Raw genomic sequence first — 52,698 nt, 5'->3', positions numbered from 1 at the left:
GAATCAGGCACCTGCTTGACGAGTACGACGATGTTCATCGCGCTTCGACGACCCTCCTGTTTGGTGTAGCGATCACTCGCCCGGTCACGGGCGCAGCCTCCCGCGTGACGCAACGTGGGTCAACCGCGGGCAGCTGTGCACTTCCCCACGAGGCAATGTTACCCGCAAGTAGCATGGCCACCCCGGCGGCCCGGAGTGACGCAACTCACCACCGTCACGCCGCCGCGGCCAGCGCCTGCCGGATCTTCTCGATCGCCGCCGCCTCGGCCGGCTCGATCCCCCGGTGCGCCTGCGCCACCCGATCCGCCGCGTCCAGCACCACCGACCGGTACGTCTCGACGTCCCCCGGCGACTTGGCGCGCAGGATCTCCACCGACCGGCCCAGCGCGGGCAGCACCACCGACTCGACCTCCAGGACCGAGTCCCGAGGGAGCTGCGGCAGCGGGCCGGTGGTCAGCGCCTCCTTCACCACGCCCCCCACCTCGCCGAGTGCGCCGGAGGCGGCGAAGCTCTCCCGCACCATCGCCAGCACCCCCGGTACGGCGTTGGAGACCAGGAACACGGCACCGAACGCGCCGGTCTTCAGGGTGAGCCGCTCGTCCGCCGTCAACCGTTCCATGATCACGGAGTGTAGACGTAGGGCGTGGAGGTGGTGACCGCAACGAGCCCGAGCCGCTCCAGGATGGGCCGGCTGTCCGGCGAGCAGTCCACCTGCAGCAACGCCTTGCCGCGCTGCTGCGCCAGTCGCGCCCGGTACGCCACCAGCGCGCGGTAGATGCCCTTCTTGCGCCACTGCGGCAGCGTCGAGCCGCCCCAGAGGCTGGCGAAGCCGGTGCCGCGCTGGTAGCGGATCCAGCCCGCGCTGACCACCGTCTCCCCCGCCTCGGCCACCACGATCGTGATCGACTGCGGATCCGCCTCGATCTCCCGGGCCAGCCCGTACACCAGGTGGCTGCGGTCCTCCTGCCAGACCTCCTCCTCCATGGCGGCGATCCGCTCCAGGTCGGCCCGGCCGGTGACCTCGCGCAGGCGTACCCCCTCGGGGAGCACCGGGACGGCGGCAGCGAGCGGCGCGACCGGACCGACCACGACTGTCTCCTGGTCCTCCGGGACGAACCCGGCGGCGCGCAGCCGGTCGGCCAGGTCGGCCGGCTCGTCGTGACCGGCGAGCTTCCACTCGACCGCCTCGCCCCGGGCCCGGAAGACCTCGACCTGCCGGGCGATCAGCGCGTCCAGCTCGGCGCCGGCCAGGCCGTCGAGCGTCCGGTAGGTGAGGAAGCCGCGGTGGTCGAGCCCGAGCACGCGGAACAGCGGGCCGTCGCGCTCCACAGTCACCCCGTCCGGCAGCGGGTCCGGCAGCTCCGGTCGGATCTGGCTGTCGTAGGCGTCACGCAGCTCGCGCGCGTCAAGATCGGTCATCCCCCCAGGCTAGGCGCGGGGCAAAGCGGATAATCGGCAGCGTGTGGGAGTCGATCAAGAGCTGGTTCGACCCGCGTGAGCTCCGTTCGGTCGGCACCCCGCCGGACTACCGCTTCTCGCTGGCGAACGAACGGACGTTCCTGGCCTGGCTGCGAACAGGTCTCGCGCTGGTGGCGGGCGGGCTGGCTGCGGCGCAGTTCCTGCCGCCGCTGCGCCTGGCCCACCTGCGCGAGGCGCTCGCGGTCGCGCTGCTGCTGCTCGGCGCCACCGTCTCGATCCGGGCGGTCGACCACTGGGCGCGCACCGAACGCGCCATGCGGCTGAACGAGGAGTTGCCCGCGTCCCGCTTCCCGGCCGTCCTGGCGCTCGTCGTCGCGGTCGGCGCGCTGCTGCTGGTGGCCGCCGTGCTGGTGGGCGGCGCGCGGTGACCCGTGACCCCGGCCTGCAACCCGAGCGCACCCGGCTGGCGTGGCGGCGGACGCTGCTCACGCTCACCGCGGTGCTGCTGCTCCAGCTCCGGCCGGCGTTCGGCGGCCGGCCCGCGGACGCGGCGCCGGCCGGGCTCGCGGTAGTGGTCTGGCTCGCCGTGCTCGTGGTGACGTGGCACCGGGCCACCGGCACCGGACCGCGCCGGTTCGACAGATGGTCGGTGCCGCTGACCGCGCTCGGCGCGGCCGGACTGGCGGTGCTCGGCGTGGCGCACGTGCTCGGCGGGGTGCACTGACGAGCGGCGGTGAGCCATCATGAGGCATGGCCCGCCTCTACGTGCTGCTCTTCCTGGTCCAGATCGTCCTCGCCGTGTGCGCGCTGATCAGCTGCCTCTCCGCCGACGAGGAGAAGGTCAAGGCGCTGCCCCGGATGATCTGGGTGCTGATCATTCTCTTCTTCCCGCTGGTCGGCTCGATCGCCTGGTTCCTCGTGGGCCGCGAGCGCCCGGCCGGGACCGCCGGCGTCACCGGCACGGCCCGTCCCACCGCGCCCGCCCGCCGTCCGCTCGCCCCGGACGACGACCCGGAGTTCCTCGCCTCGCTCGACGAGCGGTCCCGCCGCGAGGACCAGGAACGGCTGCGGCTGTGGGAGGAGGACCTGCGCCGCCGCGAGGAGGAACTGCGCCGCCCGGACGACAGGGACCGCCCCGAGGTCTGACACGCGCCGCGGGCCGCCCGCCGGTCACCCGGCGGACGGCCCGCACGCGCCGTGGTCAGGCCAGGTTCGACGAACGGGGGTACGCGTCGGCGGGGTCGGTCAGCACGTTCACCAGGTACGGCACGCCCGAGTCGAACGCGCGCCCCAGCGCGGGCCCGAGGTCGGCGGCCTTCTCCACCGTCTCGCCCGCGCCGCCGAGCGCCTCGACCACCTTGTCGTAGCGCAGGCCGGGCTGGAGGTCGGCGGCCACGTCGTAGCCGTACATCGCCCGCATCGGGTGCTTCTCCAGCCCCCAGATGCCGTTGTTGCCGACCACGATCACCACCGGCAGCTTCTGCCGGACCAGCGACTCCACGTCCATCAGCGAGAAGCCGGCCGCCCCGTCGCCCATCAGCACGCAGATCTGCCGGTCCGGGTGACTGACCCGGGCGCCCATCGCGTAGCCCATGCCGGTGCCGAGGCACCCGTACGGGCCGGGGTCGAGCCAGGTGCCGGGCTGGGCCGGCTCCAGGTACCGGCCGGCGTACGACACGAAGTCGCCGCCGTCACCGATGGTGATGGCGTCAGGCGCGAGCGCCCTGCGCAGCTCGCCGTAGATCCGGGCCGGGCGGATCGGGTCGCTCTCGGCGGCCATCTCCTCGGCGTCGCGGGCCTTCGTAGCGTCCTCGGCGGTCCGCAGCTCGGCGATCCAGTCGGCGTGGTCGGCCCGGTCACCGGTGTGGTCGGCGAGCGCGCCGAGGATCAGCCGCAGGTCACCGGCCGGCGCGGCGGCCGGCTGCACGTGCCCGGCCCGCTGGCTCGGTGCGTCCACGACGTGCACCACCTGCGCGTCGCCGAAGTCGCCGAAGGAGAGGCGGAAGTCCAGCGGGGTGCCGATCACCACGACCACGTCGGCGCCCTTGAGCGCGACCCGGCGGGCCTTGGCGAAGGCGAGCGGGTGCTCCGGCGGCAGCGCGCCCCGGCCCATCCCGTTTGTGAACACCGGCACCCGCAGCGCCTCGGCGGCGGCGCGCAGCGCGTCGACGGCGTCGCCCGCGTACACGTCGGAACCGGCGATGATCACGGGCCGGGACGCGCCGGCGATCAGGCGGGCCGCCTTCGCCACCTCGTCCGGGTCCGGCTCGATCGGCGCCGGCGGCGTGACCGCCGGCAGGTCGGCGTCACCGACGGAGAAGACCGCCTCCAGCGGGAAGTCCAGGAAGACCGGGCCGCGGTGCGGGGTGAGCGCGGTGGTCAGCGCCGCCGACACCGCGCGCGGGATGTCGTCGGCGCTGAACACCGTCTCGGCGTGCTTGGTCACCGGCGCGACGAGCGGCAGGTGGTCCATCTCCTGGAGGCTGCCCGAGCCCCAGCGGAACTGCGGCGCCCGCCCACCGAGCACCAGCACCGGCGAGGCGTTGAAGAACGCGCTGGTCAGGCCGGAGACCCCGTTGGTGACGCCGGGGCCGGCGGTGAGCACGGCCAGGCCGGGGCGGCGCTGGAGCTTGGCGACCGCCTCCGCGGCGAACACGGCGGACTGCTCGTGCCGCACGTCGTAGAGGGGGAAACCCGCCTTGTGGGCGGCGTCGTAGAGCGGGAAGACGTGCCCGCCGGACAGCGTGAACATCTCCCGTACGCCGTGCGCGCGTAGTGCCGCGAGCGCCAGATCGCCCCCGTGGCCCTCGACCCGTTCCGTCATGCCATTCCCCTTCGTCGACCGACCGGGGTCACGCTACTGGCCGGTATCGCGGATGTGAACAGCTCTCGCGTCAGCGACCGGTGAAGCCCGGCTTGCGCTTCTCCACGAACGCGGCCATGCCCTCGCGCCGGTCGTCGGTGGCGAACAGCGCCGCGAAGAGCTGGCTCTCCCAGGCCAGGCCCGAGGTGAGGTCCATGTCCAGACCGCCGTCGACAGCCGCCTTCGCCGCGCGCAGCGCCTGCACCGGTCCGGTCAGGAACGGCTTCACGTACGCCACGGCGGCGTCGTAGACCTCGGCGGCCGGGACCACGCGGTCGGCCAGGCCGATGCGCAGCGCCTCGGCGGCGTCGACCATCCGCCCGGTCATGATCAGGTCCTTGGCGCGGGCCGGTCCGACCAGGCGGGCCAGCCGCTGGGTGCCGCCGGCGCCCGGGATGATGCCCAGCTTGATCTCCGGCTGGCCGAGCTTGGCGTCCTCGGCGACGATCCGCCAGTCGCAGGCCAGCGCCAGCTCGCAGCCGCCGCCCAGCGCGTACCCGGTGATCGCGGCGACGACCGGCTTGGGGATGCGGGCGATCGCGCCGAGCGCGCTGGACAGGTCGGCCGCGCGCTCCGCCATGTCCACGTAGGACATGTCGGCCATCTCCTTGATGTCCGCACCGGCCGCGAAGACCTTCTCGCCGCCGTACACGATCACGGCGCGGACCTCGGCGTCGGCGGTGGCCGCCGAGGCGGCGGCGCGCAACTCCTCCTGCACCTGGGTGTTGAGCGCGTTCATCGGCGGCCGCTCCAGCCGGATGGTGCCGATGCCGTCCTTCACTTCCAGCCTGACGAACTCGCCCACGCTGCCCTCACTTCCTCGTCGAAGTCGCGTGCCAACCTTACGACTCGCCTCGTTGGGGTAGACAGTGTGGTGTCGGCGACTCCCCAGGTCGTCGCCGGAGTCGCCGCCGCCCCGCCACCGGGAGTGAGGCCATGATCACCTACTACGACGACCGCTCCGTCCAGGTCACCTCCACCGCGGTACGGGTGGACGGGCGCAGCTACCCGCTGGCCGAACTGACCACCGTGTGGCACCGGCGGGGCGACCGCTCCTGGCGGGTGCTCGCCGGGCGCGGCGCGATCGGGGCCGCGCTCGCCGGACCGCTGGTGGCCGCCGTACTGGGCATCGCGCTGGCCGTGTGGCTGCAACGCTCGGCGGCGGTCACCGTCGCCATCGTGGGCATCTCGGTGCTGGTCGGCCTCGCCGTCGGGCCGCTCGCGGACTTCCTCTTCGAACACCTGGACCGCTCGTACGCCCGGGGCAGCCGGGAGATGGAGATGTGGGCGCAATGGCGGGGCCGCCCGGTGCGGCTGCTGCACACCCGCGACGCGATGCGCTTCGGGCAGGTCTACCGGGCGGTGCAGCGGGCCATGGAGAGCCTGCCGGCCACGCCGGGTCGTCCCGCGCCAGGTCGTTCCGCGACCGGTCCTGCCGCGACGGGTCAGAACGTGATCGGCTCGTCCGGCAGCAGGCCCAGCCCGCGCAACAGGCCGTAGGTGTCCTGCTCGCCCCAGAACTGGACGATCCGGCCGCCGGCCAGGCGGTACATCTTGCAGGCGCTCTGCACGGTGGTCGCCCCTGTCGCGTCCCGCCGGTACGTCTGCGCCAGCGACACCACCACCCGGTCTCCGGCCGCGAAGATCTCCCGGATCTCCTGGTCGATCACGGTCAGGCCGGGCGAGGAGACGGCCGCCTCGGGATAGCGCCGGCCGCGTACCGCGGTGCCGGAGCCGTAGACCTCCACGTCCTCGTCGACCACCTCGGCCAGTTCGGCCAGGTCCTTCGTGACGAAGGTGCGCAGGTAACGCCTGACCACCTCGACGTTGCGCGCCTGCTCGTCGCCGCCGGTTCCGGCCCCGCTCCGGTCCGTCATGCCGCCAGCCTACCGGCGCACGCATCGCCGGCATCGACACACGCGGTTAGGCTGATTCATGGTCCTCTATTACCGGGACGACACCGTGCAGGTCACCTCCGAGGCCATCCACGCGGGCGGTCAGGCCGTCGCGCTCGCCGACGTCACGTACGTCTGGCACGCGCGCGGCACCACCACACTGGCCGTCCGAGGGCGGGTGCTGGGGCGCGGGGTGCTGGTCCTGCTGCTGTCGCTGCCACCACTGGTCGCCGTGGTCTGCGTGCTCTCGCTGGCCTGGTCCGCGCAGGACCGCGGCGAGTGGAAACTGGCCCTGATCATCCTGGCCGCGTTCGTGGTGGTGGGACTGGCGCTCACCCCGTTCCTGGAGGTGCCGCTCGGCTGGCTGGACCGCTCCTACGAGCGCGGCAACCGGGTGCACGAACTGTGGGTGCAGCACCACGGCCGGGAGACGATGCTGGTCCGCACGCCCGACGCGCTGCGGTTCGGGCAGATCTACCGGGCCGTGCAACGCGCCGTGGAGCAGCAGACCGACCGTCGCTGAGCCGACCGGCGCCGGTCAGGTCAGCGGCAGCGTGGTCGCGATCGGCCAGGCGAGCACCACCGCCCCTACCGACGGCGCCAGCCACCACGGCGCGGCCCGGCGGCGCAGCACCACGGCCCAGGCCGCCTGCCAGGCCACAAGCGCCGCGAACAGCGGCACCACCAGCAGTACGAACCCGGGTGCCAGGCCGATGACCGCGGCGACGGCGAGCACCAGCACGGCGATCCCGCCGGTGGCCACGTACCGGACGCCGTGGCCGTCCGCGAGCCGCTCGGCGCCGAGCAGGAACGCCAGGCAGCAGAACGTCACCAGGGGCAGCAGCCACCACCGGGCCCCGACCGGCACGGTCGAGGTGAGACCGAGATGAAGCGGCAGCGCGACGGCGAGCACCGCGTACCCGAGGAGCACGACGGCGACGACAGCGGACCGGACGCCACCACCGGTCGCCGGCGGCCGGCGGGGTTTCGCGAAGCGCGCCGCGGCGGCCAGCAGCACGCCGGTGAGCAGCAGGAACACCGCCACGTATCCGCCCACGGCGAGCGGTAGCCGGGCGGTCGGCAGCAGCGCGGCGAGCACGGCGCCCACACCGGCCGCCGGCACCGTCGCGGCGAGCCACCGCCCGGTACGCGGACCGCCGGCGCCCGCCCGCGCCCGGCGCGGCAGCAGCGCGGCAAGCGGCACGAAGCCCAGCGCGAGCCCCGCCAGCAGCAGCCCGGCGCCGCCCGGCCGGGTCAGCGGGGACGGCGGCGGCCCACCGGTACGGTCCGGGAGCGCGTCGAGCACCGCGGCGTGGGTACGCGGCGCGAACAGCACCGACACGTGCTCGGTGCCGGGTGCCACCACCCGCGTGCGGGTGCCCGGTGGCGCGTCCCGCGTCGCCTCGTCGACCGCCTGGCGGAAACCGGCGAACTCCAGCCCGCCCACCACGAGCGTCAGCCTCCCCGGCCAGCCCGCCGGTACGTCGCTGCCGTCGGGCAGCGAGATCGCCACGGTCCGGTCGATCTCCGGATGCGCGACCGCGTACCGGACGACCGCACCCGCGCCCATGGAGTGCCCGACAAGGACGATCCGGTCCGGGTCGACGCCGGGCCGCCCGCGCAGCCAGGCGACCGCCACATCCAGGTCGTGCCGCAGCAGCGCCCGGCTGCGTTCCTCGTCCCGGCCCGCGCCGGGCAGCCGGGCGTGGCTGGCGCCGTGGCCGGCGAAATCGAGCAGCACCGCGACGCCGCCCCGGCGGGCCACCGAGTCGGCGAGCGGCCGCATCAGCCGGGCCGACCCGGCGAAGCCGTGCGCGATCACCACCCCGGGCCGCCGGTCGCCGCTCACGCCGTCCGCCCGGACCTCGGTCAGCGGCACTCCCGCCACCGTCGCCCGCCGCGTGCTCAGACCGGCGTCGGCGCGGGCCAGGAGCAGGGCGCCGAGGACGACGGCGAGCAGCGCGACCACGCCGCAGGCGAGCAGTCGCCGCGACGCCGGGCCGGGGGTGGGCATGCCGGCACCCTACGCCGCACCGGGCGGCTGGCGTGACCTTCGCCGCCCGGCCGCCGTCGGGCGGCACTGGCCGCGACGCCGCACACTGGATGTCATGGCGATCCCTCTTCCCCGGCCCGGTGCCGTGCTCGGCCTCACCCGTACCGCACTGGACCAGGCGCTCGGCTCGGCCGCCACGGTGGCCTCGGTGCCCGCTCGGGCCTTCGCCGTCCTCGACCAGGTCGAGGCGCTGGTCCGGCGGATCGACGGGGTGGTCGACCGGATCGAGGGCACGCTCGACCGCACCGACCGGGTGCTCACCGACGCCGAGACGGCGGTCCGCGAGGTGGCGGTGATCAGCGCCGCCGCCACCGCGGCGATCGACACGGCGACCGAGGTGGCCGCCGCGGCGACTGTCGTCGTCGGCGAGGCGCAGCGGGTCTCCGAGGCGGCGGCCGTGGTGGTCGGCGAGGCCGACCGGGTGGCCCGCGGCGCGGCCGGTGTGGTGACCGAGGCGGAGACGGTGACCGCGCGGGCGGCGGGCACGCTCGCGACAGCGGAGAAGGCGACCGGCGTGGCGAACGAGTTGCTCGCCGCGTACGAGGCGACGCTGCGGCGGGCCGCGCCGATGGCGGCGCGGTTCGTGGAGCAGCTCAGCCCGGAGGAGGTGACCGCCGCGATCCGGCTCGTGGACGAGTTGCCGAAGCTCAAGGACCATCTCACCTCGGACGTGCTGCCGATCCTGGCCACGCTGGACCGGGTCGGCCCGGATCTGCACGACCTGCTGGACGTCACACGCGATCTCAAGCTCGCGGTCGCCGGCATCCCCGGGCTCGGCATGCTGCGCCGGCGCGGCGAACGCCTCACCGACGAACCGGCCGGCTGAGGCTCAGCCGGCCGGGAACAGCTCGTCGATCTCCGCCCGGTGGGGCAGCGCGACCGAGGCGCCGAGCTTGCGTACGCACGCCGCACCGGCAGCCGCCGCCCAGCGCACCGCGTCGGCCAGGTCCCGCCCCTCGCCCCAGGCCACCGCGAGCGCGGCGGTGAACGCGTCCCCGGCGGCGGTCGAGTCGACCACGTCCACCGGCACCGCCGGCACGTGCGTCGCCGGCCGGTCCCGGTCGACGTACCACGCGCCGTCGCCGCCGAGCGTCAGCACCGCCCGGGGCACCAGGTCCAGCAGCGCCGCCGGCTCGTCCCGGCCGCGACCGGTCAGCGCCTGCGCCTCCGGCTCGTTCACCACGAGCAGATCGGTCGCCGCCAGCAGCTCGGCCGGCACCGATCGGGCCGGCGCCGCGTTCAGTACCACCCGGGTGCCCGCCGACCGGGCCGCCAGCGCCGCCTCGGTCACCGTCTCGACCGGCACCTCCAGCTGCGCGACGAGCACATCCGCATCGCGTACGGCGGAGAGCTCGTCCGCGGTCAGCGACGTGAACGCGGCGTTCGCCCCGGGGGTGACCAGGATGGCGTTCTCCCCCGCGCCGCCGACCATGACCAGCGCGACGCCGGACGGGCCGTAGACCACCCGCAGGTGGCCGGTGTCCACGCCGGCCGCTGTCATCCGGGCCCGCAGCGTCACGCCGAACGAGTCCGAGCCGATCGCGCCGAGGAAGACGCAGGATGCGCCGGCGCGTACCGCGGCGACCGCCTGGTTGGCGCCCTTGCCGCCGGGCAGCATGACGAAGTCGTCGCCCAGCACCGTCTCGCCGGGCCGGGGCAGCGCCGCGCCGATGCCGACGAGGTCCATGTTGGCGCTGCCGACGACGGCGATCCGGGTCTGCGGCACGGTGTCGTCCCGTCGCTCAGGCGGCGCGGGCGGCCCAGCGGTCGCCGGACCGCGTGACCACCAGCGGAAGGCCGAACGTCTTCGACAGGTTGTCGGCGGTGAGCACGTCGGCGAGCAGGCCCTGCGCCACCACGCCGCCCTCGCGCAGCAGCAGCGCGTGGGTGAAGCCCGGCGGGATCTCCTCGACGTGGTGGGTGACGAGCACCATGGCGGGCGCGTCCGGGTCGTACGCCAGCTCGGCCAGCCGGGCCACCAGGTCCTCGCGCCCGCCCAGGTCGAGCCCGGCGGCCGGCTCGTCGAGGAGCAGCAGCTCCGGGTCGGTCATCAGGGCGCGGGCGATCTGCACGCGCTTGCGCTCGCCCTCGGACAGCGTGCCGTACGTGCGGTCGGTGAGGTGGCCGACGCCGAGCTGGCGCAGCAGCGCGGCGGCGCGCGCCTCGTCGGTGCGGTCGTAGCTCTCCCGCCAGCGGCCGACCACCGACCAGGCGGCGGTCACCACCACGTCGACGACCCGCTCCTCGGCGGGGATCCGCTCGGCGAGCGTCGCGGTGGACAGGCCGATGCGGGTACGCAGCTCGTTGACGTCGGTACGGCCGATGCGCTCGCCGAGCACGTGCGCGACGCCGCTGGTCGGGTGCAGCCGGCCGGCGGCCAGGTTGAGCAGCGTGGTCTTGCCCGCGCCGTTCGGCCCGAGCACCACCCACCGTTCGTCCAGCTCGACCCGCCAGTCGACGTCGTGCACCAGCGCGGTGCCGGAACGCTTGACGCCGACCCCGTCGAGGCTGACCACCAGATCCGCGTCCACGGTCGAGGGGGCGGGGGCGCCCGGGGCGCCGGGGATCAGGTCACCAGTCACCGCTCCATCCAATCACGCACCCGGCCCGGCGCCCCCCACGGGCGGCGCCGCCGCCATAGGGTGGGGCGCCGTGTCGTTGGTCACCACTTCCGGAAGGACACTCATGCCCGACCGCTGCCGGAAGGCGCGCGGATGAGCGCGGTCATCGAGATCGCCGGTCTCCGCAAGACGTTCCACACGCTGCGCCAGGGGCGCCGGGTCGCCGTCGACGGCTTCGACATGCTGGTCGAGGCGGGTCAGGTGCACGGTTTCCTCGGGCCGAACGGGTCCGGGAAGACCACCACGCTGCGTGCGCTGCTGGGGCTGGTCCGGCCGGACTCCGGGCGGATGCGCGTGCTGGGCGCCGAGTCCCCCGAGCACCTGCCGGACGTGGCCGGCCGGGTCGGCGCGATCGTGGAGAGCCCGCAGTTCTTCGCCAACTTCACCGCGCACCGGACGCTGCGGTTGCTGGCGCTCGCAGGCGGTGTGCCGACCAGCCGGGTGGACGAGGTGCTGGAGCAGGTCGGGCTGCGCGACCGGGGCGACGAGCGGGTCAAGGGCTACTCGCTGGGCATGAAGCAGCGGCTGGCGGTCGCGTCGGCCCTGCTGAAGAACCCGGAGCTGCTGATCCTGGACGAGCCGGCGAACGGGCTGGACCCGGCCGGCATCCGGGAGATGCGCGACCTGACCCGGTCGCTGGCCGAGGCCGGGGTGACGGTGCTGCTGTCCAGCCACATCCTGGCCGAGATCCAGTTGATCTGCGACCACGTGACGATCGTGAGCCGGGGGCAGCGGGTCGCGTACGGGCCGGTGCAGGACGTGCTGGCCGGCTTCGACCAGCACCAGTGGCGGGTCCGGGTGGCCGACCCGGAGCGGGCCGGGGAGCTGCTGGGCCGGGCCGGCCTGTCGGTGGCCGTCGCGCCGGACCACCTGGTGGTGACCGGTGTGCAGGATCCGGAGACGATCAGCCGGACGCTCGGCGAGCAGGGCATGTGGGTACGCGAGCTGGTCCCGCTGCGGCCGGACCTGGAGAGCGTCTTCCTGGAGCTGACCGGCGGCCACGAGCACGTGGCGGTGCCGCGGCAGGTCGACGGCGCGCCGCCGAGCGACGGAGTGATCGACCTCGACGTCCGGGAGACCCGGGAGGTGGACGCGTGAACCTGGTCCGTGCCGAGCTGGAGCGGCTGGCCGCCCGGCGTTTCGTGCAGCTCATGATGGTGCTGCTGGCTGTCGCCTTCGCGGTGACAGTGGTGACCACCCTCGCCGGTTCGCACCGGCCGAGCCCGGCGGAGCTGAGCCGGGCGCAGGCGCAGGCGGCGGAGAGCGTGCGCCAGATGGAGATGACGTACGACCGCTGCCTGCGGATCCGGGAGGGCTCGCTCCCGCCGGGCGAGAGCGACTACCTGCCGCGCGACTGCGCCCAGATCGATCCGGCCCAGCTCGAGGATCTGCCGAGCGCTGCCGACTACCTCAGCGGTGTCTTCGTCTTCGCCAAGGAGGCCGAGCCACTGCTCTACTTCCTGATCGCGTTCCTGACGCTGTTCGGGTTCCTGGTCGGCGCCTCCTACATCGGGGCCGACCTGAACTCGGGCGGGGTGGTCAACCTGCTGCTGTGGCGGCCCCGGCGGCCCACTGTGCTGGCCGCGAAGCTCGGCACGCTGCTGGGCGGGCTGCTCGGCCTGTCGGTGCTGGCGTCGGCGGCGTACCTCGGGGCGTTCTGGTTGATCGGCCAGGCGTCCGGCCTGGTCGGGCGGACCGGTGGCGACTTCTGGCCGTCGCTTGGCGCGATCTGGGTACGCGGGCTGGTGCTGGTGCTGCTCGCCGCGGCGCTCGGGTTCGCCGTGGCCACGCTGGGCCGGCACACCTCGGCGGCGCTGGGCACGGTGGCCGCGTACGTGGTGGTGTGGGAGCTGGGTGCGCGGCTGGTGTTCCAGATCCTCGAGGTCGGCCGGCCTGATCGGTACATGCTGTCCAGCTATCTGGCGGCCTGGCTGTCCGGTGAGGTACGGCTCTGGGACAACAACGCCTGCGGCCCCGGGATCTCCGGCTACTGCGACGGCTCCTACACGCTGACCTGGACGTCGGGCGTGGTGGTGCTGTTCGGGCTCACCGGCGCGCTGGTGGCCGCGGCGTTCGCGGTGTTCCGTCGCCGCGACCTGATCTGACCGGAGCCGCATCCCGGCAACTCCTTGCGAACCCTGGCGCCATGATGAAGGATTCCTTCACATGGCGCCAGGGTGCACGACGCGGTCAGCCGACCGTCGAGCCGAACACCTCGTCGCGTACCGCGTCCAGCGCGGTCCGCAGCGCGCCGCGCAGGATCGGCTCCTCGGTCAGCCCGGTGGTCACCACCCGGGGCCGGACCAGCGTGATCGCGGCGACCTCGTGCTGCACCCGCTCGGCCAGCGCCGCCCCGCCGGCCTGGCCGACCGCCCCGGCGAGCACCACGAGCGGCGGGTCCAGCACCACGCAGGTGCTCGCCACACCGAGCGCCAGCCGCCGGGCCAGCTCGTCGAGCATCGGCCCACCGGCGGTGCCGGCGGCGATGGCCGCGCGGACCACCTCGGCGGCCCGGGCCGCCGCCACGCCCTGCTCCGCCGCGTCCGGGCTGGCGAAACCGTGCTCGGCGGCCACCGCGCGTACCGCGTCGGCGCCGACGAGCTGCTGGAACGCCGGCTTGGCCCGCTTGGACACGTCGCGCGGGATGGGCGCGCCGGGCACCGGCAGGTAGCCGATCTCGCCGGCCGCGCCGCTGCTGCCGTGGTGCAGCCGGCCGCCCAGCATGATGGCCAGGCCGACGCCCGCGTCCACCCAGACCAGCACGAAGTCGGCGGTGCCACGGGCCGCCCCGGACTGCGCCTCGGCCACCGCGGCGAGGTTCACGTCGTTCTCGAACACGACGGGGGTGTCCAGGTCCTCGCGCAGCGCGGCGAGCAGGCCGCTGTGCCAGCGCGGCAGGTTGAACGCGAACGTGATGTCGCCGGTCTGCGGGTCGACCAGGCCGGGGGTGCCGAGCACGACGCGCCGGACGGCGGACAGCTCCGCACCGGCACTGGCCGCCGCCTGGACCACGGCGTTGTGCACCACGCCGACCGGGTCGTCGGTGTCCTTCGTGGACTGCTCGACCCGGCCGGCCACGGTGCCGGTGATGTCGGCGCAGGCCGCCACCACCCGCTCCGCCCCCACCTCCACGCCCACCACGTACGCGCTGCTCGGCCGGACGGCGTAGAGCTGGGCGTTCGGGCCCCGCCCGCCGGCCTGCTCGCCGACCCGGGCGACCAGGCCGCGCTCCTCCAGCCGCTCGACGAGCTGGGACGCGGTGACCTTGGACAGCCCGGTCAGCTCACCGATGCGGGCCCGGGTCAGCGGGCCACGTTCGAGCAGCAGCTCCAGCGCCGCACGATCGTTGAGCGCCCGCAGGAGTCGGGGGGTGCCGGGCAGCCGGGTCGCACTCATGCCGTCGTCCTCAATTTTCAGTAAAGTTTTCTAACCACAAAACGCCTGCCGAGGGGTGTCCGTTAGCGTATCGGCCACCCCCATCCGCGGAGGTCGGACGACCCGGCAGGGAAAGGGGATACTCGTGGGTCTGGATCCAGGACTGCGCCGGCTCGCGCTGGGCACGCTGCTGGCGGCGTACCCGGGACCGGTCCCGCCGGACTGGGCGGTCGACCTGCTCGCCGACGGGCTCGCCGGGCACACCCTGTTCGGCACCAACATCCACGACCCGGCCCAGGTGGCGGCGTCCACGGCGGCACTGCGCGCCGGCCGCCCCGACGTGATCGTCGCGATCGACGAGGAGGGCGGCGACGTCACCCGGCTGGCGCACGCCATCGGCAGCCCGTACCCCGGCAACGCCGCGCTCGGCGCGGTGGACGACCCCGACCTCACCCGCCGGGTGTACGCGGCGATCGGCGCGGAACTGGCCGCGCTGGGCATCACCGTCGACCTGGCCCCCACCGTCGACGTGAACACCGCCGACGAGAACCCGGTGATCGGCACCCGCTCGTTCGGGGCGGACCCGAAGCGGGTCGCCGTCCACTCGGCCGCCGCCGTCGCCGGTCTCCAGTCGACCGGTGTGGCCGCCTGCGCCAAGCACTTCCCCGGGCACGGCGCCACCGTCGCGGACTCGCACCACGAGCTGCCCACTGTCGACGTGCCGCCGGCCGTCCTGCGGGAACGCGACCTGCCGCCGTTCGCCGCCGTGGTGGACGCGGGCGTCCGCGCGGTGATGACCGCGCACATCCGCGTGCCGGCGCTGACCGGCGACGGCCCGGCCACGTTCAGCCGCGCGGTCCTGCACGACCTGCTGCGCGTCGAGTACGGCTTCACCGGCGCGGTGATCACCGACGCGCTGGAGATGAAGGGTGCGGTGCTCGCCGCGGGCGGGGTCGGCGCGGGCGCGGTCCGGGCCCTGGCCGCCGGCGCGGACCTGCTCTGCATCGGCGCCCGGGTGGACGCCGAGCTGGTCGAGTCGGTCGCCGCCGAGATCGTCGCGGCGATGGCCGGCGGACGGCTGGCGCGCGAGCGGGTCGAGGAGGCGGCCGGCCGGACCGCCGCGCTCGCCGCCACCACCGGCCCCGCCGACGCCCCGCCGCCCGCCGCCGACGGCCTCGGCTACGCCGCCGCGCTGCGGGCGGTACGCGTGGAGGGCGACCTCGTCCGCGACACCGCGCCGCTGGTGGTGCAGGTGCACGCCACCTCCACCATCGCCGAGGGGCGGGTGCCGTGGGGGCTCGGCCCGCACCTGGCCGCCGGGGTCGAGCAGGCTCGCGCGGTGGCGGGCGAGACCGACCCGGAGCAGTTGCGGCGGCTCGCCGGGGACCGGCCGGTCGTGCTGGTCGGGCGGCACCTGCACCGGCTGCCCGGCGCGCGTGAGCTGGTCGAGGCGCTGGCCGCCACGCATCGGGTGACTGTGGTCGAGATGGGCTGGCCTGGTGCGTGGCGGCCGGCGGGCGCGCGCGCGTTCGTCGCCACCCACGGCGCCAGTCACGCCAACGGCCGGGCCGCCGCCGACGCGCTCGGCCTGACCGCCTGACCCGCACCTCCACGCGGCCCGCTGCCCGGAAGGGCGGCGGACCGCTCTCTTGAACACGTTCAAAATCTGTCGTACGCTCAGGGCGCCAGTGATTTGAACACGTTCAAGAGAGGCTACGGGGATGGACGTGAAGGTCTGGATGTACCTGGCCTACCTGACGGTGAGCATCGGCCTCACCGTCTGGGTGGCACGGGCACTGTCCCGCAACGGGCTGGTGTTCCTGCAGGACGTGTTCGCCGACAGCCGGCTGGCCGAGGCCGTCAACAGCCTGCTGGTGGTCGGCTTCTACCTGCTCAACCTCGGCTACGTCACGGTGGCGATGAAGGAGTCCGGTCCGGTCGGCGACACCAGCCAGGCGCTGGAGCAGCTCTCCATGAAGGTGGGGTTCGTCCTGCTGGTGCTCGGCGCGCTGCACTTCTTCAACGTCTTCGCGCTCGGCCGCTACCGGCGCGGCCGCCTGCGGCAGCAGGCCACTCACCCGCCGCTGCCGCCGGTCAGGATGCTCCCGCCGCAGGGCGGACCGGTACCGGCGGGCCCGAACCCGCCGGCCCGGTGACGTCCGCCCCGGGCGGGCACCCGCAGGATCCCACCGGGCACGGGGCCGGTGGGATCCGCGGGTTCACCGTCCTGTTCGACGCGGACTGCCCGATGTGCCGGGCCGCCCGGCGCTGGCTCGCCTCGCGCGCCCAGCTCGTACCGCTGGAGTTCGTGCCGGCCGGCTCCGCCGAGGCCCGGCGGCGCTTCCCCGGGCTGGACCACGACGCGACGTTGCGCGACCTGACGGTGGTGGCCGACACCGGCGCGGTCTACCGCGGCGACGGCGCCTGGTTCGCCTGCCTGTGGGCGCTCACCGAGCATCGCGGTACGGCCGAGCGGCTGGCCCGTCCACACCTGCTGCCGCTGGCCCGCAAGGTGGTGGCGGCGGCCTCCGCGGTCCGCGAGCGGATCCGGGAACCGGGATACGGTGACGACGATGACCGAGCAGAGTGCGCCGACGACAGCTGCGGGTGGCCCGGGTGGGTCGACGGCCCGGGGTGAGCAGACCCGCCAGCTGATCCTGGACACCGCGATGCGGCTGTTCCGCGAGCGCGGATACGCCCGCACGACGATGCGCGCGGTCGCCCAGGAGGCGGGCGTGGCGGTGGGCAACGCCTACTACTACTTCGGCTCCAAGGAGCACCTGGTCCAGGAGTTCTACGCGGGCACCCAGCGTGAGCACCGGAAGGCGGCCGATCCGGTGCTCGCCCGGGAGCGCGACTTCGGCCCGCGGCTGGCCGGGGTGCTGCACGCGGGCATCGACGTGCTGAGCCCGTACCACGCGTTCGCCGGTGCCTTCTTCAAGACTGCGGCCGAGCCGACCTCGCCGCTCAGCCCGTTCTCCGCCGAGTCGTCGGAGCCCCGGGACATGTCCGTCGCGCTGTTCCGCGAGGCGCTCACCGGGTCCACCGTCAAGCTCGACGAGGAGCTGCGCGAGGCACTGCCCGAGCTGCTCTGGCTCGGCTACATGGGGGTGGTGCTCTACTGGGTGCACGACCGCTCGGCGGGGCAGGTGAAGACCCGGCAGCTCATCGACGGCGTGGTGCCGCTCGTGGACCGGCTGGTGGGGCTGTCCCGGCTGCGCGTACTGCGGCCCGTCACCCGTCAGGCGCTCGCCCTGATCCACACGCTGCGTCACTGACCTCGCCGCCGCGCCTGCCAGCGATTACGCAGGTGAGAGTCCGTAACCGGACAGTGGCACACCCCTTGTTGACCACCGGCACTAACACATAGCGTTACCGATGTCGGGGCCTGGGGGAGAGCAGCGGACCGTGGATCCGGCCCGGGATCCACGGTCCGCGCCAGGCCGGCTCAGCGGGGGAACACGCCGAACGCGGTGAGGCCGCGATCCGGGAACCCGGCCGCCTCGGCCACCCGGCCGGACGCCGCGTTGCCCGGTTCGTGCAGGTAGGTGGGGATCGCCCCCTCGTCGAGCACCCGGCGGGCCGCCTGCGCGACCAGCCGCCGGGCCAGGCCGCGCCCGCGCGCCGCCGGCACCGTGCCCACCGCCAGCTCGTGCCCGTACGCGTCGTGCCGCTTGATCCCCACGCCGGCCTGGTACGCACCGTCGGCGCCCCGGACCACCAGCACCTCCCTGTCGAACAGCCGCAGCCACGGCGGCAGCCCGGGCAGCGTGGGCGGCACCCACTCCCCCACCTCCGGCAGCGGCGCCGGGTCGGTGCACCAGCGGAAGACCGAGGTGTGCGCGATGAACTCGGGCGTGCCGACCGCGCCCGGCAGGTCGGGCAGCCACTCCCCGAGCGGCCGGTCGCGCACCAGGGTCCGGACCGCCTCGACCCGGTCGGCGGCCACCGAGAGGACGGTGCTGCCGTCCGCTGTCACCGCGACGGCCGGGCGCAGCCGCCCGTCCCAGGCCGGGCGGGCGCGGCGGTAGGACCGGACCACGTGCAGCCCGGGGCCCGCCGGCCACTGCCCCAACCAGGTCGCCAGATGAAGGAAGACCCGCCGGTCGAGCACGTGATCATGGTACGCCGGGAAGCCGCGCCCGTGTCCGCCGAATTCCGCGATCGCGCCGGGGTTGAGACGTGCGGCCGATGGGTAGAGGGTCGGCACGCCAGCGACGGACGCCGATTCCTGCTTCCGCCACCGGCCGCAGGACTTCCGGCGCTTCACGGAACCGAAGGCATCGACCCTGCGTCATATTCATTTTCATACATGGACAAGTTTCTCTGGGACGGTAGTGGTCATGCCTCACGAACCGAATGACCGATTCCAGCAGGAGCCGGAGCGCGGCTGGCGGGCCGCCGCAGACGCCGGACGGTTCCCGGCGCAGCCGGCGTACCGCGAGGCCCGTGACCGGGGACTCTCCTGGGCCGAACTGAACGCGCAACCGGCAGGCACCGCCTCCTGGCGTGGCCTCACGACGCTCTGAGGGCGGGCGGCGACACACCGGCCGGGCGGCGTACCGGCCTTCGCACACCTGTGCGGTAGCGTCTTGTGGTCCGATTTCCGGCCTACGACAGGAGAAGCTCCGCGCATGGGCAAGAAGACGATCCACGTCTCCGACTTCACCGGTCAGGTGCTCAGCCCCGACGACGAGGTGGTCAAGGTCGTCGTCCTGGAGCACCCGGACCTGGTCGCCGGCCCCGTGCAGCTGGACGCCACCGCGGTCGAGGTGGAGAGCATCGACGACGCGGCGCTCGACGTCGCGGTGGTGGAGATCTACGACCGGCACGGCCACGGTGAGCCGCGCCGGGTCGTGCTGACCGCCAGCGAGTTCGACGCGATGGCGACCGACGTACCGATGGCGCAGCTGCTGCGGACCGCCGAGCGGGTCAAGCCGCCCAAGGCCCGGCGCGCCACCGAGAAGATCGACTACGGCACCATCGAGCACGCCGGGCGCCCGCACCGCGGCCGGGTCACCGAGGAGGAGGCCCGGCTGGTCCGGGAGCACCTCGACGAGGTGAACAAGCGCCTGGCCGACGCCGGCATCCGCCAGGTCGACCCGGCCGACCCGGAGCACGCCGCCCGGTACGGCTTCCCCGTCGCCGGCTGACGGCCCGGACGCCGGGCACGCGCCCCCGTGACGCGTGCCCGGCGCGGGGTCAGGCCCCTTTCCGGCTGATCTCGGCGAGCGCCGCCTCGAACGCCGACTCCAGCGCGGACTTCTCCAGGCCGAGGCCGCGCAGCACGCCGTCGTCGCCCTCCTCCTCCAGCAGGGCGAGCAGGATGTGCTCCGTACCGATGTAGTTGTGCCCCATCCGCAGCGCCTCCCGGAACGTCAGCTCCAGGACCTTCTTGGCCCGCGCGTCGTAGGGGATCAGGTCCGGGACCGGGTCGGCCTTCGCCGGCAGCGTCGCGGTGACGACCTCCCGCAGCCGCTCCAGGGGTACGCCGTTGGCCACGATCGCCGCGGCGGCCAGCCCCTCCGGCTCGGCGAGCAGCCCGAGCGCGACGTGTCCCGGGGTGATCTCGGCGTTGCCCGCGGTCCGCGCCTCCTCCTGCGAGGCCAGGACCACGTTGCGGGCGCGCGGGGTGAACCGGCCGAATCCCGAGTTCGGGTCGAGCGCGGCGGCGGTCTCCGCCTTGGCGGCGGAACGCTTCTGGGCAGCCTGCTTCGTCACGCCCATGCTGCGGCCGATCTCTGTCCACGAGGCGCCGGAGCGGCGCGCCTGGTCGACGAAGTGCCCGATCAGGTGGTCGGCCACGTCGCCCAGGTGGTCGGCGACGAGAACGGCACCGGCCAGTTGGTCGAGCGCGTCGGTGTGCGCCTTCTTGATGCCGTCGATGAGGTCGTCGAGTCGTACCGGATGGGTCATCTTGAGCGGTTCGGTCTCCTCCATGCGTCAACCATAGGTTGACGATCTCAGGGCCGTCAACCCTCGGTTGACGGTGCCGTCCGCGTCGCATGATGATCTCGACGCGGGTACTGTCGGTCGGGGTGAGCACCCATTCGACACTGCTGTTCGTGCTCGCCGCCGTCGCGGTCGTCGTCGCCGTGCGGTGGGTGGCCTCCCGGACCGGTCTGCCGGCAGCCGCGCTGCTGCCACTCATCGGCATCGCGTACGCGCTGCTCCCCGGCCCCAACGTCGGCCTCGACCCCGACCTCGTGCTCATGGTCGTGCTGCCACCGCTGCTCTACAGCGCCGCGCTCGACTCCTCCCTGCTGGACATCCGCCGCAACCTGCGGATCGTGGTCAGCCTCTCCGTGGTTCTGGTGCTCCTCACCGGACTGCTCGTGGGCGTCGGGTTCCACCTGTTCGTGGCCGGCGCGACGCTGGCCGCAGGCATCGCTGTCGGCGCCGCGATCGCCCCGCCCGACCCGGTCGCCGCCCTGGCCGTGGGCCGCCGGGTCAACCTGCCGCCGAAGATGGTCACGATCATTCAGGGCGAAGGGCTGCTGAACGACGCTACCGCGCTGACCATGCTCAGCGTCGCGGTGGCCGCCGCCGTGGGCGGCACGTTCTCGTTCCCCGCCGCGATCGGGAAGTTCGTGCTGGCGGCAGCAGGCGGCATCGCGGTGGGCGTGGTCGTCGCCCGGGCGAAACGGCTGGTCCGGCCGCTCACCGCGGACCCGCTGCTGTCCAACGCGATCTCGCTCGCGACACCGTTCGTGGCGTACCTGCTCGGCGAGGCGCTGCACGTCTCCGGCGTGCTCGCCGTGGTGGTCGCCGGCCTGATCGTCGGCCACCAGACACCGCAGTTCGGCTCCGGGGCCGCCCGCCTCCAGACCAACGCCGTGTGGCGGCTCGTCGACTTCCTCCTCGAAGGCTTCGTCTTCCTGCTGATCGGCCAGCAGCTCCCCGCCGTCGTGCGGGGCCTGCGCCAGTACGAGACGTCGACGATCGTCATCGCCGTCGCCGTGTCGGTCGGCGTGGTGCTGCTCCTGCGCCCCGCCTGGCTGATCCTGACCCAGTGGCTCCCCCGGTCGCTGCACACCCGGCTCGGCGGCGTCGCCGAACAGGACGACACCGACGACCCTGACGCCGCACGCCGGCTCGGCGGCGTCGACCGCAGGGAACGCGGCCTGACCGCCCGCGAGGTGGTGGCCCTGAGCTGGTCCGGTACGCGTGGCGTGATCAGCCTCGCCGCGATCTTCACGCTGCCGTTGACCACCCGCAGCGGAGACCCTTTCCCCGATCGTGACCTGCTGCTGTTCTGCACGTTCGTGGTCGTCCTGGTGACGCTGGTCGGGCAGGGCCTGACGTTCGCGCCGCTCGTGCGGATGCTCGGCCTGCGCGCAAACGAGGCCGACCAGGCCCGGGTACGCAACGAGGCCCGCTCGGCAGCGGTCGAGGCCGCCCTGGCCCGCCTCGACACCGTCGCCGCCGAGGAGCCGGACAGCACTGTCGCCGTCGACACCACGCGGGCCCAGTTGCAGACCCGGCTGGCCCGCTACCGGGGGCGGCTCGACCTGATCCAGCAGAGCGGATCGTCGGAGCTGCCCACCTCACCGGAGTACGAGACGGCGCTGCGGGTCCGCCGGACCGTCCTCGAGGCGCAACGCGAGGAGTTGCTGCGGTGGCGCGACTCCGGACGGCTGCCGGACGAGGAACTGCGCGTGCTGGAACGCGAACTCGACCACGAGGAGCTGTTGCTGCCGAAGCGGGCACCAGGCTGACCCTGGGCCCGGCGCCCGCCGGCTGCCTCACAGCTGGCGCAGGATCACCGGATCCTTGATCTTCTTGTCGGCGGCCAGCAGCAACGCCTTGCTGATGATCTCGGTGAGCCGGCTGTCACCCTCGAAGGGGAGGTACATCTCCGGCTCCTTCGCCTTCGCCGAGTCCGGGATGATGCACAGGTACCGCTCGTCCGGTGCGATCAGGATGTTGCCCGAGCCGCAGTGGATGCGGTACGTGTGCAGGTCGCCGCGTACCTCCAGGAACCTGTCGGTGAGCGTGCAGCGATCGGCGATCGCCAGCCGGGGGATCAGGTCGGCCAGCACGTCCCGGCGCGTCCGGGCGGTGGGAGTGAGGTCGCCGAAGCTGTTCCGCGCCCAGTAGTCGCGGTACCGGCCCGCTGGGCCGCCGTCGTACCAGTCCGGGTCGGATCCGACCCCGGCCGCGGCCACGAACAGGTCGACGTCGCGCATCACCTCGCTCAGCACGACCGGCGGAACCTCCGCCAGCGGAACCGGCAGGCGCTCTCCCCGGACGAAGAACAGCTGGTCGGTCCCCATCGTGTCGAACACGAGGTCGTCGCCCCGGTCCTCGATTCCGGCGACACCCAGTTCGGCGCGCAACCCCCAGTCCGGGAGAGCCAGCCGGGGCAGGTTGTACGAGGCCCCGTCGTTGCGGTGCTGGACGTACGACCAGCCGCGCCGGGACAGCAGCGCGTTGAGCCGGTGCTGACGCACGATGTGCGCGGCGAACCGGTTGGAGTACGTCCCCGTGGCCCGCTCCGCGTCGGTGAGCAGGTACTGCTCCCGGTGTGCCTGCTTGAACGGCTGGGTGATCTCATGCCGGGCCAGGAAGTCCCGCCACGGCCCCACCGCGTCGGGGTCGAGCACCGGATGCCACAGCCGGACCGTCGCCTCGTCGGCCGGCTCGACCACTGTGTCGTCCACTGTTCGCAGCGCCTCACCGGCCCAGCAGCAGGCAATGCCGTCGACGGTCCAGACGAGACGCCGGGCCAGGGTACGGGCCAGCGGATGGTCGAGGAACCGTTCGCGCCACTGCTCGACGGTCCACGAACGGTCGCGCCGCAGGAGCCCTTCCAGCCGGTCGCGGGTGGCGACGAGCGTGGCGGCGACGTCAGCGACCGTTGCCTTCAGCTCCTTCACCTCGTCGCCGTGTTCCTTGCGCACCTGCGCCGGAGGGGCCTTGACCACCTTGCCGTCGGCGTTGCGCCACACCAGTAGGGCGTCGACGCCGCGCACCTCCAGCTCGTACGAGCAGTCGCCCAGCTTGTCCGCGAGCGGCAGCCCGAAGCCGGGCAGGGCCATCTCCTCGACGTCCTCCCGGCTGACACCGCGCGCCTCGGCGTGCCGGGTCAGCCCCTTCTCCACCAGGCGCAGGGTGCTCTTGTAGGTCAGTCGCGAGGACAGCCGCGCCAGTTGGGCGAGCGCGGCCGGGTGATCGGTGTCGACGAGCGCCGCCACCGCGACGTTCGCCAGTTTCGGGCTCGCCGGGCCGTGGCCGGAGATCTTGCGGGCGGCCCGTTCCGCGATCTGGCCGAGACTGCGCAGTGTCTGCTCGGACGGCGGGCACATCGTCCGCGTCGAGATCAGTCCCCACAGCAGCCCGACGTTGTAGCGGTCGATCATCCGTGGTGGCATGTCCTTGATGTGGCCGGGGCAGCATATGGTCATGCGCAGCGGCAGGCGGCGCGCCTGCCCGACGAGCGGGAGCCAGTCGTCGAGCCGGGCGGTGAAATCGTCGACGCCCACCGCGTCGAGCAGCGACCGGGCCTGCTTGCGCCAACCGGCCGTCGGCTTCGCCTTGTCCACCTCGACCCGACAGTGCGCCAGCAGCGCCTCCCACGCGGACCGGCGATCCGCCGGCATCGCCTCGATGTCCGCGACGGCGCGGTCGGCCCACTGCTCACCGACGTTGGGAATCGGCCACATCCGGTCGGCCTCGTCGCTGATGTCGCTCAGCGAACGTTCGATCCGGGTCCGGCGCCAGTTCGCCAGCGCCGCCGGGTTCACCCGCCCGGCCGACGCCTGCGCCTGGATGGCCTCCCAGGTGAACCGCTTGAGGCCGATGCTCCAGCCACCGAACCCCAGCCATGCCTGACCGCCGAGCCGGTCCAGCCAGGACGCGCCGTCGATCCCGCCGCCGGATCTGACGGCACTGATCAGCCTGCCCTGCCCGGCGCGGTGCTCCCCCGGCACCGTCAACACGTCGAACACCACCTGCCGTACCGGCGCCGGTTGTGCGGCCAGGAGTTCCTCCGTCCGGCGCCACGCTTCGCCCCGAGCGCGGTCCCACGGGCTCTCGTGCTGAAGCGGCAGCCGCGGCAGACGGCCGGCGACTGTCAGCGCGGCGGCGGCACGGCGGTCGTGATCCGCGTCGTCACCGGCCAGGTCGGCCACGGCGGCGGCGACCGACTCGGCCTGCCGCGTGGCCTCCGCCAACAGCTCGGCCTGCGGCGGAGCCAAATCGCCGGGCCCGCGCGGTTCGTTGAGCGCGGCGAGCAGCGCCGGAACCGAGCCGGCCGGCGCCCAGCCGCACACCGTCACCACCTTGTCGACGAACCTTAGCCGGGATGACTCGTTGAGGGTCCGGTCGGGGCGTTCGTACCAGCCCTCGACGGTGGTGATCACATCGCGCAGCGCCGGCTCCGGGTCGTACGTGTCCACTCAGCCACCCACCAGCGGAACGAGCTTGAGGAAGGTGACGCGGGATCCCGCGTGCAGGCGGACCTTCTCGTCCAGGGCGGTGACCTGGCGGTCGTCGACGAGCACCACGAAGGCGTTGCGGCCGAACGCGTCGAGAGTCGTCCGGCTGCGCTCCTCCGGGTCGGCGTCCACACCGGACTCGACGATCTCCAGCGAAACCCGCCGCCGGATCAGCTCGTCGAGCCGTACCTCTTCCTCGAAGACCTCGATGGTCCACGCCGGCCCGCTCGGCGCACCGACGACCTCGTCGGTGACTGTGATCAATGGCATGGCGGAGAAGATAGCGCTCTCCTCCGACACCGCACGCATTTTGTGTGACCTGAGCACGTACCGGACAGTCTCCACGGTGTACGAGATCGTTCCGTGAAGGCGAGGTTGTGAGCGTGTCCTATCCCGCGTACCCGAGCAGGGCCGGCATGTCGGCGGTGGTGGAAGCGGCACGCCGCGGCGACCGCGCGGCGATGGACGAGCTGGTCTCGCACTGTCTGCCGCTGGTCTACAACATCGTGGGCCGGGCGCTGAACCGGTCGGCAGACGTCGACGACGTGGTGCAGAACACGATGCTGAGCGTCGTCCGCGGGCTGCCGGGCGTACGCGAGCCGCAGCTTTTCCGCTCGTGGCTGGTCGCCGTCACCATGAACGAGATCCGCACCCACACGCAGCGCCGGCACACCACACCGGCGCCGCCGGAGGACATCGACAACGTGATCGACCCGCGCTCGGACTTCGAGGACCTGACCCTGACCCAGCTCCGCCTCGCCGACCAGCGCCGGGAGGTCGTCCTGGCCACGCGCTGGCTGGACGACGACCACCGCCACCTGCTGTCGCTGTGGTGGCTGGTCGAGGCCGGTCACCTCAGCCGCGCCGACCTGGTCGACGCCCTGAAGCTGGCCCCGCACCACGTGACAGTGCGCGTGTCCCGGATGAAAGCGCAGCTGGACACCGCCCGGCTGGTCGTGCGGGCCCTCACCGCCCGGCCCGGTTGCGCCGCCCTGGCTGACACGGCCGGCGGCTGGGACCGCCGGCCCGCGCCGGTGTGGCGCAAGCGGTTCGCCCGGCACATCCGGGACTGCCCGCACTGCCCGGACGCGACGAACGACCTGGTCCCCGCCGAGCGGCTGCTGGCCGGTCTGGCGCTCACCCCGATCCCGGCCGATCTCGCCTCGGACGTCACGCACCACCTGCGCACCGTCGCCTCGCCGTCGCACGCCGTCCCGCCCGGCGCGCAGATCGTGACCGCCGGGACGCGGTCGGCGTTCTCCCTGTCCAAGACGCTTGTCGGCGTCGTCGCCGCCGTCGCGGTGGCCGGAGGCGGCGCGCTCGTCCTCGCCAACTACCCGAGCGAGCCGAAACCGCGGCCGGCGAGCGTGGCAGCCGCGCAGCCCCCGGCCGCGACCGCCGCACCGTCGCTCACACCCTCCCCGACCCCGGTGGAGTCGTCCCCGCCCGCGGTGAAGCCGTCCCCCACCACCGCTCGCCCGAGCCCCGCCAGGTCCGTGAAGCCGTCACCGAAGCCGACCCCGTCGCCGACCCGGTCCGCTGGCACGTCGACGGGTGTCTCAGCCGCCGAACGGCGGCTGCTGGTGCTGCTCAACGAGCGGCGTCGCGCGCTCGGGCTGACCGAGGTCAAGCTCGGCGCGGCGCAGCACCGCGAGGCGGAGGCCTGCGTACGGCAGAACCTGAACGCGAGCGGCCTGCAGCACTGCGGGCACGAGGTGCTGTTCGCGTCGTCCGGCAACTCCTCGCCGGAGCAGATGATCGAGGCCTGGTTCAACAGCCCCGGGCACAAGACGGCGCTCACGTACGCCAGTTCCCGCTTCGCCGGCCCGGCGATCGTCTTCAACGGCAGCCGCCAGGTCGCCGCCATCAACATCGACTACTGAGGCGGTCGCTAGGCTCCGCTGATGACGCACGAGAAGGAGATCGTCGAGCCGGTCGACCTGTGCCTGCCGGACGGGCGGCTCAACCCCGCCGCGGTCGGCTGGACCCGCCGGCCGCTGCACCGGGCGAACCTGCGCGGCTGGGGAAGGGCCAAGCGCTGGGAGTACTGGGGGATCGTGACGCCCACCCACATCGTCGGTCTCGTCGCGTCGTCGCTGGACTACGCCGGGGTGCACGGCGTCTACGTGCTCGACCGCGCCACGAAGGTCGAGACCGGCAAGGACGTCGTGGTCCCGTTCGCCCGTGGCGCCGTGCTGCCGCCGTGCAGCGGCGCGGGCACCGTGGTCGCCCGTGGGAGCGGCCTGTCGATCGACATCGACCAGACAGGCGAGGGCAGCACGATCCGTGCCACCGCACCCGGCATCGAGATCGATCTCGTGGTGCCGCTCCCGCCCGGCCACGAGTCGCTCGGCGTCGTGGTCCCGTGGAGCACGCGCCGGTTCCAGTACACGGTCAAGGACGTCGGGCGCCCGGTGCGCGGCTCGCTACGGGTCGACGGCACGACGCACGTCGTGGACGAGCGGGACTCGTTCGCCGTGCTCGACCACGGCCGGGGCAAGTGGCCGTACGCGATCACCTGGAACTGGGCGGCGGGCAGCGGACGAGACGTGTCGATCCAGCTCGGCGGCAAGTGGACCGACGGCACCGGCTCGACCGAGAACGCGCTGTTCGTCGGCGGCCGGCTGCACAAGCTCGGCGCCGAACTGCAGTGGAGCTACGACCGCCACGACTGGCTGCGGCCGTGGCGGATCAGCGGTGATCGGGTCGCTGTGGAGTTCCACCCGTTCCACGAGAAGATCTCGCGCACCAACCTCGGCGTCGTGGCCAGCGAGACCCACCAGTGCTTCGGGCACTTCTCCGGCTGGGCCCAGGCGGACGACGGCGAACGGGTGGGGGTGGACGGCCTGGTCGGCTGGGCGGAGGAAGCTCAGAACCGCTGGTGACGCAGCCGCTCGTTGACCTGCCGGACCACCTCCTCGGGAAGCTTGACCACGCGCCGGTCGTACGTGAGCAGACCGTTGAGCTCGTCCTCCACGTCGGACAGCTGGGTGTAGACGGTCGCGCTCAGACCGGCCCGGATCGCGGGCACGATCTGCTCGGTGTGCAGCCGCGTGAACGCCTCCGCCAGCTCCCCGGCGCTCCGGCACCGCCGGTAGCCGAAATCCTTGCGGCTGAAGGCGTGCCCGTCGACGCGCAGGTTGTAGCCGCCGTACTCGGACAGCACCAGCACCCGCCGGTCGCCGCGTCGCCGCGGCACCCGGAAGCGGCGGAAATACACGTGCAGGCTGCGCAGGTCGCCGCCGCCCTGATCGTGCCATCCGCTGGCGTGGTCGACCGTACGGGTGCTGTCGAGTTCGGCGACCTCGCGGGCGATCCGGGCCGCGTCGAACTGCCCCCAGCCCTCGTTGAAGGGCACCCACACGGCGAGGCTCACCACGTTGCGCAGGTGCTCGACGGTGTCGCGCAGCTCGGCCCGGAACCGGTCCCGTCCACCGGCGTCGGCACGGCCGAACCAGCGCCGCCACCGGCCCCGGTCGGGCAGCCGCAGCGGCGTCACCGCCGGCGCGGTGACGACCAGCGAGTGGTAACCGCTGCCGCCGTTGACCATGTCCTGCCAGACGAGCATCCCCAGCCGGTCGCAGTGGTGGTACCAGCGCAGCGGCTCGATCTTGATGTGCTTGCGCAGCATGGTGAACCCGAGCCGCTTCATGGTGGCGATGTCGGCGATCATCGCCTCGTCCGAGGGCGCCGTGTACATGCCGTCCGACCAGTAGCCCTGGTCGAGGATCCCGGCGTGGAAGTACGGCCGGCCGTTGAGCAGCAGCCGGGGCACGCCGTCGGGGTCCGGTCCGACACCGAACGAGCGCATGCCGAAATAGCTGCGTACCCGGTCCGCGCCCAGCTCGGCGATCACGTCGTAGAGGAACGGGTCCTCGGGGCTCCACTGCCGTACCTCGGGGATCGGGATGCGAACGGCCATGCCGACGGGTGCGGTGGCCTCGGCCACCGCGATCCCGTCGGCCAGGATCCGGATGCCGGCGTCGCCGGCATCCGCCGGCGCGTGCACCGTCACCTCGACGCACCGCTCGTCGAGGAGCGGGGTCAGGGTGAGGTGCCGCAGGTGTACGGCGGGCACGCTCTCGGCCCACACCGTCTGCCAGATCCCGGACTGCGCGGTGTACCAGATGCCGCCGCGGCGCAGCCGCTGCTTGCCCCGGGAGTGGTGGCCGGTGTCGCTGTCGTCCTGGACCGCCACGACCAGGACGTTGGCGTCGTCGCGGAGCGCGTCGGTGATGTCGCAGGTGAACGGCAGATACCCGCCGGTGTGGCCGCCGACCGGAACATCGTTCAGGTAGACCTCGCAGGTCTGGTCGACCGCGCCGAAGTGCAGCAGCAACCGCGAGCCGGCAGCGTGGAAGCCCGCCGGCAGGGTCAGCGGGCGGCGGTACCAGAGCGTCTCGCCCGGCTGGAGCTGCCGCCCGACGCCGGAGAGCGTGGACTCCGGGGAGAACGGCACGATGATCTCGCCGTCGTAGCGTTCCGGCTCGGCGGGGGAACCGGTGATCGCGTACTCCCACCGGCCGTTGAGGTTGAGATAGCTGTCCCGGGCGAACTGCGGGCGGGGATACTCGGGCAGGACACGCTCCGGGTCGAGCGCGGCACCCCACGGGGTCGGCAGCGTCATGCCCGGGCCTCCCGCTCCCGCCGCCGCAGCGCCACGGCCGGCACCGCGATGAGGACCAGCACTGCGAGCGCCATGAGGAAGATGCCCGGCGTCGGGACCTGCTTCACCACGCCGAGGTCCTCGTAGACCTCGCCGGCGCCGGTGATCACGGCGGCACCGAGGTAGGGACCGACGAGCATCGGGACGAGGATGGCGAAGACCATCCGCAGCCCCTGGACATGGCCGGCCCGGTCCGGCGGTGAGTAGTCGCGCACGATGGCGCCGATCGGGGCGAGGACGAGCATGAAGCCCGACATCATCACGATCCCGGCGACGATCACGGGAACCATGCCGCGGGCGAAGAACATCAGCGCCAGGCCGGTGCCGTAGACCACTACCGCCGGCAGCAGGAAACGCACCTTGCCGACGCGGTCGATGAGCCGCCCGCCGACCACGCTGACCGCCGACGCCGTGACGAGGACGACGGCCAGGACGATCGCGTACCCCTCGATCCGCAGATACCGCTGCAGGTAGATGATCAGATACGGCAGGAACACCTGGGTGGAGATCCCCCAGATCGACCAGGCCGCCAGGGCGAGGTAGAGCCCCGGGTTGGCCCGGACGGCGGCCGGGCGCAGACCGTGTACGACGGCGCGCAGGTAGCCGCCCTCGTGCCGGACGAGTGACGGGCTGTCCTCGACCAGGAACCAGGCCAGCAGACCGGCCACGGCCATGATCGCGCCGATGATCACGAAGAACAGTTGCCAGTTCCCGGTGCGGGCCAGCCCGTCGAACCCGCCGAAGATCACCAGCATCGAGACCAGCGGCATGATCGCGAGCACCGACTCGACCCGGCCACGGTTCGCCGGCTCCGTCACGTCGGTGACCCACGCCTGGAACGCCGCGTCGTTGGCGCCCGAGCCGAGGAAGGACATCAGGCAGTCCAGCGTGATGACCGCGATCGCCGTGACCAGCACGACGTTCGCGACGGGCGCGATGTCCTCCACGAAACCCACGGTCAGGAAGCCGAAGGCGGCGGTGGAGACGCCCCACAGCAGGTAGCCGCCCGCGATGAACGACCTGCGCCGGCCGGTCCGGTCGGAGAGGGCGCCGAGCAGCAGGGTGGCGACAGTGGCGGTCACGGCGCTGGCGGCGACCATCGTGGCGATCACGTTCGGGTCGTCGGTGATCGTGTCGTACACGAACAGGTTCAGGTAGATGTTCTCGATGGTCCAGGCCATCTGCCCGACGAGCCCGAGCACGATCAGCGCGGTCCAGGTGCGGGGGCGCAGGCCGGCCGGACCGGCCGAGGTGGCCGGGGTGAGCACGCTCCGGGTGGCGGACACGACGGCCTCCTTCGACGGGTCAGAATATGATCTATTCCGCCCGGCAGTCGATGGGTCCGAGGTCCGGCCAGGTTGCGGCGTCCGAACGGGCACGACGAAAAGGCCCTGGTTCGGGGTGAACGAACCAGGGCCTCTGCCATCTGTGCGCCGCCAGGGACTCGAACCCCGAACCCGCGGATTAAGAGTCCGCTGCTCTGCCAGTTGAGCTAGCGGCGCTCGCTGACAACGGGACGAGACGTTAGCACCCCGCCCACCACCCCGGAAAGGCAGGGTCGGCCTCACCGCACCGCCAGCGTGACCTGCCCGGTCGCGGCCCCCGACGGGTCCACCACCAGGGTGTACGCCCCGGACGCCGGCAACACGGTCGGCCCGAGTTCACCGGCCCCGTTGATCACGCAGCCGCTGCCGACGGTGCTGCCGTCGGGCGCGCGCAGCGCCAGCACGCCGCACTGGTCCGGCAGGTCGGAGGCGGTTGCACTCACCGTCACGGACGTGCCGGCCGCAGCGGTGAACCGGTAGCCGATGATCGTGCCGGGCCGGTCCACGACGGCGACGACAGGTGGCCCGCCGAGCGCGATCGTCGCGCCCCGGTCCCGGCTGGTGACGACCCGCAGCGTGGCCGTGCCGGTGCCGCGTTCGGTGGGGTCGACCACCACCGTGTACGTCCCGTCGGCGGGCAGCGGCGTGCCGTCGATCTCACCGACGCCGTTGATCACGCAGCCGCTGCGCAGTAGCCGCCCCTCGGCGTCCCGCAGTTCCAGCGGCGAGCACTGGTCGGTGAGCGTGCTCGTCGGCACCTCCACGTAGACGCGCTCACCCGCGCGCCCGGTGAACCGGTAGCGGGCCCGCGCTCCGGGCTGCGCGACGGTGGCGGTGACCGCCGGGCCGTTCGGTTGCAGCGTCCCGTCGCTGTCCTGGGCCGTGTACACCCGCACGGCGGCGCGGCCGGTGTCACCTGGTGCGGCGGTGACCCGCAGCGCGTACGTGCCGGTGGCGGTGAGGTCGACGCGGTCGACGTACCCGGCGCCCTTGATGTTGCAGCCGCTGGCGATCTCCCGTCCGCCCGGTTCGGTGAGCACGTACGGCGAGCAGCGGTCGCCGATGCCCGGCGCGGTGGCGTCGACGAAGACGGCGTCCCCGGCGCGGGCGACGAACGTCAGCGGCTCCCCGCCGGGGGTGAGCGTGGCGGTGGCGACAGGAACAGCGGTGATCGGGGCGGCGGCCGGTGGGGCGACCTGTTCGGTGCTCGCGCCGGCCACGGCGAACTCGGGTCGGCCGCTGACCGCGACGTCGAAGACGCATTCGGTGAGCTGGGCGGGCGCGGTCACGCCGGCCCAGCGGCAGACCTGTTCGGCCGCCGCGCGCCGGGCCGGGTCGAGGTCGCCGACGGTGACCTCCCGTTCCGGGAACGCCCGGTCGGTGAACGTGCCGGTGTCCTGCCCGTCGTCGTAGTGCAGCAGCGAGCGGTCCCTGGTGATCCGCCAGCTGTCCGCGTACGCGGGATAGAGCTTCGCGAACGGCACCGGCTGTGCCAGTGCCGCCCCGGAGGCGGGCGCGATGTCGTCGGCCGGGTCGCCGTCGAAGTCGCCGAGCAGTCCGCGTACCTTCCCGGCCCTCCCGTCGGCCAGCCGCACCAGGATTCGGTAGCCGTAGCGGCCGATCTGGTCCACCGCCGCCGCGGACCCGTCCGGCCACGTCACGTCGTACCCGTCGGCGGGGCCGGTGTCCGACGGGCGGCGGGTGAGGGTGCCGCCGCCGGCCAGGTCGGTGCGGTCCGGCAGCGCGGCCGGCGCTGCGCCGTCGACGTGGACGCGGGTGCCGCCGTCGGTGAGGGTGAGCGCGACGCGGTGCGCGCCGATCCGGAACGCGACGGCCGAGTTGACCGAGGCGGTACGCGTGCCGGACATCGGGGTCTGCCGGACCTGCACCTCCAGCGGGTCGCCGCCGGTGGACGCGACCAGCGTGAACTCGCCGACCGCCTGGAAGTCGTAAGCGACCCGGTCGAACGTGACCAGGTGCGGGTCGCCGTTGCTGCCGCCGCAGTCGACGCCGTCCTCGCAGAGCTTCACCGGCCCCTTCGGCGGCGGCGTCTTCTTGGCCGGCTTCTTGCACTCGTCGAGGTTCTTCGGCAGCGTCTTCCCGTCGTACTCGGTGCGCGGCGGCAGCCCTTTCGCCGCCCGGTAGCGGTTCTCCGCGAGCGTCGCCTTCACCTCGGCGGTACGGATGCCGGTGCCGCCGCACTCGCCCTGCGGCACCGCGTTGCGGGAGATGTCGTCGGCGTGGTTCAGCTCGTGGTAGAGCGCGGCGCAGGGGTCGCGGGCCACCCCGTCGCCGTACGGGTCGGTGGAGGTCGGGTTCCAGGTGACGGTCGAGGAGCCCTTTCCGTCGGCGCTGTCCGGCGTCTCGAACGCGCCGGAGCCACCAGTGGTCGGGATGATCCGCACGCGGGGACTCTTCTTGTCGCGCAGCCGGGGCAGCAGGCCGGACGGGTCGCCGCCGGGTAGCGCGAACCCGGCCAGGCAGCCGTCGACAGCCGCCTGGAAGTCGACGCCGCTGACCGGGACACCTGCGGTCGGGTCGACGCCGTAGTCGGCCCGCGCCGGCCGGGCACCACCGCCGACGTATGCGCCGACGGCCATCAGCAGCACCAGGGCCACGGCGGCGGCTGTCGGCCGGCGTCGTCGGCGTACCAGCAGCAGCACGACCAGCGCGACGACGAGCAGCGCGAGTGCTCCCCCGCCGACGAGCCAGAGCCAGCGCCGTCCGGGACCGCCGTCGTCGGAGACGGTGAACGTGGTGGTCCGCAGCGCGCTCGCGCCCGCGCACGGGTTCGTCGCGCCGGTGACCGGCAGCGTCACGTAGCCGGCGGTCACCTCGTACCGGCCGGGTGCGCCGACCGGCCAGAGCGTGTCCAGCCCACCGCCGTCCGGGGTGGCGGCCACCGAGCGGAACACGACATCGCCGTCGCGCAGCCGTACCCCGGTCAATCCCACGGCGGCGGTCGCGCCCGGCTCCACTGTGGTCAGGCCGGCGGTGGCGGTGGCACCGATACCGTCCTCGAAGAAGCTGCGGGCCAGCGTCGGCTCGACGTCGCGCCCGTCCCGGCGTACCCCCGTGATCTGCACGGTGCCGACGGGCCCGGTGGCGAGCGCGCACGCCGACCCGGTGGTGTTCGTGACGGTGAGATCGAGGCGGACCTGGTCCCCGGCGCGGTAGTCGGCCTGGCCGGGCCGCAGGGCCAGGCCGAGGCCGCCGTCGGCGGGCGCCGCGGCGCCGCTCGCCGCCCCGGTCGCCAGAGCGGTCACGAGTACGCCGAGCGCCGCCACCAGCCGCAGGGTCCACCTCATGGTGCGGACTGTAGAAGCGGGTGGGCCGGTTTCCGCGCGGTCTGTCGGGGACCGGTCGGAGCCGTATCCTGCTGGTGATGAATGTCTTCGGCACGGTGGCCGACCTGTACGAGCGCGCCCGGCCCGGATATCCGCCGGAGATCGCCGAGTCGATAGTCGCCTACCACGGCGGCACCCCGGCCTCAGTCGTCGAGGTCGGCGCGGGTACCGGGAAGGGCACCGAGGTGCTGGCCCGCCTCGGTGCGCCCCTGACCTGCGTGGAGCCCGACGCGCGAATGGCGGCCCGGCTGGCCGAGCGGTTCCCGGAAGCGCGCATCGAGGCAACGACGTTCGAGCGGTGGTCGCCACCCACCGGCGGGGTGGACGTGCTCGCCTGCGCGATGGTCTGGCACTGGCTGTCCCCGGCCACCCGCAACGCCCTGGCCCGGCGCGCCCTGGCGCCCGGCGGCACCCTCGCCGTCTTCGGGCACCGCTACGACTACGCCGACGCCGCCCAGCAGGCCGCCGTCCGGGCCGCGCTGCGATCCGTCGACCCGACCGTCCGGGAGCGGCCCGTCGACTGGTTCCACCGGGACGTCCTCGACAGCGGGCAGTTCGACGACGTACGCCGCGAGGTGTTCCGGCGGGAGCTGCCGCTTGACAAGGAGCGTTACCTGGCGCTGATGCGCACGTTCGGGCCGTACCTGTCCCGCACACCGGAGCAGCAACGACGTGGGATCGCCGCCCTCGACCGGCTGGTCGACGACTTCGGCGGCACCGTCGTGCTCGACCTGCGAACCACGCTGGTGCTGGGGCGGGCCGATGCTCGGTGACCGGTGGGGTGTCTCCGACGACGAGACACGTCGCCGGTATCCGTGCGACGACGTCGTTCCCGCGCCCAACCTGCGGGCCTGGCGCGGGGTGAGCGTGGACGCGCCACCTTCCGCCGTGTGGCGTGGGTCGCCCAGATCCGGCTCGCGCCGTACTCGTACGACTGGATCGACAATCTCGGCCGCCGTTCACCGCAACGGTTGGTGGACCTTTCCGAGCCGGTGGTGGGCGAGGCGTTCACGACTGCCGGTGGGCGGCGACGGGGCCGGATCCTCGCGGTCGAGCCGGGACACCACCTCACCGGCGAGATCATGGGCGCGGTTCTGTCGTACGTCCTGGTGCCCGACGCCGGGAACACCACCCGCCTGCTGCTCAAGGTGGTGATGCGGACGAACCCGGTGATCGCCCTCGGCGGATGCCTCGGCGACCTGGTGATGGCCCGCCGGCAGTTGCTGAACCTCAAGCAGCTCGCCGAGTCCGGCGACGGGCCGGCTCGCTGACCGTCGTGGCTACGGCTCTGTCCTGCCGATCACGATGACTGAGCGGTCAAATGTCGCCATGACGAGCATCTCATGGCGTGACGGAGTTGAGGAACTGCGCCGACTGGTTGAGGCGGAGGGCGGCGACCCTGATCGCCCCTCGATCCATCGCCACAAACACAGCAGGCCGCCGCACTGATTCATCATTCCCGTGAATCCCATTCCCAGTCGACCTCGTTGAACTGCGAGAGCTTGTCCGCCGACAACGCCGCCAGAATTACCTGGTAACCAAACTCGCCATCATCGTGGCCAGCCTGGGCCAACAAGCCTTCAGAATGGTAGAACCGCACGGCAGGCTCAGGCCAGGCCCACAACGGATGGTCGAGCGGTCGCAGCCCTCGCACCACTGATTCAAAGCCCCGTCGATCAAGGGCCATGTTGACCAGACCGCAATCAGCGCCAAAGACGGCACTGGAAACGAAGATGTAAAGAATGAGCTCTGACAGTAGCAGCCCAGTGGGCCGCCAACTCTCCGGCCCTTCCCGCTCGTACGTATACGGGTCAAGCCCGCTTCCCACGAAAGCCCACTCGAAGGTCTCCCCGGCAGGCCCGCGACAGAAAATTGTATGTTCGCCATCGACAACGAGTTCGCTCGAGGCCAAGAAGCGATAATAGCTGGTGTAGGAGCTGAGGTCAGCCCCGACCAACTCGTAACAGCTGGTAAGCACTTCCGGCAACTCCTGGATCGGAGCTTCATTGACACCCGAGGCCGAGTGTCCGTACCACGCGGACAAGAAGTGCCCCAAAGAGTCAGGCCCGGGATTCTCAAGTCTCCCAACCAGATCAAGCCACATACTTCTCTCGCTCCTAAGCTATTTCGACAGCAGGGCTTGCCGGAGCGAAAGCTCCGGCAAGCCCTGCAACCCTACTGCTTCGTCAAGCTGACCGGCATCCCGAGGGAGCCTCGGGTTGAATCACTCAGGATCCCAAAAAACGGTAGCATTCTTGTACTTGTTGAGCGACTTGTTGCAGACGGGGCAGGGGATCCGCTCCGAGTAAATGCGGGTAACACTGAGCGGGTCGACACCCCGCCGTGCAAGCTCGCGGTTAATGCGGATCTCGCTGTGCAGGCCACCCCGATGCCCGGCGGTACCTCGAGGAATGTTCGCCATCGTGATAGTGCGACTCCTACCACTGGAGGTCGAGTACTCGAATACCGCAACGTTCTGATTCTCGGCAATGCCGTTGTCTTCGCGGAACCTCTTAGCCTTAGCCTGAAGATCGTAACCGTCAGCCTTGTCCACGATCGCGGCGGGCACATCGGGGCCGCAGTTGTGCACCAACAGGTGGCTATCGCCTGCCACCACGTAGTACGTGTGGATGTCGTCGACCGTGAGGTTGTGGACCTGCGCCGGTTCCGTCCACTGCCGGATCGCGCTGATCTGCACGTGCGTGCCGGCCGAGGTGCGCAGCCACTGACCAGCCCGCAGATCGGCGGCCTCTACCCACTCGTCCAGGCCGGGCACCCAGAACGGGTGGTTGTCGGTGGCGACCACGCGTTCCGCGGCGTCGCCGCTGTCACCGTCGGGATCGATGGTGACTTCGACCAGGTTCTTGCTGCCCTGACCGATGATGGTCGCCACCACCGGCTTGATCGTCGTCTTGCCGGTCACCGGATCGGTCACCAACACGACGTCGCCGGTCTTGACATCCTCGATCGGCTTGCGCGACCCGTCGGCCATCACCACCAACGTGCCCGGCACGAAGCTGTTCTTGCACTTGAGGAATGCCCTGGCGCTGCCGACCAGGTCGCCGAGCAGGCCCTTGACCCGGCTGGTCAGGTTGGCGAGTTTCTTCCACTTCCATGGGGCGCCGTATCTGACTGCGAGTTTGCCCAGGGCGCCGCCGATCGCCGCGCCCGCGACGTTGGCTGCTGTGGCCAGGCAGCCGCCCATGTCGCCCTTGAGGAAGCAGTCCAGGGCATCGGTGATGCCCAACTCGTCCATCAGGATCTTCGCCAGGGCCTTGGCGGCGTTGAGCATCTTCGCCTTGGCCGCGGCAATGCGCCGCTGCCTTTCCTTCTCCGCCGCCGCCCGCGCGGCCGCAGCCCGCTCGTCCGCTGATGCCCGCGGGTTGTTGTGGACGTTGATCGTGGGTTCGTCCGGGTCGTACGCGCCCGAGCAACCACCACAGCCGTCGTTGTGGCCCTTGACCTTGTGGTAGTTGCCGTACATGTCCTCGTAGTCGGCGCCCGGCCCGCAGGCGTCGTCGGAACAGGCCTTGAGACCGTCCGGGTCGGAGAACGAGATCGGGTTGTTGTTGGCGTACGCGTACCCGTTCATCTGCTGCGGGTCGTTGACGTCGATGATCGGGTCGACCGAGATGAACCGGCCGGCGATCGTGTCGTACTCCCGCGCGCCGATGTTGACCAGGCCTGTCGTGGAATCGATGTTCCCGTTGACGAAGCCCTTCTCCGTCGGCCACTGACCTGGCGAGGCATCCCGGTTCTCGCCGTACGGCGTCATCCGCCGGTGCGTGACAGCGCCACTCTGGTCCACGACTGCCTGGCCGGTGCCGTGGTGGTCGTTCGCGACGTACCGGAGGCCGTCCACCTTCCGGACCAGGCTTCCGCCGCCCGGAAGCGCGTAGTACCGCGTGGCGTCGGTGGACCGGGTCTGGTGGTTCAGCCGGATCTCCATGCCCAGCAGGTAGAGCGTGGTCGAGGCCGGCTCCTTGCGGAGCATCCGGGAGCCGTCGACGTCATAGAGGAAACTGGTCTTCTTGCCAGCTTCGGTGACCGACTCGAGGTTGCCCTCGGCGTCCCAGACCAGGTTCTGGTCCTCGCCGGCCCTCGTCCGCTTCTTCGTGTTGCCGGCCGCGTCGTACTCGTACGAGTACAGCTGATCACCCTGCGGGGTCTTCTCCGTCATCTGGCTCAGCGTGTGCGGCTGCGCCTGGCCGGCGGCCGGATAGGTGTAGCTGCGCTCGATGAGCGGAGTGCCGTTGGTCCCGTACTGGACCTCGGTCTTGCGGTTGCCCGTGACGTCGAAGGTGTAGGCGTGGTGGTAGGGGGCCACGCCGCCCACCCCGGTGACCGAGGGCCCGCCGGCGCACGGGTCGGTCGCGGTGCTCGCCGACGTCCAGGCCCGGTCCATCCGGCGCAGGTAGTCGTACGTGAAGCACTGCGTGTCCTGCGTCCCGGACGGGTTGTTGGCGATCCGCAGGATGTTGCCGGACTGGTCGTACGTGTAGCGGGCGTCGATGTCCACGACCGGAGCCGACTCGCGGTCCAGCCGTAGCCGGGTGAGCCGCTTGGAGCCCTGCTCGTACTCGTAGGTCGACCAGACCTTCCGGGTGCCCACCCGGGCCTCGGTCTGCAGGACCTCGCCGGTGCCGGCGTACTCGACGTCGGTCAGGTAGGGGGCGTCACCGGTCGCCGCGGTCAGGCGCTCAAGACTGTCGTAGGTGTAGGCGACAGTCTCGAACGGCAGCCCACCGCCCTCCGACATGCTCAGCGACTGGACGGTGCCGTCCCGGTTGAACTCCGTGCCGAAGGTGTAGAAGCCGGCCAGTTCGGCACCGGCGTGCTCGGGCACGGAGTAGTAGGTGGCGTGCGGCCGGTAGAACTCGTCGTAGATCGAGAAGTACGTGGCGTACTCGTGCCCGTCGATCCAGCGGCTCGTCGAGGAGAGTTCGCCCAGCATCTCCAGGTCGTACGTCCAGCTGCTCAGCAGTTCCCCGGTGTCGGCGGCCCCCTTGTAGACGGCGATCTTCCGGCCGATCTCGTCGTACTTGGTGCTGATCGTCTGCTGGAGGACGTTCGTGGTGCTGGTGAGCCGGTCCAGGTCGTCGTAGCCGAACGTCGACGCGCCGGAGTCCGGGTCGGTCGACTTCGTCTTGCGGCCCAGCTGGTCGTACTCGTGGGTCCAGACGTTGCCCGCCGGGTCCTTGACCGTCTTCAACTGGCCGGCGTGCGTGTAGGTGTACTCGGTCTTGTCGAAGTCGCCCGTCGGACCGCTGCCCTTGTACTGCCGCAGTTCGGTGGTCTTGCCCAGGGCGTTCGTGATCGAGGTCGTCGGGGTGCCGCCGGCCGGCGGGTCGACCGAAACCCGGTCGCCGCCGTAGGTGGTCGTGGTGCGCCACTTCTCGTTGCCCGCGACCGCGAAGATCTCCGCCGTGACCCGGTCCGCGCCGTCGTAGACGTACAGCGTCTGGCCGTTGACGTCACCGTTGACGGCCGGGTAGATCACGTCGGTGGGCGCGCCCGCGACCGTGTACGTCGCGTACGTCTTCGCCAGCTGACCGGTGCCGGTGTAGAAGGTGTCGGCGACCGTACGGGTGCCGTCCGGGCCTTCCGACTGCACCTGGCGGGGCCGGAGCAGACCGTCGTGCAGCTTGTACTCGACGCTGTAGGAGCCGTCGTTCTGCCGCCGCTCGGTCTTGATGGCGACCGGCTTGTCGGTGCGGACCAGGTAGCTGTAGCGGATGCTCGGCTCCAGCCCGCTGGCGCCCGTCCGGTCCGGCATCCAGACCTTCGCCAGCCGGCCCAGGGCGTCGTACTCCAGGACGCTCTTGAGGCCGTTCTGGTCCACCTGGGCGACCGGCACACCCCACGCCGGGGCGTAGTCGGTGGTGGTGACGAACTCCAGCGGGTTGGTCTCCTTGACCTTGGTGGTCAGGCCGTTGGTGTCCGTGTACACGGTCTTGGTGACCCGGCCCAGCGCGTCGACGGCGGTCAAGGGCCGGCCGTACGCGTCGAAGGTGCCCTCCGACGCGCGGATGTAGGTGGCCGTCGTGCCGTTGTGGCTCTTCAGCCGCTCGGTCCGGGTCGGGTTGCCCAGCGTCGGCGCGACGCCGAACGCCTTGCCGTCGTAGAGCGTCCGGGTGTCGGAGATGACCTGCTTGCTGCGATCGGGGGTGGCCGAGCACGCCACCGACACCGACTCGACCCGCGACACCAGGCTGTACAGGTGGGCGGCCGCGTTGTCGGCGTACGTGGTCCGGCTGCAGGCCTCGTCTCCGGTGACCGCCACGTCACCCTCGTTCTCGGTCTCGGTCACCCGTCCGAAGCTGGTCTCGAAGGTCGAGGTCTGCTTCGTCTCCCGCCACCCTCCGGCGGCCAGGGCGACCAGGCTCCGGGCGGTGGTGGTGTTGATGAACCAGGCCTTCTTGCTGCCCCAGCTGTGGGTCTCCGTCGCGGTGTTGTGCCGCCACGGGACGGCGATACTCTTGCTGACCGCGTCGGCGCCGTCGTAGACCACGCTCTCCAACTGGTGGCCGGAGAACTCGTTGTGATCGGTGTGGCTCCCGCCGGTGGAGTCGGCGACGCTGACGGTACGCGTGCCGCCGTCCGGATCCTTGTCGCCGTGCATCCCTCGCAGGTAGCGGTACTCCGTCTTGGTCGTCTGGACCTGGCCGTCGCCGGCCGTGACGATCACGCGGCCGTAACCGCGCCAGTCGCTCCAGGTCAGGTCCTTCGGGTCGGAGATGCCGTCCGGGTCGGCGTGCCGCCAGGCCGCGCCGTCCAGGTACTGGTAGCGGGTCACCATGTCCGGCGCCCCGCCGGTGCGGTCGGTCTCGACGACCTGCTCGACCACGTACTTGTGGAACCAGTCGGTGATCGGGTCGCCGCTGCCGAGCGGGTTCCACTTCACCGGGTAGCAGCGCCTGGTGCTGTTGCCCGGTGTGGGCAGCGTGCTCTTGGTGCAGTCCGGGCTGGCGTAGTTGACGTCGATCTGACCACCGGCGTCGGTCCACACGGTCGCCAGCCGGAAACGGACCAGCGGGGCGATGTTGTCGCCGTCGCGGTCGATCCGGTTGGGCAGTTGCAGACCGCCCAGTTCGACCGACGGCATGGCGATGTCGGCGCCTGGCCCGTAGAGGCCGGTGTGGGTGATCTTGTGGAGCCAGAGGGTCCGCGAGCCGTCACCGTTGTCGGTGAGCAGGTGGTCGAGCTTCCAGTTGTCCACCGGCGTCCAGCCGGTGCCCTCGCGGATCTCGGTGGTGATGCCGGTCAGCCGGGCCCGGGTCCAGAACGTCGGGGTGATCTGGTCGAGCTTGCACTTGGTGTCCTTGGCGCAGTTCCGGTCGAACGGCACATCCGGCCAGTAGGGCGCGGTGGTGTTGTTCAGATCCTGCGGGTCGCAGTCGACGTTGCCGGACGGCAGGCACCGTTCCTTGGTCTCGAAGCGCACCCGGGCGGGGGCGTTGGTCGTGTAGACGGCCTCGTGCCGCTGGCCGTAGTCGACCCGCTTGAGCCAGCCGCCCCGGACGTACGGAACACCGTTGACGTCGGTCTTCTTGCCCCGGGCGTAGTAGTTGATCTCCTTCTCGTAGAAGTACGAGGTGACGTTGCCGTAGCGGTCCTTGACGTAGTCGAGGCTCCAACGCCACGCCTGGTCGCAGTACGCCGACGTGAACGTCGCGTTGTAGCAGGGCTCGCCCGAGTCGTCGCCGTAGATCGGCACGGTCCAGGCCGAGCCGGTCTCCTCCTTGCCGGAGGTCCAGCCGGGAAGCCGGTTCAGGCCGAAGTGGTACTGCGTGCCGTCGGTGGTGGTGACCCGCCAGTACTCGCCGTCGTTGTCACCGTTCACCGCGCCGGTGAGCCGCTCGACCTTCGAGCCGTCGTCGGTCCCGAACCGCCAGGTGTCACCGGTCTTGACCAGTTCCGTCGACTTGCCGTTGAGCAGGATGGTCGCGTTGTCGTACGCCCAGCACTGGTCGGCGTACTGGTCGTGCCCGTCGTCCGAGCAGGGCTTGTACCGGCGCTCGATGTGCCCGGGCTCGTAGTTGAAGCCCTCACCGATCCACGAGCCCTGGTTGTTTGTCGTCGCGGTCCGGCCGTCGACCGACTGCGACGAGTAGGCAAGCGCGATCGGCGGCGCGCCGCCGCCCGGCACCGGCGGGCTCCGCAGCGGGTAGCTCCATGAGAAACCACCCGTGGAGGGGGCCACCGACCACTTCGACGACGGGGACAGCTTCGTCGCGCCGTAGTCGCCCTGCGAGGAGGAGTCGGTGGCGGTCATGGCGAAGAGCGCCCCGGTGCCCGCCTCGGCGGAGAGCGTCTCGGCGGCGCTGTCGTTCGTCGTCGGTAGCGGAACCGGGGCACACTGGGCCTTCTCCGGCGTGGTCAGCGCGCACTCGGGCAGGCGGACCAGCCGCAGCCGGGCGCCGAAGTCGCCACCGAACGCACCGGCGACCCCGCCGTAGCCGAGGTCGAGACGGACGTTCCTGGCAGCGGCCTGACCGTCGGCCCGGTTGAGCCGGACGATCGGGCCGTCGACCTTGGCCTTCTCCGAGGCCTTCCGGTTGAGCACCTCGATGCGTACCTTGCCGGGAGCGGAGGCCGGACGGGCCGAGTCCGCCGCGGCGGCCGCGGCGGCGGGCGCGGCCGACACCGCGACCGGCAGGCCACCGATCTTGGCGGTGGCCGCCGGGGCCTTCGACGTACCGGCGGTGGACCGGGCCGACGCGGGCGCCGGCACGGTGATGTCCGCGGCGCCGGCGGCGGGCCAGGTGACCTTCGCCGGGGCGGTGGAGGCTGCGGCCACCGCCGGGTTGGCCGCCTTCGGCTTGGCCGGCAGCGGGTCGCGCTTGGGCAGGACCTTGGACGCGTCCGAGGTCGACGGACGGTTCGGCTTCGCCTCGGCCGAGGCGGGTGGGGTCGCGATCTGGATGAAGCCGGCGGCCATGACACCGGCCATCGCCCAGGAAACCGGTCGTACGGTGTGGCGGACGAACCCGCCGGACCGGACCAGGAGTCGGGAGAACATCACCCCTCCAGGGGTTGGGGGAGAAGAACGGGGAAAGGTCTCGCGTGCCGGTGGGCCCGCCCGGGAGCGGGCGGACCCACCGCCTGTCACGTCAGAGCGAGAGTTGTTCGCGGACCTGGACGTTGAGCTTCTCGATCAGGACCTTGTCGGCCACGCCGTCGTAGACCCGGACGTCGTCGACGGCGCCGGACAGGTGCTCCTTGAAGGCGCCGTCGAGCCAGGCGCGGCCCAGCTGCACCCCACCGGTGGCGACAAACGGCGACACCAGCTGGATCGCCTCGGTGAAGGACCCGTTGACGTACAGGGCCATTTCGCGGGCGTAGCCGTTGTAGACGAGGGTCAGGTGGTCACCCTTGCCGACGAGCTTCGGCGCCTCATCCGTGGCCTTCGTGGTCCACTCCGGCGCCACCGTGTCGGTGCTCGCCATCGCCAGTTCCCACTGCCCGGCGTTGTTGCAGCGCACGACGACCGAACTGCCGTTGGTGCCCTTCTGCGAGAAGACGGTCATCGGGGTACCCGCACAGTTGCTGGTCAGCTTGACCCGGGCGCTGATCGAGAAACTGCCCGCCATGTCCGCGTTGGTCGACGTGCTGGCGTAGCTGTCCGCGTTACCGGTCAGCGCGAGGTGACCACCGCCGAGCAGGGACAGGACCGGGTGCTTGAAGACCGTCGCACCGCTGCCCAGAGTGAGTCCCGCGCCACCGCGTTCCTCGGGGCTGACCTTGTTGGTCTCCGCGTTCAACCGCCAGTACGCCTTGCGGCTCGGCGCCGTCTTCTGCAGGCCGGTGACCTCGTCGGCGATGATCAGCCGGTCGAAGACGGAGACGTCCGCCATCGCCCCTTCCCAGTTGTCGGCGTAACCGCTCTTGGTCAGCACACGGCCGATCTGGAGCGGACCGCGCGCCTTGGTCAGCGACCTGCGCTGGGCGATGCGCGGGGCGTTGTTCCCGATCTGGAGCGACATCTCCTTCTTCGTCCCGTCGAAGATGGCCGTCACGTACGTCCAACCCGTGGTGGCCGCCGCACCGTCGACCTGCCAGCGGCCCAGTGAGTTGACGTCGTTGACCGGCATCCGGAAGAACCAGGATCCGCCCTCGACGCCCAGCGCGAACCCGGGCTCACCGGTGCCGTCCTGGCTGACCGCCACCTGCCGGCGGCCGGCATCGTCGACCTTGAACCAGCCGGTGACGGCGAAGCTCGCCGACGTGTCGGTCAGGACCGGCTTGCTGGTCGTGAGGTGGGCGTCGGCCGTCCCGTCGAAGCGGGCGGCGGTGTCGGACGTCCCACCCGGACCCTCGACCCCGAACGTGACGCCGGATCCGGCCGTCGCGTCGTTGTCACCGAGCCCGTCGCCGGCGCCGTCCTCGCCCGCGACCTCGCCGAGCGACCACTGGGCGGTCGGCGGCCGCTTGCCGACCCGGAACGTGCACGAGGCGATGCTGCTCGAACGGCCGGCCCGGTCGACGGCCTGGACGTTGATCGTCCGCGGGCCCTCCTTGTCCGGGTACCAGTTCGGCAGGGTGACCGGCCCGCCGTCGGTCGTGGGCCGAAGCACGTTCACGCCCGGCGCCGGGTTGGTGTTGAAGCCGTACCGGTACTCCACCACGTCCGTTGCGGCGGAGTCGAAGACGAAGTTGCCTGGCACACCGATCGAACCCAGCCACTCGTCGCTCTCGATGCAGTTCGACGCGCTCGCCGTCCCGTTGTCGGCCGCGTCCTGCGGCAGGTACACCGCGGAGTCGACGTCGGGCGCGCTGGGGCTGGTCTTGTCGTAGAGGAACTGACAGACGTTGCGCGAGCCCTCACTGCTCCACGGACCCCAGCTGGTGTTGTCGCTGGCCCGTACCTCCCAGGAGATGGGGACGTTCTGCGCGATGTCACTCGGGACCGTGTACGAGAAGACCGATCCGCTGGCCTTCAGCGGAGTGGTGTACGAGCGCGTCTGCAACGTCCCGCCGGCCGGCGTCCAGGTCACCTTGAACTCGGCCTTGATCTGCTCGGTGTGGGCCGAGGAGTGGTCCGGGTCCCGCAGCACCGCGTTCAGCCGCGGCGGCACGTCCACGTAGGGCGCACCGGAACCGTACACACACTGCCCGCCGGGGGACATGGTGAGTTCGTTGAGGTTGGCGATCACCGGCGCCCGGTTGTAGCGGACCGAGAGGACGCCGTTGTCGCAGAACCGCTTGGTGTGCGTCGAGTCGCTCTCACTGACCGACCGCAGGCCGAGGGTCACGTTGCTCCAGCCCTTGGTCACCGCCTGCTGCACCGCGGCCTTCGCGTTCCACTCCGTGTTCTGGTTGGTGGAGGTACAGGTGGCCTGCGTCTTGGTCGGTGAACTGGTGGCGAGGTGCGTCGCTCCGGACCAGCCCGAGCCGCCGGGTTGGTTGCTCCAGTTGGTGGAGGAGGTGATCCCGGAGGGCATCAGGTAGAGCGCCGCCGCCCGGGCGGTCGAGTTGTAGACGTGCTGCAGGGTGACCCGGAAGGTGGCCTCCAGGATCGTCTTGCCCGAGTAGGGCGTGGCGAGCCGGTAGAACAGGCGCTTGATCTTCGAGTTGTTGCAGGAACTGGGGCAGAGGCCGATCCGTTCGTGCCGCTTGCCGTCGAACTTCCAGTACTCCTCGTTGGGGTAGCCGCTGTCCACCATCGCCCAGGCGCTGTTGGTGCTGCTCTGCCAGACCGGGTCGATGTACAGCGGGAACGAGGCCCCCGGATCGGTGAGCATGGACCGGTCCGGGATGAGGGTGAGGGTGTTGTCCGAGTAGTCGAGGCCGACCGGAGCCACCTCCGACGTGTCGCCCGGCCCTTCGGCCGAGGCCGCGCCCGGGTCGGTGGACGAGGCGTCCAGCGACCGCGCCGCGGCCGCATCGCCCCCCTCCTGGCTTCCGCTGTCCCACATGGTCGGCGCGTCCGCCTCCAGGACCGGGTTGTCGGTGACCGGGTCCAGGGCCACCACGCCACCCTCGGCCGTCTCCTCGATGGTCAGGCCCACCGCGGTGACCCCGAGCCGGAGGTTCTGGAGTTCCGGCAGATTGGCCGCCTCCGGCGTCTTGACCACCAGTACGTGCGAGAAGCCCTCGACGGTGACGTTCGTGACCAGGTCGACATCCTGGAACACGTTCGGGTAGGTCGCCTTGCTCTCCTCGACCACGGGGGCGGGAAGCGGCCCGTGCGGCCAGGTCAGAGTCATGCTCTTCTGGTCCCGGGTGACCACCATCAGCGGCGCGGTGCCGCCCTGGGAGAGCTGCATGCCGAGCAGCGCGGCGGCCGGGCCGTACGAGCCGTCGGGCTGGACCACCAGGGTCGAGTCCGCGGGCACCCAGGCGTCTCCCTGGGTGACCCGCACCGGCTGGGTGTGGCCGTTGGCGATGAGCGTGCCATCCGGCTGCGCGAAGACGTCGCGGTACTCGGTGCGGTGCGCCAGCACCTCGACCGGCTGGTTGAGTGCCCTCGCGGCCACCAGCGCCTCGGCCTCGGTGTCCCGGACGAGGTCCTCGGAGGCCGCGGCGGTGCGCGGCGCCGCCTCCGGCGGCTGGACGAACACCGCTGTGGACATCAGGCCGGCGAGGCCGAGCGTGAGGCCGAGCGTGAACACCCGGCCCCGTTTTCTCGTACGACGGGCCACCCTCTGGTCCTCCCCCGCTGGATAACTGCTCATGTCGATGGTCTTCATCAGCTGATCGCCGCCCCGAACGCGCTGTGCCCGGTGGGGAGACCGCCCTGTCCCGGCTGCCAGGTGATGCTCGGGACCGTGTTGCCCGCCTTCAGATCGGACCAGGTGAACCCGTATACGGCGTCGGTGCCGTAGGGGGTGCCCACGTAGAGCCGCTCCGAGGTGGCCGAGAGCGAGGCGCCGACCAGTTCCTGGGCGCCGGCCGTCCCCGGCATGCCGCCCGATTCCCGGTGCAGCGTGGTCGGGGTGCCGATCGGATTCGCCAGCGCCGGGAAGATACGTACCCGTCCGGAGTCGGCCACCGACGTGCCCGCGTCCTCACCCGGCACGCCGATCGCGACGAACATCGTCGCGTTGGTGCCCTCACTGCCCGGCGAGGTGTTCACCACCACGACCTTCTCGCCGAGGTAGTCACCGTCCTCCGAGGCGTACGTGATCGCGGGCAGTTCGGTGAAGGTGTTCGCAGCCGTGACGTGGAACCGGTGCACCAGCCCGGCGTCCGGTGCCGGGGTGTTTGTGGCCGCGACGACCAGGTCCTCACCCGGCACACCGACGACGACCAGCGAGTCGGCCTGGCCGGCGGGAGCACCGACGGGCCGGTACGGCGCGATCGAGATCGACTTGCCGAAGTTGTCGTTGGCCTCGGCGTCGTTCGAGACGTTGGCGACGTTCTGCTCCAGGCCGGCGGCGAGGGTCGGCAGCCCGTTGCTCAGCGTGTGGCTGAAGACGTTCACCGATCCGGCGAAGGCCTCGGTGCCGATCGCCTCGCCCGGGGAACTGACCGCCCAGTGGTACGTGGAGGCGGCCACCGCATAGCCCGTTCGGTCGTCGATCTCGGCCGCGCCCGGGATGCCGCTGCCCTGGGACATCGCCACGTTGACGTTGCCTCGGAGGTAGTGGACGATGCCCGCCAGCGCACCGCCGGTCAGCCCTTCACCGGGCGCGCCGATGACGAGGTACGGCTCACCGCCGGCCGTCCGGCTGCCGGCGACGGCGAAGCCGAACCAGTCGTACGCCTCGGCCGCGTCGGGGACGTTGGCGCTGTCCTGGTGGTACCAGACGGCGGGCGGGCCCTGCGCGAGGCCGGCGGGTGATCCGAACAGCACGTAGACGACACCGGCCTGGGCCTGGCCGCTGACGGCCTGGTTCGGCACGCCGACCGCCAGGTCGGTGCACCCGTCGTTGTTGGCGTCGTACGCGGCGATCGACGTGCCGAAGCGGTCACCCGCCTCGGCTGCACCGGGCATGTTCGCGCCGCCCTCGTGCAAGGTGTGCACGGTGGTGCTGCCGCCGTACGTGACGTTGATCCGGCCGGCACGGATCTGACCGTTGACAGTGGCCTCCGGGTCGGCGATCGCGATGTCGGCGACGCCGTCGCCGTTGAAGTCGCTGTCCGTTCCGCCGGTGCATCCGGTGACCGGAGTGGCAGTGGTGTACACCTGCATCTCGCAGAACGACGACCAGACGTCGCTGCCGGAGACGCCGTCGGCGGCCTTCACCCGCCAGCGGTAGATACCGCCGTCGACGAAGGCGCCGGCGGGAACGGTCGCCGCCACCGTGGCGCCGGAGGCGACGTTGCTGGACGACGCGGAACCGATCGCCTTCTCCGCGTTCATCGCCCACCACTCGAAGGTGACCGTCATCGCGGTGCCGTCGCCGTCGGCGACGGTGGCCTTGAGCTGCGGCGTCAGCGTGTTGACGAGGGGACGGCCCGAGCCGGTCGCGCAGGTGGTGGCGGGGACGGTCGACCGGGCCGTCACGGTCGGCCGCGAGTTGTAGGTGACGCTGGCCTTGGGCACCTCGGTACTGACGGCGGCGTTGCGGGAGCGGAACTGCTTGAAGGACTTCGAATCGGTTTCGTCGGTGGCCCGAAGACCCATGTCGGCGCGGGTGTCACCGGCGTTCGCCGCGCGCTGGAAGAACGTGGTCCCGCTGATCCCGATCCAGGCGTCGTTGCAGCTGGTGTCGAAGCCGGCTGTGGCGAGGGTGGTCGCCTCCTGGTTGTTCCACGTCGGCTGGGTGTCCCAGATCATGTCGTCGGCCACCGCACCCACGGTCCAGAGCTCCCACGACCGGCCCTCACACAGGGGCGACCACCAGTTCCAGAACGAGACGGTGGCGGAGGTGATCTGCTTGCCGACGAGGGCCTCGGTGTCCCAGCGCAGCAAGGACCGGGTGACGGGTCCGGTCGGACCGAGCCGGCCGAGCCGGAGGTCGTCGGTGCCGCCCCGGTTGACCGTGTCGCCGGCCTGGATGTACGTGTCGAAGGTGGTGTACAGCGGGTTGATCGTCGGGTCGATGACGATCGGGTACTCCCGCTTGGAGTCGTTCAGCCAGCGCAGGTCCGGGGTCAGCGTCAGGTCGAGCCCGCCGGTTCCACGGGCCTCGGCGGCGGGGGCGATCGTGGATGCGACAGCCGTCTCGGCGATGGGGTTGCCGAGCGTGTCGACCCGCGCGTCCCACATTCGCAGCGCGGGGGTGTGCGCGACCACCCGGCCGGCGGCGTCCTCGATGGCGGTGTTGCCGCTGGCGTCGCGGACCGCCCGGGCGGCGTTCGGCCCGGTGATCGGCAGTGTGAGGCGGGCGACCTGCTTCACGGCGCTGCGGTCCTTGACGACGAAGAACGCCTCCATCCCGGCGCGGGTCGCCTCGACGACCAGGTCCACCCCGGGCAGCGTGTCGACATAGGTGGCCCGTCCGCCGTCCAGCTTGGGCTCGGGCAGCCGGCCGGCCCAGCCGACCGCGAGACGGTCCGCTCCGTGGCCGAGGACGGCCAGCTCCGGCGTACCGCTCGGCTGCGCGCCGGAGACGACGAGATCGAAGGGGTGCGCGATGGCGGCGATCCGCCCGTCCGCGCCCTTGCGCAGGGTCAGATCGACCGGAACCCACTGGTCACCGCGCCGGATCCGGCTCGCGCCGACCGAAAGCTCGGCCCGGAACTGACCGTCCGGCAGTGCGTAGACCTCTGTCGTCTCCGACGTGAGGCTCTTGACCTGCACAGGCTTGCCGGACTCGCGGGCGGCCCGAAGGGACACCGCTTCATCGGTCCGGCTCTCCACGCCGCCTGTCACGCCGTCCGGTCCAGCGGCGAGAAACTCCGCCGGTTCTCCCGGTACGCCCGCCAACGCGGCCGCCGTCAGTACGGCGACGCCCGCAGCCAGGCACGAACGGACAGTGGCCGTCACTCGACGTGCCACAAACCCTCCCCCGTGTGCTTTCCAGTTGTGCGAGCGGGACTCTAAGGGCGTCCTGCCTCAGCGCACAAGGCCGGACACGTTCCGTCAGGACGGATCACGCCGAAATGGACATCCGATCGACAGGTCAACACGCTCAGTGATCAAACTCGTCCTCCACATTGGAACTCACGGCGGCTGCCGCATCCACGAGTGGCGACGCCGGGCGGCCCGGTCGATCTTCAAAACCGCAGATCAGTAGATGGTTGCCGCAGTCAACTGACCCCGCGCGGACCACTTCACCATTGCGAACCATTTTCATGCATCGTCATCTTCGAATATGACACGGCGTAGTCGCCATTGATCGAACAATCAGCCGATGCGGCCCTCGTCCATAGGGAGGCCGTGCCGGACCACTCAGGTTCATGGACACACCGAAATGGCGGCGGAGGGCGTCACGCCAACCGCTCGGGCAGGTCATCGGTCCAGCACGGAGCGCCGAACAGTGACCGCGTAAAGACGATTCGTATCGTCAGAACATCGAGCGATATTCGCCGCATTCGGGCATCGGGATCGCCCTGGTCCGCGGAGTGACGCGTTGGTGATCATCATGCGGACGCGAGCGAGGTAATCGGCGAAGACGATTACCAGTCGAAAGCAATGCGGCACCGATCGTCAGGGTCTGGTCGACGTTCTGATATCCGGGCTGCGGACCGGTTCAGCGCTGAGGTCCTCCGTGGGTCACTCCGGTCGGCGTTCGACAGGGGCGCTGCTCAGTACGCCGTCGGGTCGCACCTCCTGGCGCAGACGCGCGAGGTTGACGAACCGGTCGCCGTCGGGCGGGACGGCGTCGAGCAGGCGCAGGACCACTGTGCAGTACTTGGCCATCGTGTTGCGGCCCGGCACGAAGACGGACAGCTCGTCGTGGGCGTCGGGCGTCTGCACGATCAGGTCGGCGGGCAGGGACGGCAGCGTCTCCGGGATGCCATCCACCGCGACCTTGACCGTCCAGAACGGCCCGGTGCCGTCGAGTACCCGCCGGTCCTGTTCCGGTGTCTCCAGCGCCAGCGTCCGCCACGGCTCACCCAGGCAGGTGACGCCAGCCTGCCGCACCGTGGTGACCAGGTCGGCCGCCGCCGCCGTGATGATCTCCTCGGCCCGGTCCCACTCCTGCGCGTCCCGGCCCAGCGGTGTGCCGGGCACGAGCCGCGCCACCACTGTCGTGGCCGGCACGTGCCGCAACCGCGGTTCGGGCTGCGCCTCGAAGACGGCGCGGGCCGCCGCGATGGCGTCTGCCTGAGCCTGCCGTTGCCGGCTGACCTCGTCGCTGTGCCGGTCGAGCAGGGCGATCGCCTGGTCCGGTTCGTCGAGGGCACGCCGGACCAGCTTGACGCTCATCCCGGTGTCCCGCAGCAGGGTGATCAGCATAGCCCGTTCCACCTGGTCGAAGGCGTACGAGCGGTGGCCGGTCCGCCCGTCGACCTCGGCGGGCACGAGCAGCCCTTCGGCGTGGTAGAAGCGCAGCGCCTGCGGCGACAGGTGACACATCTGGCTGAACTCGCTGATCGACAACATGACCCCAGACTGCCCCTTGCGGTAACCGGAAGGGCAAGTGACGCCGGCTAGCGTCTGTCGTCGTCGCGCCCGTCCTGGGGCAGCCCGGAGACGGCCACGATCGCCTCGACCGCCTCGTCCAGGCCGGTGGTCTCCGGGAGGACGAGTTCGCCGGGCCAGCCCAGGACGTCGTGCGCGGCGTACCAGCCGCTCATCTGCTCGGCGGTGAAGTCACCCGCCTGCGGGCGGGTCAGATGCCGGCGCAGCGTCTCGCCCAGCGACACGTCCAGGTAGCAGAACAGCGACCGCCCCCGGTGGCCGTCGCGCAGCGAGGTCAGCACGTCGCGGTAGCGGCCGGTGTACAGGATGCCTTCCAGGACCACGTGGTAGCCGTGGTCGAGGGCGAACCGGACGGTCTGCTCGATCAACGCGGGGGCCACGCCGCCGGCCTTGTCCCGTTCGCGCAGGACGATGCGGCGCAGGTAGTCCTGTTCGACGAGGGCGCACCCCCGGCCGTGCCGGCGTCGCAGCTCGCGGGCGATGCTGCTCTTGCCCGAGCCGGAGTTGCCCCGGATGCAGACGAGGATCGTGTCCGAGCTGCCGGTGGCCTCAGCGGACACGATCCCTCCCTGGCGTCAGGTACCGCAGGCGGATGCCGATCAGGCCCGGGTGATCACCAGGAACGCGTACCCGATCACCTTCGTGCCGTCCCAGTTGTACATGGGGCGGCACGCCTGGGGCTTCGTCCACGACGACTGGTACTTGGGCCGGGCGTCGTTGCAGGCCTTCAGGGTCGAGTAGGTCGGGCTCGAGTAGTCCGCGTACGCGGGCGCGCCCAGACCGAGCACCAGGGCGCCCGCGACCGAGGTGGCGGCGACGAGGCTGCGGATCCGCGGCCGTCGGAAGGCTTTCATGTCTTCTCCCATTCTCATCGTCGTCGCCCGACCGTCCATCATGGCCGCACGACCATGATCAGCTTAGGGCGGCGGCACAAGGCGCACCCCCGGGCCGGTTTCCACCCCGCCACCAGGCTGGGCCGCGCCCCGGTGGAACGTCATGGGTGCCTTCCGGCCCGTTTGACAACCGCGGCGTTCCACCCACTGACGATCACCCCGCCGCACCGGCACCCGCGTACGCGAAAAAGGCCCCGACCGGCGTGGAACGCCCGGTCGAGGCCTTGATCGTTGGTGCGCCGCCAGGGACTCGAACCCCGAACCCGCGGATTAAGAGTCCGCTGCTCTGCCAGTTGAGCTAGCGGCGCTCGCTGACAACGGGA

At 71.8% G+C, this 52,698-nt stretch carries 42 protein-coding genes and 2 tRNA genes; 19 read left to right on the top strand and 25 right to left on the bottom strand.

All coding sequences use genetic code 11. The features are described 5' to 3' along the window. Window positions 1-214: 214 nt before the first annotated feature. Window positions 215-619 (bottom strand): hypothetical protein, encoded by a 405-nt coding sequence (locus tag OC439_RS28480; RefSeq protein WP_262016126.1) that lies wholly within the window; start codon window positions 617-619, stop codon window positions 215-217. A 2-nt stretch (window positions 620-621) separates the two neighbouring features. Then, window positions 622-1,419 (bottom strand): GNAT family N-acetyltransferase, encoded by a 798-nt coding sequence (locus OC439_RS28475; RefSeq protein WP_262016125.1) that lies wholly within the window; start codon window positions 1,417-1,419, stop codon window positions 622-624. A gap of 41 nt (window positions 1,420-1,460) precedes the next feature. Between OC439_RS28475 and OC439_RS28470 the strand changes: the two genes are divergently transcribed. Genes OC439_RS28470 through OC439_RS28460 form a run of 3 tightly spaced genes read left to right on the top strand, consistent with a single transcriptional unit; the run spans window position 1,461 to window position 2,565 of the window. Then, window positions 1,461-1,847, top strand: a complete 387-nt coding sequence (locus tag OC439_RS28470) for a YidH family protein (protein ID WP_262016124.1) — start codon at window positions 1,461-1,463, stop codon at window positions 1,845-1,847. Next, on the top strand, window positions 1,844-2,143 hold the full coding sequence (locus OC439_RS28465) for a DUF202 domain-containing protein (RefSeq protein WP_262016123.1): 300 nt from the start codon (window positions 1,844-1,846) through the stop codon (window positions 2,141-2,143). The genes OC439_RS28470 and OC439_RS28465 overlap by 4 nt, the downstream gene beginning before the upstream one ends. A gap of 26 nt (window positions 2,144-2,169) precedes the next feature. After that, the gene (locus OC439_RS28460; protein ID WP_262016122.1) at window positions 2,170-2,565 is read left to right on the top strand and encodes a PLD nuclease N-terminal domain-containing protein; all 396 of its coding nucleotides are present in this window, start codon (window positions 2,170-2,172) and stop codon (window positions 2,563-2,565) included. Window positions 2,566-2,620: 55 nt separating this feature from the next. On the opposite strand, the gene OC439_RS28455 is transcribed toward OC439_RS28460, so the two are convergent. Further along, window positions 2,621-4,243 carry an acetolactate synthase gene (locus OC439_RS28455; RefSeq protein ID WP_262016121.1) on the bottom strand — a complete coding sequence of 541 codons (1,623 nt, stop codon included), beginning with the start codon at window positions 4,241-4,243 and terminating at the stop codon, window positions 2,621-2,623. A 70-nt stretch (window positions 4,244-4,313) separates the two neighbouring features. After that, window positions 4,314-5,087, bottom strand: coding sequence for an enoyl-CoA hydratase/isomerase family protein (locus tag OC439_RS28450; protein ID WP_120571337.1), 774 nt, complete (start codon window positions 5,085-5,087; stop codon window positions 4,314-4,316). Window positions 5,088-5,218: 131 nt separating this feature from the next. On the opposite strand from OC439_RS28450, the gene OC439_RS28445 reads away from it, so the two are divergent. Beyond that, a complete protein-coding gene (locus OC439_RS28445; protein ID WP_262016120.1) occupies window positions 5,219-5,782 on the top strand; it encodes a DUF6232 family protein in 564 nt (187 codons plus the stop codon). Here the strand turns inward: OC439_RS28445 and OC439_RS28440 are convergent. Then, window positions 5,728-6,159, bottom strand: a complete 432-nt coding sequence (locus tag OC439_RS28440) for a nuclear transport factor 2 family protein (RefSeq protein ID WP_262016119.1) — start codon at window positions 6,157-6,159, stop codon at window positions 5,728-5,730. The genes OC439_RS28445 and OC439_RS28440 overlap by 55 nt on opposite strands. 58 nt (window positions 6,160-6,217) lie before the next feature. Here OC439_RS28440 and OC439_RS28435 point away from each other — a divergent pair, with 58 nt between their 5' ends. Continuing rightward, window positions 6,218-6,700, top strand: a complete 483-nt coding sequence (locus tag OC439_RS28435; protein WP_262016118.1) for a DUF6232 family protein — start codon at window positions 6,218-6,220, stop codon at window positions 6,698-6,700. A gap of 15 nt (window positions 6,701-6,715) precedes the next feature. On the opposite strand, the gene OC439_RS28430 is transcribed toward OC439_RS28435, so the two are convergent. Next, window positions 6,716-8,191, bottom strand: coding sequence for an alpha/beta fold hydrolase (locus OC439_RS28430; protein WP_262016117.1), 1,476 nt, complete (start codon window positions 8,189-8,191; stop codon window positions 6,716-6,718). A gap of 94 nt (window positions 8,192-8,285) precedes the next feature. On the opposite strand from OC439_RS28430, the gene OC439_RS28425 reads away from it, so the two are divergent. Then, entirely contained in the window at window positions 8,286-9,056 is a 771-nt protein-coding gene (locus OC439_RS28425) for a hypothetical protein (RefSeq protein ID WP_262016116.1), read from the top strand. A 3-nt stretch (window positions 9,057-9,059) separates the two neighbouring features. Here OC439_RS28425 and OC439_RS28420 read toward each other — a convergent pair whose 3' ends face one another. Continuing rightward, window positions 9,060-9,956 carry a ribokinase gene (locus tag OC439_RS28420; protein ID WP_262016115.1) on the bottom strand — a complete coding sequence of 299 codons (897 nt, stop codon included), beginning with the start codon at window positions 9,954-9,956 and terminating at the stop codon, window positions 9,060-9,062. Between the two features lie 16 nt (window positions 9,957-9,972). Beyond that, window positions 9,973-10,812 carry an ABC transporter ATP-binding protein gene (locus tag OC439_RS28415; RefSeq protein ID WP_410054966.1) on the bottom strand — a complete coding sequence of 280 codons (840 nt, stop codon included), beginning with the start codon at window positions 10,810-10,812 and terminating at the stop codon, window positions 9,973-9,975. Window positions 10,813-10,944: 132 nt separating this feature from the next. Between OC439_RS28415 and OC439_RS28410 the strand changes: the two genes are divergently transcribed. Together OC439_RS28410 and OC439_RS28405 are read left to right on the top strand one after the other, a co-directional pair. After that, complete coding sequence (locus tag OC439_RS28410; RefSeq protein ID WP_262016113.1) at window positions 10,945-11,949, top strand: ATP-binding cassette domain-containing protein; 1,005 nt, start codon at window positions 10,945-10,947, stop codon at window positions 11,947-11,949. After that, window positions 11,946-12,956: an ABC transporter permease subunit gene (locus tag OC439_RS28405; protein WP_262016112.1), complete on the top strand. Its 1,011-nt coding sequence runs from the start codon at window positions 11,946-11,948 to the stop codon at window positions 12,954-12,956. Before OC439_RS28410 ends, OC439_RS28405 begins: the two co-directional genes overlap by 4 nt. 85 nt (window positions 12,957-13,041) lie before the next feature. On the opposite strand, the gene OC439_RS28400 is transcribed toward OC439_RS28405, so the two are convergent. Beyond that, window positions 13,042-14,247 (bottom strand): ROK family transcriptional regulator, encoded by a 1,206-nt coding sequence (locus OC439_RS28400; RefSeq protein WP_262016111.1) that lies wholly within the window; start codon window positions 14,245-14,247, stop codon window positions 13,042-13,044. Window positions 14,248-14,371: 124 nt separating this feature from the next. Between OC439_RS28400 and OC439_RS28395 the strand changes: the two genes are divergently transcribed. The 4 genes from OC439_RS28395 (at window position 14,372) to OC439_RS28380 (ending at window position 17,504) form a co-directional block, all read left to right on the top strand. Continuing rightward, on the top strand, window positions 14,372-15,826 hold the full coding sequence (locus tag OC439_RS28395) for a glycoside hydrolase family 3 protein (protein ID WP_262016110.1): 1,455 nt from the start codon (window positions 14,372-14,374) through the stop codon (window positions 15,824-15,826). A gap of 121 nt (window positions 15,827-15,947) precedes the next feature. Beyond that, window positions 15,948-16,382 carry a hypothetical protein gene (locus tag OC439_RS28390; protein WP_194799604.1) on the top strand — a complete coding sequence of 145 codons (435 nt, stop codon included), beginning with the start codon at window positions 15,948-15,950 and terminating at the stop codon, window positions 16,380-16,382. Further along, on the top strand, window positions 16,379-16,864 hold the full coding sequence (locus tag OC439_RS28385) for a thiol-disulfide oxidoreductase DCC family protein (RefSeq protein WP_262016109.1): 486 nt from the start codon (window positions 16,379-16,381) through the stop codon (window positions 16,862-16,864). Before OC439_RS28390 ends, OC439_RS28385 begins: the two co-directional genes overlap by 4 nt. Continuing rightward, the gene (locus tag OC439_RS28380; protein ID WP_262016108.1) at window positions 16,800-17,504 is read left to right on the top strand and encodes a TetR/AcrR family transcriptional regulator; all 705 of its coding nucleotides are present in this window, start codon (window positions 16,800-16,802) and stop codon (window positions 17,502-17,504) included. The genes OC439_RS28385 and OC439_RS28380 overlap by 65 nt, the downstream gene beginning before the upstream one ends. A 170-nt stretch (window positions 17,505-17,674) precedes the next feature. Here the strand turns inward: OC439_RS28380 and OC439_RS28375 are convergent, their stop codons facing one another. Then, window positions 17,675-18,340 carry a GNAT family N-acetyltransferase gene (locus OC439_RS28375; RefSeq protein WP_262016107.1) on the bottom strand — a complete coding sequence of 222 codons (666 nt, stop codon included), beginning with the start codon at window positions 18,338-18,340 and terminating at the stop codon, window positions 17,675-17,677. A gap of 229 nt (window positions 18,341-18,569) precedes the next feature. Here OC439_RS28375 and OC439_RS28370 point away from each other — a divergent pair, with 229 nt between their 5' ends. Then, on the top strand, window positions 18,570-18,755 hold the full coding sequence (locus OC439_RS28370; RefSeq protein ID WP_262016106.1) for a DNA repair protein: 186 nt from the start codon (window positions 18,570-18,572) through the stop codon (window positions 18,753-18,755). 105 nt (window positions 18,756-18,860) lie between these two features. Next, window positions 18,861-19,379, top strand: a complete 519-nt coding sequence (locus OC439_RS28365; protein WP_262016105.1) for a hypothetical protein — start codon at window positions 18,861-18,863, stop codon at window positions 19,377-19,379. A gap of 49 nt (window positions 19,380-19,428) precedes the next feature. On the opposite strand, the gene OC439_RS28360 is transcribed toward OC439_RS28365, so the two are convergent. Beyond that, window positions 19,429-20,166, bottom strand: a complete 738-nt coding sequence (locus OC439_RS28360; RefSeq protein WP_262016104.1) for a Clp protease N-terminal domain-containing protein — start codon at window positions 20,164-20,166, stop codon at window positions 19,429-19,431. Window positions 20,167-20,231: 65 nt separating this feature from the next. Between OC439_RS28360 and OC439_RS28355 the strand changes: the two genes are divergently transcribed. Beyond that, window positions 20,232-21,944 (top strand): Na+/H+ antiporter, encoded by a 1,713-nt coding sequence (locus tag OC439_RS28355; protein WP_262016103.1) that lies wholly within the window; start codon window positions 20,232-20,234, stop codon window positions 21,942-21,944. A 27-nt stretch (window positions 21,945-21,971) separates the two neighbouring features. On the opposite strand, the gene OC439_RS28350 is transcribed toward OC439_RS28355, so the two are convergent. After that, window positions 21,972-24,626, bottom strand: coding sequence for a DUF4132 domain-containing protein (locus OC439_RS28350; RefSeq protein ID WP_262016102.1), 2,655 nt, complete (start codon window positions 24,624-24,626; stop codon window positions 21,972-21,974). Beyond that, the gene (locus tag OC439_RS28345) at window positions 24,627-24,935 is read right to left on the bottom strand and encodes a hypothetical protein (protein ID WP_262016101.1); all 309 of its coding nucleotides are present in this window, start codon (window positions 24,933-24,935) and stop codon (window positions 24,627-24,629) included. 113 nt (window positions 24,936-25,048) lie between these two features. Here OC439_RS28345 and OC439_RS28340 point away from each other — a divergent pair, with 113 nt between their 5' ends. Then, a complete protein-coding gene (locus tag OC439_RS28340; RefSeq protein WP_262016100.1) occupies window positions 25,049-26,548 on the top strand; it encodes a sigma-70 family RNA polymerase sigma factor in 1,500 nt (499 codons plus the stop codon). A 21-nt stretch (window positions 26,549-26,569) separates the two neighbouring features. Then, entirely contained in the window at window positions 26,570-27,550 is a 981-nt protein-coding gene (locus OC439_RS28335; protein WP_262016099.1) for a DUF2804 domain-containing protein, read from the top strand. Here the strand turns inward: OC439_RS28335 and OC439_RS28330 are convergent. The 4 genes from OC439_RS28330 to OC439_RS28315 form a co-directional block, all read right to left on the bottom strand. Beyond that, a complete protein-coding gene (locus OC439_RS28330) occupies window positions 27,535-29,292 on the bottom strand; it encodes a glycoside hydrolase family 2 protein (RefSeq protein WP_262016098.1) in 1,758 nt (585 codons plus the stop codon). The genes OC439_RS28335 and OC439_RS28330 overlap by 16 nt on opposite strands. Continuing rightward, window positions 29,289-30,617, bottom strand: a complete 1,329-nt coding sequence (locus OC439_RS28325) for an MFS transporter (RefSeq protein WP_262016097.1) — start codon at window positions 30,615-30,617, stop codon at window positions 29,289-29,291. Before OC439_RS28325 ends, OC439_RS28330 begins: the two co-directional genes overlap by 4 nt. A gap of 143 nt (window positions 30,618-30,760) precedes the next feature. After that, window positions 30,761-30,833 (bottom strand) — tRNA-Lys (locus OC439_RS28320). A gap of 62 nt (window positions 30,834-30,895) precedes the next feature. After that, window positions 30,896-33,964 carry a VWD domain-containing protein gene (locus tag OC439_RS28315; RefSeq protein WP_262016096.1) on the bottom strand — a complete coding sequence of 1,023 codons (3,069 nt, stop codon included), beginning with the start codon at window positions 33,962-33,964 and terminating at the stop codon, window positions 30,896-30,898. Window positions 33,965-34,041: 77 nt separating this feature from the next. On the opposite strand from OC439_RS28315, the gene OC439_RS28310 reads away from it, so the two are divergent. Together OC439_RS28310 and OC439_RS28305 are read left to right on the top strand one after the other, a co-directional pair. Then, a complete protein-coding gene (locus OC439_RS28310) occupies window positions 34,042-34,776 on the top strand; it encodes a class I SAM-dependent methyltransferase (protein WP_262016095.1) in 735 nt (244 codons plus the stop codon). Window positions 34,777-34,893: 117 nt separating this feature from the next. Then, complete coding sequence (locus OC439_RS28305; RefSeq protein ID WP_262016094.1) at window positions 34,894-35,274, top strand: polyketide cyclase; 381 nt, start codon at window positions 34,894-34,896, stop codon at window positions 35,272-35,274. A gap of 182 nt (window positions 35,275-35,456) precedes the next feature. On the opposite strand, the gene OC439_RS28300 is transcribed toward OC439_RS28305, so the two are convergent. From OC439_RS28300 to OC439_RS28265, 8 genes are all read right to left on the bottom strand, one after another. After that, window positions 35,457-35,915, bottom strand: a complete 459-nt coding sequence (locus OC439_RS28300; RefSeq protein ID WP_262016093.1) for a hypothetical protein — start codon at window positions 35,913-35,915, stop codon at window positions 35,457-35,459. Between the two features lie 312 nt (window positions 35,916-36,227). Continuing rightward, entirely contained in the window at window positions 36,228-43,025 is a 6,798-nt protein-coding gene (locus OC439_RS28295) for a polymorphic toxin-type HINT domain-containing protein (protein ID WP_262016092.1), read from the bottom strand. 91 nt (window positions 43,026-43,116) lie between these two features. Continuing rightward, window positions 43,117-46,578 carry a LamG-like jellyroll fold domain-containing protein gene (locus OC439_RS28290; RefSeq protein ID WP_262016127.1) on the bottom strand — a complete coding sequence of 1,154 codons (3,462 nt, stop codon included), beginning with the start codon at window positions 46,576-46,578 and terminating at the stop codon, window positions 43,117-43,119. Between the two features lie 116 nt (window positions 46,579-46,694). Beyond that, window positions 46,695-49,892 (bottom strand): DNRLRE domain-containing protein, encoded by a 3,198-nt coding sequence (locus OC439_RS28285; RefSeq protein WP_262016091.1) that lies wholly within the window; start codon window positions 49,890-49,892, stop codon window positions 46,695-46,697. A gap of 717 nt (window positions 49,893-50,609) precedes the next feature. Continuing rightward, window positions 50,610-51,443 (bottom strand): MerR family transcriptional regulator, encoded by an 834-nt coding sequence (locus OC439_RS28280; RefSeq protein WP_262016090.1) that lies wholly within the window; start codon window positions 51,441-51,443, stop codon window positions 50,610-50,612. 47 nt (window positions 51,444-51,490) lie between these two features. Next, window positions 51,491-52,042, bottom strand: a complete 552-nt coding sequence (locus tag OC439_RS28275) for a kinase (RefSeq protein WP_262016089.1) — start codon at window positions 52,040-52,042, stop codon at window positions 51,491-51,493. 39 nt (window positions 52,043-52,081) lie between these two features. After that, window positions 52,082-52,336, bottom strand: a complete 255-nt coding sequence (locus OC439_RS28270) for a hypothetical protein (protein ID WP_262016088.1) — start codon at window positions 52,334-52,336, stop codon at window positions 52,082-52,084. Between the two features lie 271 nt (window positions 52,337-52,607). Next, window positions 52,608-52,683, bottom strand: a tRNA-Lys gene (locus tag OC439_RS28265). Window positions 52,684-52,698: the final 15 nt, after the last annotated feature.

It is taken from the genome of Micromonospora sp. Mcm103, from assembly GCF_024519755.1.
GTDB lineage: Bacteria > Actinomycetota > Actinomycetes > Mycobacteriales > Micromonosporaceae > Micromonospora > Micromonospora aurantiaca.
This window is presented reverse-complemented; position numbering and strand designations above follow the sequence as displayed.

Bases quoted from the DNA above. Each gene is read 5' to 3' on its own strand.
- OC439_RS28435 (WP_262016118.1), top strand. From the start codon at position 6,218: ATGGTCCTCTATTACCGGGACGACACCGTGCAGGTCACCTCCGAGGCC.
- OC439_RS28335 (WP_262016099.1), top strand. From the start codon at position 26,570: ATGACGCACGAGAAGGAGATCGTCGAGCCGGTCGACCTGTGCCTGCCG.
- OC439_RS28310 (WP_262016095.1), top strand. From the start codon at position 34,042: ATGAATGTCTTCGGCACGGTGGCCGACCTGTACGAGCGCGCCCGGCCC.
- OC439_RS28480 (WP_262016126.1), bottom strand. From the start codon at position 619: ATGGAACGGTTGACGGCGGACGAGCGGCTCACCCTGAAGACCGGCGCG.
- OC439_RS28330 (WP_262016098.1), bottom strand. From the start codon at position 29,292: ATGACGCTGCCGACCCCGTGGGGTGCCGCGCTCGACCCGGAGCGTGTC.
- OC439_RS28400 (WP_262016111.1), bottom strand. From the start codon at position 14,247: ATGAGTGCGACCCGGCTGCCCGGCACCCCCCGACTCCTGCGGGCGCTC.
- OC439_RS28380 (WP_262016108.1), top strand. From the start codon at position 16,800: ATGACCGAGCAGAGTGCGCCGACGACAGCTGCGGGTGGCCCGGGTGGG.
- OC439_RS28370 (WP_262016106.1), top strand. From the start codon at position 18,570: ATGCCTCACGAACCGAATGACCGATTCCAGCAGGAGCCGGAGCGCGGC.
- OC439_RS28475 (WP_262016125.1), bottom strand. From the start codon at position 1,419: ATGACCGATCTTGACGCGCGCGAGCTGCGTGACGCCTACGACAGCCAG.
- OC439_RS28410 (WP_262016113.1), top strand. From the start codon at position 10,945: ATGAGCGCGGTCATCGAGATCGCCGGTCTCCGCAAGACGTTCCACACG.
- OC439_RS28360 (WP_262016104.1), bottom strand. From the start codon at position 20,166: ATGGAGGAGACCGAACCGCTCAAGATGACCCATCCGGTACGACTCGAC.
- OC439_RS28390 (WP_194799604.1), top strand. From the start codon at position 15,948: ATGGACGTGAAGGTCTGGATGTACCTGGCCTACCTGACGGTGAGCATC.
- OC439_RS28425 (WP_262016116.1), top strand. From the start codon at position 8,286: ATGGCGATCCCTCTTCCCCGGCCCGGTGCCGTGCTCGGCCTCACCCGT.
- OC439_RS28290 (WP_262016127.1), bottom strand. From the start codon at position 46,578: ATGTCCACAGCGGTGTTCGTCCAGCCGCCGGAGGCGGCGCCGCGCACC.
- OC439_RS28270 (WP_262016088.1), bottom strand. From the start codon at position 52,336: ATGAAAGCCTTCCGACGGCCGCGGATCCGCAGCCTCGTCGCCGCCACC.
- OC439_RS28365 (WP_262016105.1), top strand. From the start codon at position 18,861: ATGGGCAAGAAGACGATCCACGTCTCCGACTTCACCGGTCAGGTGCTC.
- OC439_RS28460 (WP_262016122.1), top strand. From the start codon at position 2,170: ATGGCCCGCCTCTACGTGCTGCTCTTCCTGGTCCAGATCGTCCTCGCC.
- OC439_RS28355 (WP_262016103.1), top strand. From the start codon at position 20,232: ATGATGATCTCGACGCGGGTACTGTCGGTCGGGGTGAGCACCCATTCG.
- OC439_RS28440 (WP_262016119.1), bottom strand. From the start codon at position 6,159: ATGACGGACCGGAGCGGGGCCGGAACCGGCGGCGACGAGCAGGCGCGC.
- OC439_RS28295 (WP_262016092.1), bottom strand. From the start codon at position 43,025: ATGTTCTCCCGACTCCTGGTCCGGTCCGGCGGGTTCGTCCGCCACACC.
- OC439_RS28345 (WP_262016101.1), bottom strand. From the start codon at position 24,935: ATGCCATTGATCACAGTCACCGACGAGGTCGTCGGTGCGCCGAGCGGG.
- OC439_RS28430 (WP_262016117.1), bottom strand. From the start codon at position 8,191: ATGCCCACCCCCGGCCCGGCGTCGCGGCGACTGCTCGCCTGCGGCGTG.
- OC439_RS28280 (WP_262016090.1), bottom strand. From the start codon at position 51,443: ATGTTGTCGATCAGCGAGTTCAGCCAGATGTGTCACCTGTCGCCGCAG.
- OC439_RS28455 (WP_262016121.1), bottom strand. From the start codon at position 4,243: ATGACGGAACGGGTCGAGGGCCACGGGGGCGATCTGGCGCTCGCGGCA.
- OC439_RS28315 (WP_262016096.1), bottom strand. From the start codon at position 33,964: ATGAGGTGGACCCTGCGGCTGGTGGCGGCGCTCGGCGTACTCGTGACC.
- OC439_RS28445 (WP_262016120.1), top strand. From the start codon at position 5,219: ATGATCACCTACTACGACGACCGCTCCGTCCAGGTCACCTCCACCGCG.